55 protein-coding genes and 1 riboswitch (2 of these 56 running past the window's edge) are annotated in these 57,671 nt (G+C 52.4%); of the genes, 1 reads left to right on the plus strand and 54 read right to left on the minus strand.

Going from position 1 to position 57,671, the window contains the following annotated elements; translation table 11 throughout:
• From AC2TF6_RS27825 to AC2TF6_RS28090, 54 genes are all read right to left on the minus strand, one after another.
• Positions 1-969, minus strand: partial view of an S-layer homology domain-containing protein gene (locus AC2TF6_RS27825; protein ID WP_491309386.1) — the start only. Its footprint begins 2,046 nt before the window's first position; only the first 969 of its 3,015 coding nucleotides appear in the window; the start codon lies at positions 967-969; the stop codon falls past the left edge of the window.
• A 430-nt stretch (positions 970-1,399) separates the two neighbouring features.
• Positions 1,400-5,269 carry an S-layer homology domain-containing protein gene (locus tag AC2TF6_RS27830; RefSeq protein ID WP_491309387.1) on the minus strand — a complete coding sequence of 1,290 codons (3,870 nt, stop codon included), beginning with the start codon at positions 5,267-5,269 and terminating at the stop codon, positions 1,400-1,402.
• A 267-nt stretch (positions 5,270-5,536) separates the two neighbouring features.
• Complete coding sequence (locus tag AC2TF6_RS27835) at positions 5,537-6,649, minus strand: glycosyltransferase family 4 protein (protein ID WP_009677093.1); 1,113 nt, start codon at positions 6,647-6,649, stop codon at positions 5,537-5,539.
• Between the two features lie 117 nt (positions 6,650-6,766).
• On the minus strand, positions 6,767-7,546 hold the full coding sequence (locus tag AC2TF6_RS27840) for a WecB/TagA/CpsF family glycosyltransferase (protein WP_491309388.1): 780 nt from the start codon (positions 7,544-7,546) through the stop codon (positions 6,767-6,769).
• 15 nt (positions 7,547-7,561) lie between these two features.
• On the minus strand, positions 7,562-8,710 hold the full coding sequence (csaB, locus tag AC2TF6_RS27845) for a polysaccharide pyruvyl transferase CsaB (RefSeq protein WP_491309389.1): 1,149 nt from the start codon (positions 8,708-8,710) through the stop codon (positions 7,562-7,564).
• Positions 8,674-10,737, minus strand: a complete 2,064-nt coding sequence (locus AC2TF6_RS27850) for a DUF5693 family protein (protein ID WP_491309390.1) — start codon at positions 10,735-10,737, stop codon at positions 8,674-8,676. Before AC2TF6_RS27850 ends, csaB begins: the two co-directional genes overlap by 37 nt.
• A gap of 99 nt (positions 10,738-10,836) precedes the next feature.
• On the minus strand, positions 10,837-12,531 hold the full coding sequence (locus AC2TF6_RS27855; protein ID WP_491309391.1) for a phospho-sugar mutase: 1,695 nt from the start codon (positions 12,529-12,531) through the stop codon (positions 10,837-10,839).
• 46 nt (positions 12,532-12,577) lie between these two features.
• A complete protein-coding gene (gene fabZ, locus AC2TF6_RS27860) occupies positions 12,578-13,006 on the minus strand; it encodes a 3-hydroxyacyl-ACP dehydratase FabZ (protein WP_009677001.1) in 429 nt (142 codons plus the stop codon).
• 201 nt (positions 13,007-13,207) lie between these two features.
• Positions 13,208-13,762 (minus strand): CDP-alcohol phosphatidyltransferase family protein, encoded by a 555-nt coding sequence (locus tag AC2TF6_RS27865; RefSeq protein ID WP_491309392.1) that lies wholly within the window; start codon positions 13,760-13,762, stop codon positions 13,208-13,210.
• 116 nt (positions 13,763-13,878) lie between these two features.
• Positions 13,879-14,136, minus strand: coding sequence for a DNA-directed RNA polymerase subunit beta (locus AC2TF6_RS27870; RefSeq protein WP_231392080.1), 258 nt, complete (start codon positions 14,134-14,136; stop codon positions 13,879-13,881).
• Positions 14,137-14,165: 29 nt separating this feature from the next.
• Entirely contained in the window at positions 14,166-15,035 is an 870-nt protein-coding gene (locus tag AC2TF6_RS27875) for a flagellar hook-basal body protein (protein ID WP_370001634.1), read from the minus strand.
• Between the two features lie 76 nt (positions 15,036-15,111).
• Positions 15,112-15,930, minus strand: a complete 819-nt coding sequence (locus AC2TF6_RS27880) for a flagellar hook-basal body protein (RefSeq protein WP_491309393.1) — start codon at positions 15,928-15,930, stop codon at positions 15,112-15,114.
• A gap of 9 nt (positions 15,931-15,939) precedes the next feature.
• Positions 15,940-16,941, minus strand: coding sequence for a rod shape-determining protein (locus AC2TF6_RS27885; protein ID WP_491309394.1), 1,002 nt, complete (start codon positions 16,939-16,941; stop codon positions 15,940-15,942).
• A 167-nt stretch (positions 16,942-17,108) separates the two neighbouring features.
• A complete protein-coding gene (gene spoIIID / locus AC2TF6_RS27890) occupies positions 17,109-17,399 on the minus strand; it encodes a sporulation transcriptional regulator SpoIIID (RefSeq protein WP_009676986.1) in 291 nt (96 codons plus the stop codon).
• A 199-nt stretch (positions 17,400-17,598) separates the two neighbouring features.
• Positions 17,599-18,345, minus strand: a complete 747-nt coding sequence (locus AC2TF6_RS27895) for a peptidoglycan DD-metalloendopeptidase family protein (protein WP_491309395.1) — start codon at positions 18,343-18,345, stop codon at positions 17,599-17,601.
• A gap of 77 nt (positions 18,346-18,422) precedes the next feature.
• Positions 18,423-19,463 carry a stage II sporulation protein D gene (spoIID, locus tag AC2TF6_RS27900; protein WP_491309396.1) on the minus strand — a complete coding sequence of 347 codons (1,041 nt, stop codon included), beginning with the start codon at positions 19,461-19,463 and terminating at the stop codon, positions 18,423-18,425.
• Between the two features lie 250 nt (positions 19,464-19,713).
• Complete coding sequence (gene murA / locus AC2TF6_RS27905; RefSeq protein WP_491309397.1) at positions 19,714-21,036, minus strand: UDP-N-acetylglucosamine 1-carboxyvinyltransferase; 1,323 nt, start codon at positions 21,034-21,036, stop codon at positions 19,714-19,716.
• A 165-nt stretch (positions 21,037-21,201) separates the two neighbouring features.
• Positions 21,202-21,453, minus strand: a complete 252-nt coding sequence (locus tag AC2TF6_RS27910; RefSeq protein ID WP_042233847.1) for a DUF1146 family protein — start codon at positions 21,451-21,453, stop codon at positions 21,202-21,204.
• A gap of 4 nt (positions 21,454-21,457) precedes the next feature.
• A complete protein-coding gene (locus tag AC2TF6_RS27915) occupies positions 21,458-24,010 on the minus strand; it encodes a S8 family serine peptidase (RefSeq protein WP_491309398.1) in 2,553 nt (850 codons plus the stop codon).
• Between the two features lie 136 nt (positions 24,011-24,146).
• Complete coding sequence (locus AC2TF6_RS27920; RefSeq protein WP_491309399.1) at positions 24,147-25,661, minus strand: NADH-quinone oxidoreductase subunit N; 1,515 nt, start codon at positions 25,659-25,661, stop codon at positions 24,147-24,149.
• Positions 25,662-25,664: 3 nt separating this feature from the next.
• Positions 25,665-27,293: a complex I subunit 4 family protein gene (locus AC2TF6_RS27925; protein WP_491309400.1), complete on the minus strand. Its 1,629-nt coding sequence runs from the start codon at positions 27,291-27,293 to the stop codon at positions 25,665-25,667.
• On the minus strand, positions 27,283-29,157 hold the full coding sequence (nuoL, locus tag AC2TF6_RS27930) for an NADH-quinone oxidoreductase subunit L (protein WP_491309401.1): 1,875 nt from the start codon (positions 29,155-29,157) through the stop codon (positions 27,283-27,285). The genes AC2TF6_RS27925 and nuoL overlap by 11 nt, the downstream gene beginning before the upstream one ends.
• An 82-nt stretch (positions 29,158-29,239) precedes the next feature.
• Complete coding sequence (nuoK, locus tag AC2TF6_RS27935) at positions 29,240-29,551, minus strand: NADH-quinone oxidoreductase subunit NuoK (protein ID WP_009676991.1); 312 nt, start codon at positions 29,549-29,551, stop codon at positions 29,240-29,242.
• A gap of 1 nt (position 29,552) precedes the next feature.
• A complete protein-coding gene (locus tag AC2TF6_RS27940) occupies positions 29,553-30,083 on the minus strand; it encodes an NADH-quinone oxidoreductase subunit J (RefSeq protein WP_217562039.1) in 531 nt (176 codons plus the stop codon).
• Positions 30,076-30,528 carry an NADH-quinone oxidoreductase subunit NuoI gene (gene nuoI, locus AC2TF6_RS27945; protein ID WP_042233867.1) on the minus strand — a complete coding sequence of 151 codons (453 nt, stop codon included), beginning with the start codon at positions 30,526-30,528 and terminating at the stop codon, positions 30,076-30,078. Before nuoI ends, AC2TF6_RS27940 begins: the two co-directional genes overlap by 8 nt.
• 55 nt (positions 30,529-30,583) lie before the next feature.
• Positions 30,584-31,591 (minus strand): NADH-quinone oxidoreductase subunit NuoH, encoded by a 1,008-nt coding sequence (gene nuoH / locus AC2TF6_RS27950; protein WP_009676967.1) that lies wholly within the window; start codon positions 31,589-31,591, stop codon positions 30,584-30,586.
• Positions 31,591-32,688, minus strand: a complete 1,098-nt coding sequence (locus AC2TF6_RS27955; RefSeq protein WP_009677012.1) for an NADH-quinone oxidoreductase subunit D — start codon at positions 32,686-32,688, stop codon at positions 31,591-31,593. The genes nuoH and AC2TF6_RS27955 overlap by 1 nt, the downstream gene beginning before the upstream one ends.
• Before the next feature lie 4 nt (positions 32,689-32,692).
• Entirely contained in the window at positions 32,693-33,664 is a 972-nt protein-coding gene (locus AC2TF6_RS27960; RefSeq protein ID WP_491309402.1) for an NADH-quinone oxidoreductase subunit C, read from the minus strand.
• The gene (locus AC2TF6_RS27965) at positions 33,661-34,179 is read right to left on the minus strand and encodes a NuoB/complex I 20 kDa subunit family protein (protein WP_009676983.1); all 519 of its coding nucleotides are present in this window, start codon (positions 34,177-34,179) and stop codon (positions 33,661-33,663) included. Before AC2TF6_RS27965 ends, AC2TF6_RS27960 begins: the two co-directional genes overlap by 4 nt.
• Complete coding sequence (locus AC2TF6_RS27970; protein WP_009677054.1) at positions 34,164-34,529, minus strand: NADH-quinone oxidoreductase subunit A; 366 nt, start codon at positions 34,527-34,529, stop codon at positions 34,164-34,166. The genes AC2TF6_RS27965 and AC2TF6_RS27970 overlap by 16 nt, the downstream gene beginning before the upstream one ends.
• 190 nt (positions 34,530-34,719) lie before the next feature.
• Positions 34,720-35,124 (minus strand): F0F1 ATP synthase subunit epsilon, encoded by a 405-nt coding sequence (locus AC2TF6_RS27975; RefSeq protein ID WP_491309403.1) that lies wholly within the window; start codon positions 35,122-35,124, stop codon positions 34,720-34,722.
• A 147-nt stretch (positions 35,125-35,271) separates the two neighbouring features.
• Positions 35,272-36,681: a F0F1 ATP synthase subunit beta gene (gene atpD / locus AC2TF6_RS27980; protein ID WP_491309404.1), complete on the minus strand. Its 1,410-nt coding sequence runs from the start codon at positions 36,679-36,681 to the stop codon at positions 35,272-35,274.
• 44 nt (positions 36,682-36,725) lie between these two features.
• Entirely contained in the window at positions 36,726-37,589 is an 864-nt protein-coding gene (atpG, locus tag AC2TF6_RS27985) for an ATP synthase F1 subunit gamma (protein ID WP_491309405.1), read from the minus strand.
• Between the two features lie 48 nt (positions 37,590-37,637).
• Positions 37,638-39,152 carry a F0F1 ATP synthase subunit alpha gene (gene atpA, locus AC2TF6_RS27990; RefSeq protein ID WP_491309406.1) on the minus strand — a complete coding sequence of 505 codons (1,515 nt, stop codon included), beginning with the start codon at positions 39,150-39,152 and terminating at the stop codon, positions 37,638-37,640.
• 16 nt (positions 39,153-39,168) lie between these two features.
• The gene (locus AC2TF6_RS27995; RefSeq protein WP_042233889.1) at positions 39,169-39,717 is read right to left on the minus strand and encodes a F0F1 ATP synthase subunit delta; all 549 of its coding nucleotides are present in this window, start codon (positions 39,715-39,717) and stop codon (positions 39,169-39,171) included.
• Positions 39,714-40,199 (minus strand): F0F1 ATP synthase subunit B, encoded by a 486-nt coding sequence (atpF, locus tag AC2TF6_RS28000; protein WP_218231346.1) that lies wholly within the window; start codon positions 40,197-40,199, stop codon positions 39,714-39,716. The genes AC2TF6_RS27995 and atpF overlap by 4 nt, the downstream gene beginning before the upstream one ends.
• A gap of 110 nt (positions 40,200-40,309) precedes the next feature.
• Positions 40,310-40,522: a F0F1 ATP synthase subunit C gene (gene atpE / locus AC2TF6_RS28005; protein WP_009677035.1), complete on the minus strand. Its 213-nt coding sequence runs from the start codon at positions 40,520-40,522 to the stop codon at positions 40,310-40,312.
• Between the two features lie 106 nt (positions 40,523-40,628).
• Positions 40,629-41,408, minus strand: coding sequence for a F0F1 ATP synthase subunit A (gene atpB / locus AC2TF6_RS28010; protein WP_405080913.1), 780 nt, complete (start codon positions 41,406-41,408; stop codon positions 40,629-40,631).
• Between the two features lie 26 nt (positions 41,409-41,434).
• The gene (locus AC2TF6_RS28015; RefSeq protein ID WP_103996922.1) at positions 41,435-41,803 is read right to left on the minus strand and encodes an ATP synthase subunit I; all 369 of its coding nucleotides are present in this window, start codon (positions 41,801-41,803) and stop codon (positions 41,435-41,437) included.
• On the minus strand, positions 41,796-42,029 hold the full coding sequence (locus AC2TF6_RS28020; protein ID WP_009677071.1) for an AtpZ/AtpI family protein: 234 nt from the start codon (positions 42,027-42,029) through the stop codon (positions 41,796-41,798). The genes AC2TF6_RS28015 and AC2TF6_RS28020 overlap by 8 nt, the downstream gene beginning before the upstream one ends.
• 197 nt (positions 42,030-42,226) lie before the next feature.
• Positions 42,227-43,363 (minus strand): non-hydrolyzing UDP-N-acetylglucosamine 2-epimerase, encoded by a 1,137-nt coding sequence (gene wecB / locus AC2TF6_RS28025; RefSeq protein WP_491309407.1) that lies wholly within the window; start codon positions 43,361-43,363, stop codon positions 42,227-42,229.
• A 24-nt stretch (positions 43,364-43,387) separates the two neighbouring features.
• Positions 43,388-44,017 (minus strand): uracil phosphoribosyltransferase, encoded by a 630-nt coding sequence (upp, locus tag AC2TF6_RS28030; RefSeq protein ID WP_009676968.1) that lies wholly within the window; start codon positions 44,015-44,017, stop codon positions 43,388-43,390.
• Positions 44,018-44,257: 240 nt separating this feature from the next.
• Positions 44,258-45,508, minus strand: coding sequence for a serine hydroxymethyltransferase (glyA, locus tag AC2TF6_RS28035; protein WP_218231347.1), 1,251 nt, complete (start codon positions 45,506-45,508; stop codon positions 44,258-44,260).
• A 103-nt stretch (positions 45,509-45,611) separates the two neighbouring features.
• The gene (locus tag AC2TF6_RS28040) at positions 45,612-46,271 is read right to left on the minus strand and encodes a TIGR01440 family protein (RefSeq protein ID WP_491309408.1); all 660 of its coding nucleotides are present in this window, start codon (positions 46,269-46,271) and stop codon (positions 45,612-45,614) included.
• Positions 46,272-46,300: 29 nt separating this feature from the next.
• The gene (rpiB, locus tag AC2TF6_RS28045; protein WP_009677057.1) at positions 46,301-46,759 is read right to left on the minus strand and encodes a ribose 5-phosphate isomerase B; all 459 of its coding nucleotides are present in this window, start codon (positions 46,757-46,759) and stop codon (positions 46,301-46,303) included.
• A 164-nt stretch (positions 46,760-46,923) separates the two neighbouring features.
• Positions 46,924-47,004, minus strand: a riboswitch (ZMP/ZTP riboswitch).
• A gap of 102 nt (positions 47,005-47,106) precedes the next feature.
• Positions 47,107-47,688 (minus strand): low molecular weight protein arginine phosphatase, encoded by a 582-nt coding sequence (locus AC2TF6_RS28050; protein WP_218231349.1) that lies wholly within the window; start codon positions 47,686-47,688, stop codon positions 47,107-47,109.
• A gap of 84 nt (positions 47,689-47,772) precedes the next feature.
• Positions 47,773-48,345, minus strand: coding sequence for a manganese efflux pump MntP (locus AC2TF6_RS28055; protein ID WP_009677045.1), 573 nt, complete (start codon positions 48,343-48,345; stop codon positions 47,773-47,775).
• Positions 48,346-48,583: 238 nt separating this feature from the next.
• Positions 48,584-49,669, minus strand: a complete 1,086-nt coding sequence (locus AC2TF6_RS28060) for an L-threonylcarbamoyladenylate synthase (RefSeq protein WP_491309409.1) — start codon at positions 49,667-49,669, stop codon at positions 48,584-48,586.
• Positions 49,670-49,698: 29 nt separating this feature from the next.
• Positions 49,699-50,409: a stage II sporulation protein R gene (spoIIR, locus tag AC2TF6_RS28065; RefSeq protein WP_491309410.1), complete on the minus strand. Its 711-nt coding sequence runs from the start codon at positions 50,407-50,409 to the stop codon at positions 49,699-49,701.
• 671 nt (positions 50,410-51,080) lie between these two features.
• Entirely contained in the window at positions 51,081-51,983 is a 903-nt protein-coding gene (prmC, locus tag AC2TF6_RS28070) for a peptide chain release factor N(5)-glutamine methyltransferase (protein WP_491311724.1), read from the minus strand.
• A 7-nt stretch (positions 51,984-51,990) separates the two neighbouring features.
• Positions 51,991-53,061 carry a peptide chain release factor 1 gene (gene prfA / locus AC2TF6_RS28075; protein ID WP_218231353.1) on the minus strand — a complete coding sequence of 357 codons (1,071 nt, stop codon included), beginning with the start codon at positions 53,059-53,061 and terminating at the stop codon, positions 51,991-51,993.
• A 215-nt stretch (positions 53,062-53,276) separates the two neighbouring features.
• Positions 53,277-54,377, minus strand: coding sequence for a redox-regulated ATPase YchF (gene ychF / locus AC2TF6_RS28080; RefSeq protein ID WP_009677072.1), 1,101 nt, complete (start codon positions 54,375-54,377; stop codon positions 53,277-53,279).
• 273 nt (positions 54,378-54,650) lie between these two features.
• Entirely contained in the window at positions 54,651-55,106 is a 456-nt protein-coding gene (locus tag AC2TF6_RS28085) for a hypothetical protein (protein ID WP_491309411.1), read from the minus strand.
• Between the two features lie 185 nt (positions 55,107-55,291).
• Entirely contained in the window at positions 55,292-56,719 is a 1,428-nt protein-coding gene (locus AC2TF6_RS28090) for an amino acid permease (protein ID WP_491309412.1), read from the minus strand.
• Between the two features lie 351 nt (positions 56,720-57,070).
• Here AC2TF6_RS28090 and AC2TF6_RS28095 point away from each other — a divergent pair, with 351 nt between their 5' ends.
• Positions 57,071-57,671 carry the beginning of a PucR family transcriptional regulator gene (locus AC2TF6_RS28095; RefSeq protein WP_009676988.1) on the plus strand. 626 nt of this gene lie beyond the right edge of the window, so 601 of the gene's 1,227 nt are visible here — the first part of the coding sequence; the start codon lies at positions 57,071-57,073; the stop codon falls past the right edge of the window.

Consider the following 57,671-nt stretch of genomic DNA (forward strand, 5'->3'; position numbering starts at 1 on the left):
GGAGAATTCTGCTACGGCTTTGTCAACTGTTTCAGCTGCCAGACCGCTCAGTGTTACGGAGTAAGCACCAGCGCTCAGTTTGCTGTTAGTCAGTGTAAGTACAGCAGATTTCTTATCGTCTGCCCATTTAACGTCAGTTGCTACGGAAGCAGTACCTTTTTTCAGAGCAAGGGATGCTTTAGCAGTATCAACTTCACGGTTAAATTTAACTGTTACAGTTTTAACGCCAGTAGCTTTAGCTTCGGAAACGGAAAGCTTTTTGCTAGCGTTGTTGATTTGTTGTGCTTGGTAAGCGGAAGTTACGAGCAGGTCGCGCGTAGCAGATGCAGTACCGTTGAAAGGTTGGCCAGCTGGAGTTTCGAACAATTTCAGTTCTTGTGCCAGTTGAACATAACCTTTAGCCCAGTCGGAAACTGTTTTATCGGAAACGCCCGGCTTAGCTTTAGCTTCGGACTCTTTACCAAGACCACGGATCAGGAATGTAGCGAGTTCTTCTTTAGTTACATCGCCAGCTGGAACGTATTTGCCTTCTGCTTTACCGTCAGTAATGCCGGCAACACGGAGAGCTTCGATGTAAGGAAGAGCGTAACCGTTAGCAGGGTCGCTGGATTTAACGTCTTCGAAGCTGGAAGTAGTAGCGGAAGATTTCAGTTCGAAAATCAGAGCTGCTACTTTAGCGAATTGGGCGCGGTTCATTTTGTCGTTCAGACCAAAGCGGCCTTCTTCAACACCGTCAAAGATGCCTGCTTGAATCATGGAATCGAACTTGGCTTTTGTAGCCGCGTCCAGATCTTTAAGATCAGAGAAATCATCAGCCTTAGCTGCGAATGCTACGGAAGAAAATACGGACAATGCCATAGCTGTGGAAAGAATTACGGATAAACTTTTTTTCATAACCTTTTTGTCTCCTCCTTGAATATCTTTCGGGTTTTGAGAGTGATTAGGAATTCTAGAGCTCATATTACTCATTGAATGATTCACCCCCTTTCCAGAGTGGTTGAGCCTAAATGTATAACTAATTCATCTGCAGCCTAAAAGACCACATAGAATCTAGTAATGAAACTAATAGATATGTAGACATCTAACACCACTCTAAATATTATACATGGGCGTTATTGCTACGTAAAGAAGAATTTTGAGAAATGATTCCAGAAAACCTTGCGTTTTTGGAGCTCTCTTGCTCTTCCAATGTATTAAACGAGCGATTTCGAAAAAAGTTGCGGCTGCTGCGATTTTTTTTATTTTTTTTTGAAATCTTTTTGTAACTTTTTTATTACCCTTATGTATTATAGCTTGGGATAATTATGGATGTCCAATTTTGAAGACTTTGAAAAGAGTTGCCTCGATTTAAGAGAAGACACGACAGCAATTTGCTGCCGTGTCTTTTCTTTTTATCCGTTTACTTCAGCTTGCCTTGCTGCTTCATGACACGAATCGCAACAATAGCCGCCTCGGCTCTCGTGAAGGTTTCCAGCGGATCGAAACGGACCGTTTCTTTCTTCTGGCCTTCGATAAGAACGTTAGGCTTGCCTTCGATCAATTTAGCCTTTACAACGGCCTCTACGGCCGGTTGGGCATAATAATCGATCGTATTCGCGTCGGTAAACGTTTTTTGCAGCCCTGCAAGAATCTTTTTGTTGTCGGTACCCAGCTTCAAATCTGCCGCACGGGCAATCATCACGGAAGCATCCTGACGTGTAAGCGAGCTGTCTGGACTAAAGCGGTTGCCCGCAGTACCCCTGACGATACCCGCTCTTGCTGCTGTTTCGATATACTTGTAGTCATACAAACCGTACAGATTTTCAACCTTAAATACGTCAATAAAGGTCGGCGTGCCGCTGTAATTTAAAGGAAGATCGAAAATGCGAACGAGCATGGTAGCGAATTCGCCACGGGAAATCGGTTCGTTCGGGCTGAACGAATAGTTCGTTTTGCTGTTCATGATCCCTTTGGAGAACAAGGTTTCCAGTTCATTTCTTGCCCACGGGTGGCCCGTTACATCATCGAAGCCTTTATCCATGTACATAACTTGATAGTAACCGAATTTCTCAAACGGAACCGTGACCGTGTTGCTCTTCACATCCACAACGCCGCCAAGATTAACCCAACCGCGTCCTGTTAATGTGTTGTACTGCTCATACGTATCAAAGAAGAAGACGGAGATATACTTACCTGCGTCGTCACGGATAGCTTGGTCGAACTTAAGAGTCAGCGTACCGCGTTTGGTAGGAACTACAGTTTGATCAACGGAACGGGTATAGAAGTTGTTTTTAAGATCAAACGGTTCCATCCCTCTTCCCCGGAGAGCGTTTTGCAGATAATCTTCCGTCGATTGTCCGCTTGCTTTCTCGGGAATTGTACCCGAATCGATGTAGAACAATTTGCTCGCTGCGCTAAAGTTATCGCCCTTGCCTTTTCTGGCGAGTAGAGACTTGGCATAGTCGCTGCTGAACGGATTGTTGATCTTGTCTACACGGCCGTCAACGGTATCTGCAATACCGAAGTATACTTTACGATCGGCAGTAATGTACTGATTGTTATCGAAAGTCGGTTTAAAGCGCATAAGTTTGGTGTCTTTATCGAACTTCAGTTTAACGTCACCGTTAAATACGTTGAAGTTGCTGGTCATACCGTCCAGATATTCCGCTCCGACAACCGGCGTATTTGTGTTGTACAGCACGATAGTACCGTTTGTTTTCGAGGTTCCACGGTTGACCGTGAACTTGATCGTGTTTTTGCCCGCCTTGAGATCTCTCACTTCATAAGAGAAACGATCTACATCGAGGCCGTTTTCGTTCAAGGTTTGCTTGCTTGCCGTCTCTTTACCGAAAGTAACGCTGTCCGCTTTCTCGGCATCGATCACAATCGTGTAGAAGTTGCTGTTGATGTTCGCTTGGTACTCATGCTTTTCGTTCTCGATAAGTACCGGCTTTTTCACAACATACGGAAGCGGTTCGCGTGCAATGGTAACCGTCTTGGAAACACTCATGTTAGCTTGGTTCGTAACCGTGAACTGGAACGTCATTTCGCCTTTTTCAGGAAGCTTAATGGCATTCGTTCTGAATTCAACCCCGGAGCTAGGCATACCGGTGAAGAATCCTCCGCTTACGTTCGTACTGGAGCCAGAAACGCTGTTCCACACGTGATAGTCGGCGCGCGGATTGCCGTCTTTATCTTTGGAGTACACGTTCAGGGAAACCGTAACGTTGCCTGCGTTAGTTGTGTTAAAGAATTTTCCGTTCAATTGAACGGTACGTTCATTCGTGGCATACATATCCGGCTTTTGAGCTTTCGGAAACTTGCTCTTGCCAACCGAATCTTCATTCGGTACGAAAAGAACGATTTCCGGCGCCTCGGCCGTGATCAGGTTTACATTATAAATCGCCTTGCTGATCAGGGAGTTGTTTACGTACATAAAGAACTTGATCTGGTTAGCGCCTTCGCTGAACAGTTGGGCAGGCGTAATGCCGTATTTCGTTCCCAGTCTGGCCAGATCAAACTTAAATTGACGGTTGGCGTCAAAGTCGCTCGCTTGAAGCTCGATCATTTTGTCGTTGACATAAAGCTCGACTTTGTTGCCGGCGCCTGTAGGCAGGTAGTTAACCGCTTTACCCGAAAGACAAGCGACATCGGATCCGCAAGTCAGTTGTTTAACGTCACGGAGCGTGATGCCCGTGTTGCCCGGGCTTGCGATTTGATTCGCAATAATATACGGTGCGTTGTTAATTTGAATCGTATATTGACGGCTTCCATTCTCAACTAGTGTGCCAGAAGCATCAACCGGAACAAACTTGAGGTTTTTTTGACCGTCGGTGATGTTTTCCAGTTTGTAGATAAATTCATTATTGGACGGATTGCCAACCTCTGCGAATTCTTTGCCGTCCAGGAAAACTTTGATCTTAGTTGTGTGTCCGTTAGCTTTGATCTTCATTTCTACCGGCAGTTCGTTAACCTCGGTCGTTGCCGACTCACTCAAGGAAGTGTAAATGTTCGTGTTCGTAGCGGCGTCTTTGCCCGTTACCATCGAAACATCGAGAATACCGGCTTCGTTCGGGTTGGTGTAGTTAAAGGTATACGAAGACTCCCCTTGTCCAGCCGAACCTGTTGCATCCTTGAAAATAAATTGAATCGTTTGCGGATTACGCGCCGCTGTCCAATCGGTCAGACCGGCAACGTTCAGATCCAGAACTAGATCATAAGCCGCATATTCATTGGCACGTGTGAACGTGGAGTTTGTAGTAAATTTCTTGACTGCGCCCCCTACAGAGCTGCTTGGCGTGTTCAGGTCAAGGCCTGCGGCCACCTGCTGTCCGTTGATCAGTACGTCAACACGATTCTGACGCAGAGCCCCGGTTGAATCATAGTCAACTTTAAGGCTTGTTTTAAGCGTCAGTTCTTTTACATCGAAGTTAGGCTTGTCCAGCAGAGACTGTGTAGTACCTGCGCTCGTAACGCCCATCTCTACCCCGAATGCAAACGGTTGACCGTTATCGTACACGAACCGTTTTTCCGTCTGGTAGGAGTTCGAATCGTTGCTGGAATCGAAAACAATCCGGTTATCCCCGGCTTTCAAACAAATTTCACCCGTGGAACCGCAGCCTGCGGCGGCATCTCCCCCACGGAAGTAAACCATGCCTTCGGTCCGGTTCAGAATACCGATTTTAGGAACCGTACTTCCGGTTTCATAAGCCTTTACTTCATTCGCGTTGGAAGCTTTAGCTTTAATATCGACAGCTGTAACGCCCAGCTTGATGTTGCCGCGGTCAACCGGATAAATTTTGCCGTCCACCAGACCGGCGTTATTTACCGTAAAATCAGTCAGGTTGGTCGTCGGGGTGTAGTAAATCCAGCCCGGTGCGGAAGACAGCGTGTTGGTGTCCCCCATCTTAACGATAATGCGGTTTAAGCCTTCGGACAGCGTGATGTTCGAGAATGTAATCTCGTTCGCGCCCGTTTGTGTAGGTTTGTGGGATTTCTCCACCGTAACCTGCTTTGTATTCACATTCATGATCTCATAGTAGATCGAGCTGATCTGCGAGTCGCTGATGTTGGAAATGCTCGCCTTCAGAGTGAACGGATTGCGTGTTACGCGTGTAACGTTGTTGTAATCCTGTGGAGCTTCCTTGTCTGTACCGAAGTTTACGGTCTGGTTGTACATGTTTGTGATGGAAATGGTGGAAGCCGCGTAAGCCGTAAGAGGCGGAAGCAGGCTAATCAGCATCGAAAAGAGCACGAGAACGCTGAACCATTTACGGGTATGCTTTTTCAAAACAAAACTCCTCCTTATATAAATGGATGAAATCTACAAATGGAAACGTACAATCTTGCTGTCTGCGGGCCCCCTTCCGATATTAGGCGAAGCTAATCATGGTGTCCTTTAAACAGTTGTATTTTAAATATCGGCCCGGATCGCCGAAATGTTTAGCCATTTCTCATTTTTTGGAATAAAAAAGGCACAAAAAAACCATTCCACGAATGGAATGGTTAGGTATTTTATTTTATAAGTTCAGTAAAACTGTTGCCGGAATCCGTGCCGTTATTTGGGTAAACGGCTGTTCACGGAAGGTTTAAAGAGCAGCTTCTGGAGAAAGCGGATGACCGGCTTCTGACTGCTGCTGATGATACCGATCGCTTCAGCGCCGACTACAAGTACAAAGAGCAGAATGACAACGATCAAAACCGTCAACCAGGCGGAATCCGTGTAGTTATTCAAAATGATAGCTACCGCGCCGAACATGGCCGCAATTCCGTAAATAATCAGCACCGTAGTGCGGTGGCTGAAACCCAGCTGAAGCAGGCAGTGATGCAGATGGTTCTTATCCGCTTCCGAGATCGGTTTCTTATTGAGAAAACGTCTCATGATCGCAAAGAATGTATCGGACAACGGAACACCCAGAATCATGATAGGTGTCAACAAGGAGAGAACGACGGATACTTTGAACCCGAGTATCGACAGTGTAGCCAAGGCAAAACCGAGGAACAAGGCTCCCGAATCTCCCATAAAAATCTTGGCCGGATGAAAGTTGTAGAACAGAAATCCGGAAATGCTTCCAAGAAGTATCGTACAAAGCAAGATTACGGTAAAAGCATCGCTGAACGGTGTCAGCAGCGCAAGAACCAGAATAGTACCCGTACCGATTCCGGATACACCGGCAGACAGACCATCCAAACCGTCGATCAGGTTCACCGCGTTGGAAACCCCGACGATCCAGAGAACGGTCAGAGGCATGCTCACGTAATCAGGCAGGGAGAAGTGTCCGCCGAACGGGACATTGAATTCATTGATCTTCAGTCCGCATGCCACTACGATACAGGCCGCAACGAATTGTCCGAGAAGCTTCCATCTGGGAGAAAGCTCGAAACGATCATCCAAAGCGCCGGTGAGCACAATAACAAATCCTCCGAGCACCAACGCCAGCGCCGCGTTTCCGTTAACATCGGACAAAGCCGGTGAGATGACAAAGTATGCTCCGACAAAAGCCAAGAAAATCGCAACTCCACCCATACGCGCCATGATTCTCGTATGTACCTTGCGGTGATTCGGTTTATCGATGGCGCCTACCCAGAAGGCAAAACGTTTGACCAGCGGGGTCAACAACAGTGCAAACAGGCAGGATACAACAAAGCCCAGCACATATAATCCATACATAATCGGTTTTTCAACCCCTCTTGTCGCTAGTAACATGTACCGCCGACAAAATTATACTGCTACTTTATAAACATTACCAGTCCTATTTTACACCCAAACAGATGGACAACGCCAATTTCAAAGGTTTTCATCGGTTTTTAACACATTTTCTTTGTCGCGAATCACTTTCCACGCAAATTTAGGCAGAGCCAGCATGCGTCCGAAACGGGACGGTTCCTGAAGCAGGCGGTAAAACCACTCCAGCTTAAGCTTTTGAAAAATCTTGGGTGCACGCTTCAGCTTACCGGCCAAAACGTCAAAACTTCCGCCTACGCCCATTATAACAGGAACGTCCAGGTCCCGCTTGTATTTCGAAATCCAGGGTTCCTGCGTCGAGGAAGAACGGCCGACGAGAAGGATGTCCGGCTGCAGCTGCCGAATGCTGTCCACAACCTGCCGGTCTTCCGCTTCTCCGAAATAACCGTCCCTGAAACCGACGATATCAATGAGAGGATAATCGCGCGCCAGTTTAGCCGCAGCTGCCTGAATTGTATCCGGAGTCGTGCCTAACAGGTAAACTTTCCATCTGCGAGGCTCTCCCGCTCTCATCAACTCATGAATGAGGTCACTACCCGGAACGCGTTCGGCGACAGGCTGTCCGACGTAGCCGGCGGCCCAAACCAGTCCGGCACCATCCGGGACAATCAGCTCCACTCTGCGCATCATCTCCATATAGGCCGGGTCCTCGAGAGCCGACATGATCATAATCGGATTTGCGGTTATGATCTGATGCGGAATACGGGACTCGATCGCTCCCGTCAAGTAGGTGACGGTATCCTTCATGTTCATTTTGGAAACGGGAACGCCGTAGATCCGGACAATCGGCACGCTTGCGCTTGCGTTTGCATTAGCAGTCATTGGTCTTCATCCCTCTTAACGGTAAAATTGTATGATTTGTTGCGCCGGCAGCTGCGCCTCTTTTTTAAGCCGGTCGATGGCGGCTTGCTTGCCGTCCGCCCACTCACGGCGGCCGTCCAGCAGCCGCTCGATTTCGGCGGCTACCGCCGCGGCGTCGAAGCTCTGCGTCGATGCCGCGGCCTTCATTCCGAGCCGGGCGAGGAATTGGTCGATCTTCGGGTCGTAGGACACGCCGACCATGGGCACGAACTGCGAGGCGGCATAGATCAGCGAATGCAGCCTCATGCCGACGAGCACATCGCAGGCGCTCACCTCGGCGAGCATGTCCTGCGGATGAGTGACGCCGCGCACGATGCGGACGTCGCCGCCTTCTCCCGCGGGAGAGAGACGCTCCGCCACATAGGCGGAAGCTTCCTCGTCCGAAGGGAGATGGAACGGCAGAAGCCGCACCTCAATGCGGCGGCTGTCCATCACGGCGCGCAGCGCCTCGGCGAGCGCGTCCAGCTCGGAGCGGTCCGCGTTCCAGAAGCGGACGGATACGCCCACGACGGGAACGCGGCCGGTTTCGCCGCTCGCATCGGCGGCGGTTCCGGCTTTGCCGGAGGCTGCCCCCCCGCGCAGCGGGAGCCCCATGACCGGGTCCGGCACCACGCTGACCGAAGAGGCCGGTACGCCCATGCGCCCGATGAGATCCGCGGATTCCTGGTCGCGGACCGTGATCATGGCGCATTTTTTGAAAGTGGACCGGATCCAGGAAAAGAAGCGCGGATTGTTCACCGGACCGATTCCCTGCGAATAAATAAAGGTCGGTTTACGCATCCACTGGGCCAGTTTGAGGACCAGCAGATAATAAGGAATGGTGCGGGAGCTGGTCGCATCCTGCAGCAGACTTCCGCCGCCGCTGATCAGTCCGTCGGACGATTTGATCGCCCGGAACAAATCCGGCACCTTCATCCGGTGGCAGGTCTCGACTCCGTACATCTCCCTTGTACGCTGGGGATTGGCGGACAGCACAACAGGCTCGATATGGATGCCTGCCGTCTCCCCCTGTTCTTTTAGTGCAAAAAGAATCGATTGCAGAACGGCCTCGTCCCCGCTGTTGTCAAAACCGTAATAGCCCGAAACAACTAACCGTTTGCTCTTGTGCTCGATTTCGCGGCCCATGCTTTCCAACTCCTTGATGCAATTTCCCAGACGGCGATCAGCACGAGTCCGATCATGGCGCCGAATACGATTCCGTACGTAATCCGGATGCCCGAGATCTCAAGCGGCGTGTGCAAATGCGCGAATGTATCCACGATGGACAACTGTCCGACCACACCGATCAGCAGCAAATAAACGGCGTTCCGGTATTTGACCGACAGATAAGCTCCAAGCAGGAAGAGCGGGTGTGCCAACATAAATTCTTTATTCCGCGGGCGAACACCCAGCGTATTTTCCAAGAAGGAGCGGAGATAACGCTCAATCGCTGAAGTTTGACCTTCATTGCCCGTACGCGACAGGTAGTAGTAGATCACTCCGGCCCCCGCGGCTGCAGCAATTATCCAAAGCACGCTAATGTTAGTAAAAAGAAGCTTCTTTACCCGCTCTCCGCGTTCCCGATAGTTTAAGGTTTCCCGGAAGAACAGCAGATAGAGACCGACAATGGCGATTGGCAGCAGGTGCAGAAGGCTGACACCGCGGAACTGCTGGAGTACCAGGAAGTACGAAATATGATTGAGCAAACCGACCAGGTAAACGACTCCGATTAACGAGACCAGTGTCGTTTTAATCAGCAGGCCCAAAGCATAAAGGATTGCTGATTTCGCCTTAGCTGCCCGGCCCGATTGAATGGAGCGGATCGCCTCGATGACTGCGATGCTCGGCGCCGATATCGCACAAGCGAGCGCAAGTCCCTGCGCGTACAGATCCGGCGATTTTAAGAACAACCCCGCCGCTCCTAACAAGCCGATGATAAACAACGCCAGTACGGCTTCGGGAACGAAGTAGCCGACCAACAGAACAATCAGGCTGACACCGCCGATCAGTGTAAAGAACCGGGCGACATTCTGGTAAGCGTTGTACGTGTAGTCGAACTGCTTGGCAGGCTCCACTGTGAAACCGGCGTCTTCGATCCTTTTGATCGCCCCGTCTTTGCCGTTCAGGCTCTCGTACAGGCCATCCAGCGGAGTGAGGATCGCTGCCTTGTCCAGATTCTTGACGGCGCGTCCGTTAAGGAAGATCATCCGAATATTCCGGTCTTTAACCGCCAGCACAAACCGGTCCGCCGTTTGTTGAATACGGGCTTCCTGATCCTCTTGGGTCAGGTTCTCCGTCAGTTTCTCGCCGTCTTTCTCCGTAAAAGAGTGCAGGCGGACGACGTTATAGTCGATATCTTTGGCCAGAGAGCCGAAGCCTTTTTGCGGTTGTTTCAACATCTCGATATTGGCCAGACCCATATCGTACTTTTTGAGCAGAATCCCCATCTTGTGGAGAGTGACCTGTTCAGGATCATCCGAGTATCCCGGGGCATAATCTCCGTCAATGATGATACGACGGGCACCCATTTTGTATAATTTCGCGAGCAGCGCATCCATCTCGTTCGTGACGAATTCACGTTTGTTGCCGAGACGTACCACGATACGGAAGCCTTCATCCTTCATCATTTGAAGTGTAATAGGATCCGGGTCCATCGGCTTCATATTAGCTTCTTCCATGTTCATTTCGATGATCATGCCCGTCTGGTTCTTGAAGCTCCATGGGCTTGTCTTAACACCGAGCTTGTTAAAAGCCGTCTCGATCATCGGTTTGATCTGGGACTCCGATGCCGGATCAGTGAACAGGATATACGTAAAATTTTCGTTCGGCGAGATCGGCTTTTGCGTAAGAGAAGTCGCATCCTTGGAGGAGAACACTTCAATACGTCGGCTCAATCTTAATTCGGAAAGCGTCGATTCGTACACGGAAAGCGATCCGATGCCGGCTTTTTTCATCGCCTGAAGCTGTTCCGATACAAATCCTTGCGGATTCGGCCGCACGTCGGCCATCTCCAATAAGTCGCGATAATCAAACACAAACTCCACTTGATTTGCGGACTTCTCCGTCTGTTCGCGGAAGAAGGCAAGCGGCAGGGAAGCCAGAAGGCCAATAATGACAAGCCACCATAAAAGCTTGCGCAGCATCCGGTTTGCCGCAGTATACCTGTGTACCAATCTGTTCAACTCCGTTTCTTGAATCATGCGTCATTTGTACCCGAAAACCTCTCGGCCCCGGCACCGTATGGATGCAGGGGCCTTGGAGAGGTTCGGCTGTTACTGCTCTACTCTGCCCAGAACGAAGCGCACCAGACCTTCCAGCTGTTTCGCCGCCTCGTCGCCTGTCGTTCCTTTTACCGCAAAGTAGAATTTGATCTTCGGTTCCGTTCCGGAAGGACGGAGGCAGAACCAGGAGCCGTCTTTGAGCTTGAATTTCAATACATTTTCTTTGGGCAGCCCGTTAATGCCGCGGCTGTAATCTTCTACTTCCGCAACCTCCACACCTTCAATGGAAGCCGGCGGGTTGTTTCTCCAGTCTTCCATCATCCGACCGATCTGCTCCACGCCGTCTTTGCCCTTTAGCGTCTTGGACTCCAGCTTCTCCAAGAAGAAGCCGTGCTGGCGGTAAAGCTCCTGCAGAACGTCGTATAGTGTCTTACCCTGACTCTTGTAGTAAGCAGCCGCTTCACAGATCAGCATGGCCGCTACGACCGCGTCTTTATCCCGGGCATAGGTTCCCGCCAGGTAGCCGTAGCTCTCTTCATACCCGAACAAGAATTGATGCTCACCGGTCGATTCGAACTCGGTCATTTTCTCCCCGATGTACTTGAATCCCGTCAGGGTGTTCATGACTTTCGCCCCGTAGCTTTCGGCAATAACGGCTCCCATCTCGCTCGTTACGATGGTCTTGATCACGACGCCGTTAGAAGGCAGCTGTCCGCGTTCTTTTAACGAACCCAACAAATAATTGACGATTATAGCGCCCGATTGGTTTCCCGTGAGTACGAAATATTCGCCTTTATCGTCTTTCACAACTGCGCCCATCCGGTCGGCATCCGGGTCCGTTCCCACGATGATGTCGGCGTCCCACTCTTTGGCGTCTCTCAGAGCCAGCGTGAAAGCTTCCCGCTCTTCCGGGTTAGGCGATTTGACCGTAGAAAAATTGCTGTCCGGCTGCTCCTGTTCCTTCACGACGCGCACCTGCTCGAAACCGATGCGCTTCAGGGCTTCGCGGACCGGTTTGTTGCCCGTCCCGTGCAGCGGGGTGTATACGATACGGAAGTCTCCGCTCGTTTGCTTAATAACATCGGGATGCTGACTCACGGATGTAACGGCCGCATAGTATTTCTCGTCCATCTCTCCGCCCAGCCATTCCAGCAGACCCTTCTCCTCGGCTTCGGTGCGAGAGATTTTGCGGACGCTGTCAAATCCCTCGATCTTCTGGATGTTCGCAAGCACTTGTTCTGCATCGTGCGGCACCAATTGGCCACCGTCGGCGCCATACACCTTATACCCGTTATATTCCGGAGGGTTGTGGCTGGCCGTTACCACGATTCCGGCGGAAGCTTTCAGCTCGCGCACGGCAAAAGAAAGCTCGGGCGTCGGTCGCAGTGACTCGAACACATAGGCCTTCACTCCGTTGCCCGCAAGGACAAGCGCAGCCTCCAAAGCAAATTCCGGCGACTGATGGCGCGAATCATACGCAATCACAACGGAAGGATGAGCTCCTCCGTTTTTCAAAGCGAATTCCGCAAGTGCCTGCGTAGCTTTTCCTACCGTATATAGGTTCATCCGGTTCGTACCCGCGCCGATTACGCCGCGAAGACCGCCGGTTCCGAATTCAAGATCCTTGTAGAAACGATCTTCGATCTCTTTGTCCTGTCCTGCAATGGATTGAAGCTCTTTTTTCGTTTCTTCGTCGATAGACGGGTCCTGCAACCATTTTTCATAAAGATTCTGTACACGAGTCATCGTTCATCGTCCCCTTATTAAAATGATAGGATCTTTTTTTATCCGGTTAGGCGTTTGCCAGCGCAAACATGATTTCACCTTCGGCTACCAGCTCTTCTCCGACTTTAGCGGTCGCCTGGCCTTTGCCTATGGTACCCTTCAAGCGGGTGATTTTCACTTCCAGCGTCAGCGTGTCGCCAGGAGTTACCTGTCTGCGGAATCTGAACCCATCCACACCGGCCAGCAGACCGATTTTCCCGCGGTTGGCTTCCACATTCAAAATCGCAAACGCTCCGACCTGTGCGAGTGCCTCCAAGATAAGAACGCCCGGCATAACCGGATAGCCCGGGAAATGTCCCTGGAAAAAAGGTTCGTTCGCCGTTACGTTTTTGAGGCCCACGGCACGAACGCCGTCCTCTACCTCCAAAATACGGTCTACCAGCAAAAAGGGGTAGCGGTGCGGGATAATCTCCTGAATCTGCTTGTTGTCCAACATTGCAATCTTGCTCCTTCCGACGCTTTCCGTTTGTATATTTTGGTTTGAAACAACTCACACTAACCCTATCCCTTCACCGCTGCAGAAGTGAAGGTTGATATAAGGGAGCGTATTTTGCGGCCACCGAAATGGTCGTGGAATATGCTCTTTTTTTGCTTCCCTATCCTTTATAAACAATTTTTCAAGGTTCGAACAAGGTCTTTACGACCCTTTTTTTACCGGACTTGTCTCTTCCGTACTTAATCGCCTGGTTTTACGGTTTACCGTATTGAACTGGGCCACGTAAATAATAGAGGTGACGAAAGAAAACAAGATGACGGCCGCCAGGTATTCCGTTGCATAAGGAACGTGAAAGAGGATAAGCAGGACAGCCAGGTAGTACAGGACCGTCGTCAGCTTGCCCATGGCGTTGGCTGGAAGCGTTTGTTTGCCGCGGAAATGAAAAAAAGCCGACCCTGCGATCATGCCGATATCCCGGATGAAAAAAGCCACTGCGGCCAGCCAGGGAATCATCCCGGAACTGAGCAGGGAGATGATGACCGCGATCATCATCAATTTATCCGCAAGCGGATCGAGCATAATGCCCATCTGGGTAACCAGATTCCGTTTGCGGGCGATATATCCGTCTGCGATATCAGTTATGCCCGCTAGGACGACAACGAGAAAAGCCAGTTTCGTATAGCCTGCATAGAAAATGTACAGATAGACGGGAATTAGAAAAAAACGGCTTATGGTAAGCAGATTCGGTAAATTCAATCGTCTCTCCCTTTCTACGGCTAAAGCTGGAACAGGCGCGATTCCTCTCATTTTCATTGGTTTCCATTATACCGTTTCTCCGGGCAAAAAGAAAACTCCCTTGCGGGAGCCCACGCTCAGTCTGCAAACACCAAATCGAAGAGATGTTTCCAGGTGCTGATTCTGAATATGTCTAAAGTCGGCTGACCGCCGATTCCTGAATATCCGATCCAAAGCCCGACAATCAAGGCTCCCAAAAAAATGAGCGGAACGCGCAGTTTCTTCAGGACGCGAAGCGCTCCGGCGGATCTTGAAGTCCCTCCCGGTTTGCCCGTGTCCGGTTCTTTAGCCTGCGTAGATGATGCTGTTTCCGTCTCCTTGCTTTCTTCTTCCATGGACACGAGAATCGCCCCTCCTTCACGCATTAGCCGCGCAAGTTGTTAGCGAGCCCCATCATCGTATCCGCCGAGGAGATTGCTCTTGAATTCAATTGGAAAGCACGCTGAATCATAACAAGTTCGGACATTTCCTGCTGCAAATCCACGTTGGACTGCTCCAGGAAGCCCTGCTTGACGGTCACGCCGTCCGTATTGGCCGCGAAAACGTTATTCTGCGCCACGTTCGCCGGAAGACGGAAGTAGTTGCCGTCGGCTTCGCCGAGCAGCTGCGGATTAATGACTTTGACCAGCTTAATCTGGCCGACTTGTCTGCCCGTACTCGCCGGATTGGCTTCGTTGTAAACCACTACCCGCCCCTGCTCGTCCACGCGGACGCGGCTATTCTGCAGGGTCGGATCGGCCGGATCGATCGCGATCTCAATCGGCTGATTGCTGGCCGTGTCCTTTACGAAGTAACCGTCTTTGGTGGCAAGCCCCATGGCTTTGGTCACATTGCCCGTAGCCGGGTCCACTTTGTTATACGCGCTGAGCTTAAGAGCTCCGTCGCGGGTCCAAGCCGGTGTGTTGGAGCCGGGAATGGTCACCTCGAACAGACCGTCCCCTTCGATAGCCAGATCGTACGGCTCATCCGTCGGTTTCAGGCTTCCCTGCGTCATAATATTCTGCAGGCCGACCAGCTTGGCGCCCCAGCCTTGAGGAAACCCGAGAGAAGTCATCCGTCCGGTTTTCATAAAACCTTGCGGCTGATTCATGGTGTTCGTCAGTACATTCTCGAAGCTGGCTTCCTTCTTCTTGTATCCGACGGTATTGACGTTCGCCATGTTGTTCGCCAATACATCCAGCTTCTGCTGCAGGCCCTGCATCGTGACCGATGCGTTAATAATCGAGTTGTTCATTGTGATCTCCTCCAAGCTTTCCGGAGAAAGCTGCTTCGAAAGCATTCCCTGAGAGGGATTTTATCATGCCCACTGCTTATACCCGGCCCACGTCATTTACAAGCTTGTCCATACTGCGGTCATAGAATTGAACCATCTTCTGGTTGGCTTCATAAGCACGGGCTGCCGTCGTCATATCGACCATCGCTTGAGTCGGATCCACATTGGAGCGTTCCACGAAACCCTTGCGGACCTCAACTTGATCTCCCGCCGCCAGCGCCACAACTTGTCCTTCGTCATTCGCGCCGACCGTGAAAAGCCCGTTGCCCTCCGGAAGAAGCACATTCGGATTCTGGACTTTCATTACGAGCGGAATGGGCGGATTGGCCGGATCGTAACGGACTGTCTGGCCGTTAGCCACCACAAGACGATAACCGTCCGCATTGGCAACGAAACCATCCGCATCCACCGTGAATTTGCCGTTGCGCGTATAGTGGCGTTCGCCCGCAACTTGCGGATTCTCGACCACAAACAACGCTTCCGGTTGGTAAACGACCGTACCGTCCGGGCCTACAGCCTTACCGCCGTTGTCGAACTTCAAGCCGTTTACCTGAATATCGGAAACAAGCGCATAATCAAGCGGATTTCCCGTTTGCTGAAGCGGACCCTGCGCCATGAGTCTGGCGGTTTCCTCGGCAAATACGCCCGTATTCATTCTGCCCACATTCACCACGGTACCATCCCCGGCTTCTCCCCCGCGAATACGCGAGATAAGAACTTCCGGAAAGGAACGCGCCGAAGTGGTTTCCTGTTTGAAGCCCGGTGTATTGAGATTGGCAATGTTGTTCGTCACGGTATCGTGTTTACGCTGCTGCATGGTCAAGCCGGATGCCGCCGTGTATAATCCCCTAAGCATGAGTCACCTCTATACGAATTTTCGTTTGGTCACTTTGTCCAGGTTGTCGAGCATAATGCCCGTACCTTTGACGACGCAGTGCATCGGGTCTTCCGCAATCAGAACGGGAACCTTGAGCTCGTCCGCCAGAAGCTGATCCAGACCGTGAAGCATGGCACCGCCACCTGTCAAAATAACCCCTCTATCTATTATATCGGCAGAAAGTTCCGGAGGTGTACGTTCTAATACACTTTTTGCGGCAGTTACGATAGAAGAAATCGGATCCCACAGTGCTTCCTGCACTTCACCGGAACGAATCGTGATCGTCAAAGGAAGACCGGATACCATGTCCCGGCCGCGGATATCCATTTCATTCCGAGTACTGTCGGCTTGTACCGTACCGATTTTGACCTTAATGTCTTCGGAGGTGCGTTCGCCGATCAGCAATTTGTATTTGTTCTTGATGTACTTGGTAATCGCCGTATCAAATTTATCGCCGGCGATCTTAATGGAGGAAGAGGTGACGACATCACCCATGGATAACACGGCCACGTCCGTCGTCCCTCCACCGATATCAACGACCATATTGCCGCTCGGCTGGTAAATATCCATTCCGGCGCCGATTGCAGCGGCTTTCGGTTCTTCTTCCATAAACACTTCGCGTGCGCCGCTGCGTTCAGCCGCTTCCCGAATTGCTTTTTGTTCCACAGAGGTAATGTTGGTAGGCGCACAGATGAGGATGCGAGGATGTGAGTACCAGCTTTTGCCCCCAACTTTGGAAATAAAATGTTTCAACATCGCTTCAGTAATTTCAAAATCGGCGATTACACCTTCGCGGAGCGGGCGAATAGCCACGATGTTACCGGGTGTACGCCCTACCATTCTCCTGGCTTCTTCACCGACCGCTAGAACGCGTTTTGTATCGCTTTCGATCGCCACAACCGAGGGTTCATCGAGCACTACGCCGCGTCCTTTCACATGAATCAAGACGTTCGCAGTGCCCAAATCGATTCCGATATCCTTACTTAACATGAAAAATAATCCTCCCTAAACTAACCGTCCATCCCCATAAACTGAAGCGGTGCTTCGAATAGTATACATATTTTTCATTATAAGCTAATTTCGCAGAAAAAAACAGAAATTCCTCTTTTTTCGGGACAATTTCGACAATTTTCCGGAAGGAAGGGCGGGCTTGGGAGTCAGGATTTAACCGTAACAAGCGGTTCAGCGGATTTGACAGGTTTGGTCTTGCGGTATTTGATTTTGGTCGCTTCCCCTCCCCTAAGATGGCGGATCGATTTGTGGTATTCGAGGATCGTTTTGACCTGATTGGCCAGCTCCGGGTTGATTTCCGGCAGTCTCTCCGTCAAATCCTTGTGCACCGTGCTTTTGGAAACGCCAAACTCCTTCGCTATGGTGCGAACCGTATTTCTCGTCTCAACGATGCAAGTTCCGATCTTAATGGTTCGCTCTTTGATGTAATCGTGCACTCCCCTCGCCTCCCTACTCGGATAGTTTGGTACATTATATGAGGGGTAGGGCCTAATATTCTTTGTTTCCGCCGCTGACAAGCTATTTCCGTCCAATTATTTTGACGGACAAGGTGAAAGCTAGTCCCCCGGACGTTTTCCCTATGCAGGCAAAAAAAAGACGGATAGGGTTTTCCCCATCCGCCGATATGGTAAAGATTTATTGCGGTTTGAATTCCGGAAGCAGCTGCTCCGGCAGCTCGGCCGTGCCGTCTTCCGCCTTGCGCACTTCGAAGTGAAGGTGGACGCCTTGGTCCTTCTCCAGCTCGTTGCGGCCGGCCTGTGCGATAACATCGCCTTGTTTAACGGCGGCCCCTTTGGCTACTTTCACTTCCCCAAGGCTTTGATAAACCGTTACAAGCCCGTTGTCGTGCGTAATCTCGACCAGATTGCCTACGACCGGATTTTTGTCCACCGCGGTTACTTTACCGCTGAGGGCCGCGCTTACATCAAACGCCTGCTTGTCTGCACGGACAAGATCGACGCCCACGTGAGGGGTAATCGTATCTCCGTATTCGATCATCGCCGCTTGCTTGGCTTCATTGCTGCCTTTGCTGTCGTAGGACGGAAGCGAAATCGTTACTTGGCTGCGGTCTTTTACCGGCCATTGAATGCTTTCGGCTTTGGCACCTACGGGAACGGCATTGTCTTTTTTAGCCGTTTCACCAGCAGGTTTATCGGATTGAACGGAATCAGCCGGCGTATTCGTTGCGACCGGTTTCTTAACCGCATCCTGATAGACCCACATTAAGGTTAAGATAATTGCCGCTGCCGCTACATAAGTTGCCGGGAAAACCCACTTTTTGGCCAAAAATCTCTTCCATGCGGAGTTAGGGACATTTCCTGCTCCCGTTACAGTTTGGGGAGCTTCTTCCTTGTTCTGAAACTCTTGTTTACCATCTCTCATATGGTTATCACCTCAATAACCATTGTTGACACGTTTGAGAGTTTTATACATTTGCCCTAAAGAAATTCTAGCAGGTCTTATTTTTGAGTTTTCTTGTTCAGTAGAGTGGAAGCGGAAGTCAGTTTTGCGCCGGGATAGTAATAAGAGGCGATTTCCGCGGCTTTCTTCCCTTCTTTGGCCATTCCGTTCGCTCCCCACTGGCTCATTCCGACTCCATGTCCGTACCCTTTTACCGTAAATGTCCAATCCGCTTCGCTCAAAGCCGCTTCAAAATCGGTAGAGTTGAGACCCAGTTTCTCTCTTATTTCTTTTCCCGTAAATGCTTTGCCCGCTATCATGGCGGTCTTGACCCGTTTGGACTCCGTCCGTTCCAGAACTTTTATGCTGCCCGAATTTAAGGACGATGAAGCCGGAAGCCCCATCTTTTGAAGAATGTCTTTATAGGAAAGGGTTACGGTTTGTTTGAATTTGGGCGAAAGCTTCTCATCCCACGGGCTGCTGACCGACTTCAGATAAGGAACATCGGACCCCCACACATTGCGGACATCCTCCGTATACCCGTTGGAGGTGGAGAAAAATGTGGCCTGAATCGGCTTCCCCTCGTAGGTAAGAATGAGATCGGCCGTGGTCTTTACGGCGGCGTCGATCTTTTTGTTGTTCGACTCGTACGCCTTGCCTGTCCATTGTTTCTGAAGCTGGTCGTCGGTCAGGTAGGCCTGATGCTGAATCGTGTCCGTGACCCATGCTTCCTTGACGGGGACGTTGCTGAAATCTCCCGTTAAAATCCGGCGTACGATATAAGTACGCGCCGCAATCGCCTGAGCTTTGAGAGCCTCTTCCGAAAACTCCGCAGGCATCTCCGCCGCCACAACTCCTTTCACATACTGCTCCAGACTTACTGTCTGAATCTGCTTCTGCTTGGAGAGGTAGACCGGAACCATAACCATGCCGGCGGATGAAGAGACTGCTTCGGTGTCACGAGGATCCGCAAAAGTGCCGGTTTGCTGTTTGACGACCACGGCGGGAAGCAAAACGGTGACCAGCAGCAAACCCGAAACCGCAATGCCCGTCCAAAGCAGTGCCGGCTGTTTGAGCTTTGAACGTCTCTTAAACTTCATAGATGGCCTCCGTAAATGTTCCGTTCCGTCTTTAGTATCGAGAAGGATAGCGGGGAGCCGCCCTTAAGGAATGGCTGCTCCAAATCCGCTGTCAGCAGATGCTCCAATCGTCCTCTCTCTGCGGAACGGGATTACTCTCATCTTATGAAGGTATTTACTAGATTAGAACGAAAAAACCGGCCCTCCGATAGGAGAGCCGGCTTTCCTTATATCTGATTGGATCCGTTAGCGGATCACGAAAGTACAGTGCTTAAGCCCAGGTAGGCTGAACGGCGAACAGTCCGATTTCTTGCGGTTTCTCCTGCTCTTCTTCCTGCGGGACGACCCGTTGAATATCGGCACCCACTGAACGGAGCGCGGAGGTAATATCCACGTATCCCCGGTCGATATGGTGAAGTCCGGTAATCTCGGTCTCTCCCTCGGCTACAAGAGCGGCCAGAATCAAAGCGGCACCCGCGCGGAGGTCGGTCGCACAAACTTTGGCGCCCTTAAGCTTATTGCTGCCGCTCACGACAGCCGTACGGCCGTCGACTTTAATCGAGGCGTTCATGAGCATAAATTCGTCCACGTGCATGAACCGGTTCTCGAATACCGTCTCGGTAACCAGGCTCGTGCCGTCCGCAACCAGCTGGAGCGCCATCATCTGAGACTGCATATCCGTCGGGAAGCCGGGATACGGCAGTGTCTTGATGTCGGCCGCGCGCAAAGGTTTATCGGCACGGACGAGAATTCCGTTCTCGTCCTCTTCCACGTGTACGCCCATTTCCTGCAGCTTCGAAATCACAGGGCGCAGGTGATCGCCGATGGCGCCCTCCACGTACAGTTCACTGCGTGTAATCGCAGCGGCGATCATATAAGTACCCGCTTCGATACGGTCCGGTATGACGCTATGTACCGCGCCCTTCATTTTTTCCACGCCTTCAATGCGGATGACGCCGGTACCGGCACCCCGGACAACTGCGCCCATCGCATTCAAGTAGTTGGCCAGATCGACGATTTCGGGCTCTTTCGCCGCGTTTTCGATAATCGTCGTGCCCTCGGCCAGAGTAGCGGCCATCATAATGTTCTCGGTCGCGCCTACACTGGCGACGTCGAGGTAAATCTTCGCGCCTTTGAGGCGCTTCTCCACCCTGGCTTCGATGTAGCCTTGACCCAGCTCGATCTCCGCTCCCATGGCTTCAAAGCCTTTAAGGTGCTGGTCGATCGGGCGCGTGCCGATAGCACATCCCCCCGGAAGGGAGATACGGGCTTTGCCCAGGCGGGCCAAAAGTGGTCCCATCACGAGAAAAGAAGCCCGCATTTTACGAACGAGCTCGTAAGAAGCTTCGCACGTCTCGATCGCTTGAGCGTTTACTTTCACGCTGTGATTATGATAGCTGAGCTGCAGGCCCAGGCTTCTAAGTACCTTGTTAATTACAAGTACATCGTCAAGCGGAGGAGCGTCATGTATGACACTTTCTCCTTCCGCAGCCAAAATTGATGCCGCAATGATGGGCAGTACAGCGTTTTTGGCGCCGTTAACTTTAATCTTGCCGGCTAATTTACGGCCACCGCGGACGATAATTTTGCTCATCTCGGTCCCTCCGCGTCTTAATTTATCGTTCTAAATCGGGTAAAACGTGACTGTCGGTCTATGTCGTCATGAACACACCATTCATACAGTTCGGAATGGGGTCTGGGTTTGGCACCGTTGTACTACCATTGTTTACAAGTCTAAGCGATGTTATTCGACAAAATGTCAAAAAATTCCGTTTAATCCTACAGACCATTCCAGATACTTCAAGAAAAAACTGGCTACCAGGTAACCGAGTCCGATGGACATAAACACTTGCAGCATCTTGGCTGCGGGACTTCGCGGCTGCTTCAGCAGCACATCGAATCGGAACTGCTGGAGTGCCCACCACGACAGTCCCACGGCGACTAAATATACAACAATATTGATTAGGGGCATTTGCGGAACAACAGTTGTCAGTTCTTCCATATTCGACATGTTTCTACCTCTTCCTCCCGAAAACATTCGAAAACCGGGACAAAAGGGCTGCAAATTCGGCCCGGGTCGCCTGATTGTCAGGGCGGTAAGTCCCATCCGGGAATCCCCGAATCCAGCCGTCCCCGGACATTTGCTTCAGAATGCCGACACCCCAATACCGGTCGTTAACGTCCAGGAAAGGAGAACGCCCGCGGTATTTGCCTGCCATTTGCATCGTATTCGCAATCACTTGCGTCATTTCCATCCGGGTCAGAGGCTGATCCGGTCGGAAATGCCCATCCTCATATCCGTCCATGTAACCGGCCATTGTTGTCCTTGCAATGGAATCATAGGCCCAATGGCTGCTGCTGAGATCCGGATAATCGACCGGCCTGTTCTTATCCAGGCGGAATCCGTTCGCCAGCATTACAGCGGCCTGTGCGCGGGTGATCGGCAGGTCAGGGTAAAATTTGTAGCTCCCGTCTCCGTCGATAACATGCCTGCTGGCCAGGTCTGCGATAGCCTTCTCGGCCCAATGTCCGTGAATATCGGAAAATCCGGCAACGAGAGGCTGTGCGGCCGCATTCAGCTGATACATCTGCTGAGTCGCAGCCCTGTCACTCTGCAGCTTGATATAATACAAGCCTGCCGGCAAGCGCCTGTCAAGAACGAGATTCTCGGCAACCCCTTCGCTGCTCTTGCTGTCGAGCTCCTTCAGGGTGTGATCGTACAGCGTGAACGCCATATCGCATCCCCGCTGGAGAGAGCCGAACTTCAGCTGCACCAGACTTTCCTGCTCCAGCCGGAATTGAAACCAATCCAAATCCGAAGCACTCTCTATAACGCCGGGACGATCTTCATGCAGTGTCAGTGCCGTAGCCTGGTAGGGCTTATTATTGGGTTCATTCGGGTCAATCAGCTTAGGTGTATAATCAACCGATAGCGTATACTCCCCCATCACCGGCTGCGTATTGTCCTTCACATTGCTGATCCGGATGTAATAGTCGCCTGGCGTGACATTCATAAGAGGGGTCGCCTCGGTCGCTCCTTCTCCAAACTGGTCAAAAGTTGTCGATTTTTCTCCCTTTTTCTGAATCAATACTACCGGGTCTATTCTAGCGGTATCCACGGAAGTTTTCAAGCGGAGAGTACCGGATTTCTTAAAAGAAATCATAAACCAATCCTGATCGTTCTCCTGATGAAAGGTGCCCTTCACAATCTGGCTTCTCGCAGGCAGGGAAGTCGCTTTATACTGATGGTCGTTATCTTCAAAAGCGTCTTGATAAATCTGGAAGTCGGTCTGCAGCGTATACAGGACTGCTCCTGCTCTACCCGGATCAAGAAGACTTGCAGCGATTTTGCTCTTTCCCTTCTGAACAGGCAGAGTCACAACCGGATTCTGAGGGTCCGTGGTGAATACCTCTTCTGCCTCTTTATTATCCCGAAAATACCGAATAGAAACAGGACTAGCATCACTTGTTTTTAAGACAAGCTTCACAAAACCGTCGTAGGGACTATCCAGTGTAAACCAATCGGTATCTTTGCCGGAGCTGAAATCCGCATGGATGAGAGTGTGTACGGGCAGCATGGGCGCATGGCCCGAATCGTCATTCGGCTCGAAACGGTCACTCAGAAGCGGCTCCTTCATCAGGCGGTCTACCCGCAGGAGCCCGAAGCCTGTTGTCGCATCCCATCCGGGCGATTCCAGATCCTCTGCCGTCTGCTTGATGAGCTCCCTGAGCTGCCAGGGCTCCAGGTAAGGGGCGCGGCCCCATAACAGCGCCGCAGCGCCCGCCACCTGCGGAGCGGCCATCGACGTGCCCTCCTTGCTCTCGTAGCCTCCGCCTTTGGCGGTGGTGTACACCTGCCAAGGCGCCACGAGGTCAAGATCCGGTCCGTAGTTCGACCGGTCGTCCGCGAGGCGCGCGGAGGTCATGCCGCCTACCCCGAGCACCGTCGGGTACGCGGCGGGATACTTCACGCTGCCGCCTTCGTTGCCGGAGGCGGCGACAAGAAGCACGCCGCGCTCCTCGGCGTAGCGGACCGTGCCGGCCATGAAGCTTGAATATTTGTTCAAGCCCAGTGAGAGCACGACGATCTTGGCTCCGTGATCGACGGCATAACGGATGCCTTCGCCGAGCTTGGTCTCCCCGCCCGTACCGTCCGCTTCCAATGCCTTGATCGGCATAATCTTCGCGTTGGGCGCGATGCCGGCGATGCCTTTGTCGTTGTTCATCTTGGCGGCGATAATCCCGGCCACGTTCGTACCGTGGCCGTTATCGTCCTGGGGTTTCTCCTGCGGATTAAGCAGGTTCGCTCCCGGGACGAGTCTGCCTTCCAGATCGGGATGCGTCAGATCGACGCCCGTATCCACGACCGCCACGATGACGGGTTCATCGCTATCGCCTGCCTGCGCCCAGCCTTCATCCATATGTATGTCATCCAAATAGGTTTGTTTCACCCGCAAAGGATCGCTGGAAACCGGATACGCCTGTACATTCGATATGCCGACGGTCCATACGAGCAGTACAATCCCGAGCCATCCATACATCCATTTATATCGAAATTTTCGGTTCATTTAGAGAGTCCTCTTTCGGTCATTTTAAAAAAAATAATAAGCCCGGATAGTTTTACGCCGTCTAATCGAAGATAAAAACAATAAAAATAAGCCCCTCCACTGCCCAAACAGCGGAGAAGCTTATATTATATCAAATTTATGACAGGATTAGGAGGTCCCTAGTCAAACTGAATATCCGGTCGATATAAGCGAGCAGATATCCGGGAACGAGTCCCAGCAATAACGTCAAGCCGGCACATATCCATAGGGTGATTCCGAGGGGAACCGGCACGCTTACGGGCCGGTCTTCAAGGTCGGCGCGCATGAACATTTGCCGGATAATGCCGAAGTAATAATAAAACGAAATGACGCTCGTGATCATCATAACGGCACCGAGCCAGTACAGATGCGCCTGCATGGTGCCAAACAGCAGATACAACTTTCCAAAAAACCCCCCAGAAACCGGAATGCCCGCAAGCGACAGAAGAAGAACGACAGCGGCCGCAGAAGTCCAGGGGGCACGGTAATAAAGACCGGCAAACCCTTTGGTCTCGTCATCTCCGGTCGATTTTTCTATAATCAGAAGGACCGCGAAGGCGCCGATATTCATCAGAATGTAGGCGGTCAGATAAAAGAAAAATTTGGAGAAGTTATCCACCTGCACCAGATTGATGTGGACGGCCAAAGGAACGAGCAGATAACCGGCATTGGCAATTCCGGAATAAGCCAGCAGCCGTTTAACGTTTTTTTGCCGCAGCGCGACTGTGTTGCCCCAGATCATGGCGGTTGCCGCTACCACCGACAGGGCCAGGAAGATGTCTTTCTGAAGCCCTTCGTCCCCGAACTGTCCTAAGGCAAGAAGCACATAAAAGACCCTGAACAGGATGGCAAAAGCCGCCCCTTTGGATATAACGGCGAGAAAAGCGGTGACCGGTGTCGGGGCTCCCTGATAAACATCCGGTGCCCACGAGTGGAAAGGCGCGGCCGCTATTTTGAAACCGAACCCCGCCAAGAGCAGGAAGAAAGATACATACAGGAGCGGTTTATAACTCTCGTAGCCTGCAACGATGGCCGCCTGTATCGCCCCCAGGTTCGTTGTTCCCGCAATTCCGTAAAGGAATGACATTCCGTATAAAATAACGGCGGACGATATTCCGCCCAATATGACATACTTGAACGCGCCCTCGTTGGACCGGGTGTTTTTCTTTTTCATGGCGACAAGCACGTAAGAAGTAATACTCAGAAGCTCCAATCCTACGAATAGCGTGATGAGATCGGCGGAGGAAGCCATCACCATGGCACCCAGCACAGCCGGCAACAGGAAATAATAATATTCCCCGACATGCGGTATCTCCTCGTCTTCCACACTTCCCAGACTCATCAGAATAATCAGCGCGGTTCCGCCGAGGAACGCCAATTTCAACAGGTTTCCGAAATCGTCTACGCGGTAGCTTTCGTTAAGGAGCACAATTGCCTGACCGGGATTAAGCTGGGCAATGACAAAGGCGATAGAGACCGCAATACCGGCGAGGGAAAGCCAGCCGATCCATTTCCGGTTGACCCCCTTCGGCAAAAACAGGTCGAGCACCGACAGCAGGATAGCCGTGATCACCAGCGTCATTTCCGGGAGCAGATGCGCTAAATCCTGTACATGAATTCGTATCGGTTCCACGTTCTATCCCCCTATCTTCCCAGCTAAGCTGTGAATCGTCTGATGAAACCCGTTTACCGTCTGCTGCAAAGGCTCGCTCAGTATACCCGGATACACGCCTAGCAGAAGAATGAAAGCGACCAGCGCAATCATCGGCACAGCTTCTATAAACCGGGCATCCGGCAGTCCCTTGAACCGTTCCGGCAGAGGTCCGTACGTCATCTTCATGACCCCCCGCAGCACATAAGCGGCCGTCAGGATAATGCCGACTGCACCTATAATCGCCAGAATCCGGGCCGTACCGAACAAGCCGATAAACGCCAGCAGCTCGCTCACGAAGCCGGAAAGTCCCGGCAGACCGAGGGAAGCAAGCCCTCCCACAAGCAGAATAGCGCTAAGAAAAGGCATGGATTTCGCCAGCCCGCCCAGCTTGCCTAGTTCCGTCGTGGAGGTCCGTTCGTAAATACTGCCGACGAGCAGGAACATGAGAGCGGAAATCAGGCCGTGAGAAACGAGTTGGAAAATCGCTCCCTGCATGCCGATCGGATTAAAGGCCGCCAAGCCCAGCAGTACAATGCCCATGTGGCTGATACTGGAATATGCGAGCACTAGCCTGAACTCATTCTGGACAAAAGCCAGCAGGGCTCCGTACAAAATGTTGATGACACCCAGCAGGGCGAGTACCCATGCCCAATCCTGCGCTTGCGCCGGAAACAGCAGGATGCCGAAACGAATGAGTCCGTAAGCGCCCATTTTCAGCAAAATACCCGAGTGAATCATCACCACCGGAGGCGGAGCTTCCGTGTGCACCTTGAGCATCCAGGTGTGAAACGGAAAAATCGGCAGCTTGATGCCGAACGCGATGAGCAGCATGACCAGGAGGGCCGTTTTCATGCCCCCGCTCAAGAAGAACGGATTTTCCGCTTGAGGATTAGGCGACACCTGATTCACCAGGGCGGCCGGGTCCTGCAGCAGGTTATGTACAATCGTCTGGATATCGCCGCTGTAGAATACGGTCAGCTGATTGCCCGTGATCTGCTGGGAAATTCCCGCCGTCGTGACGAGAATAACGAACGCGACAAGCATGATGGCCGAGCCGAGTCCGTTGTAAATCAGAAAGCGGCCGGCTGCCTTTTCCCGGTCTACGCGGCCCCAGATTCCGATCAGGAAAAACATCGGAACGAGGGTGACTTCGAAAAAGAGGAAGAACAGAAACAGATCCTGGGACGTAAACACGCCGAAAACGCCGACTTCCAGCAGCAGCAGCCAGATCGAATATGCCTTCCATCTTTTTTTGATGTAGATCGAAGCGAAGGCGGCCATGGTAAACACTAACGCGGTGAGGAAAACGAGCGGCATCGACAAACCGTCAACGGCCAGATGGTATTGAACGGTCCAGTAGAAGCTGGTGAGACCTTCGACCCCTTCTTTGTTGAGAGGGATACGGATCCAGTCCAGCTGCTCTTTGAACTGCATCCCTGACGCTCCGTTGGAATAAGCCGCATACAGCCATACGCTGAGCAGAAGCGGGATTCCGGTCGCCGCCATGCATACAGCCTGGAGCGCTTTCTTGTTCTCCTTCGGCAGAAAAAGGAGGACGAGCACGCCGAGCAGTGGGGAAAACACGATCAGACTAAGCAGGTTAGCCGACATGGATAAACCTCCTTCCGGCTACAGCAAGGATGAGAACAAGCAGGCCGAGCAGGGTGATCAGGCCGTAGGTCTGGACCTGGCCGTTCTGCAGACGTGAGCCCGTTCGGCCTAGTCCGACGGCGGCTGCGGCCACGAGCCGGACGGCACCGTCCACGATAAACGTGTCTACGGCCTGCAAGAGATACCCGATTCCCCGCAGCGGGAGGACAATGACCGTCTGGTAAATTTCGTCGATATAATATTTACGACGCACGAGATTGTACAGCCATGGAAACTTTGCGGAGAACACAAAACTTCCCGGCTTCCTTGCGTACAGCAGGTAGCCCAGAACGAGGCCCAGAACGCCCGCCGCCGTAGAGAGAAGCATCACGCCCGCGTGAACGGCCTCTTCTTCGGTCCTGCCTGTCAGCCAGTTGCCGAACCACCCGCTCCACGGGGTGTACAGAAAGCCGGCAAGAGCGGCGGGAACCGCCAGCAGAAGGAGCGGGAGCGTCATAGAGGCCGGAGATTCGTGGACCTCTTGACCGCTGCGCGATTTGCCCCAGAATACCAGGAAAAAGAGCCGGGCCATATACAAGGCCGTAAAGAAAGCACCGACGATGCCGATCCAGAACAGCAACGAATTCGTCTCGTAAGCCTGGGACAGAATCGCGTCCTTGGACCAGAAACCGGAGAACGGAGGAATTCCGGACAAGGCCAGCGTTCCGATCGCGAAGGTCCACGCCGTAATCTTCATCCTTCCGCCGATTCCGCCCATTTTGGTAATATCCTGCGTGTGTACGGCATGAATAACGCTGCCCGCACCCAGAAACAGGAGAGCTTTAAAGAACGCGTGCGTGAACAAATGGAATATTCCCGTCGTATACGTAGCGCTCACTCCAAGCGCCATCATCATATACCCCAGCTGGGATACGGTCGAATAGGCGAGAATCCGTTTGATATCGTTCTGCGCCGTTCCGATTGTCGCTGCGAAAATCGCCGTAAAACCCCCGACATAAGCGACGACCTGCATGGCCGTATCCGACGCGAGGAAAACATCGAACGTACGGGCGACCAGATAAACCCCGGCCGCCACCATAGTCGCGGCATGAATAAGCGCACTGATCGGAGTAGGGCCTTCCATCGCATCGGGCAGCCAGGTATGCAGAGGGAATTGCCCCGATTTTCCCATGGCTCCCATAAAGAAGAGAAGCGCGATCCATGTTGCTGCGGAGCCTTCCACCTGACCGCTTGTAAACGCGTTTTGTACCGAATTAAAATCCAGCGCATGACCCGGCATGCTCCAAAACAGAAGCAGAATTCCGATAAACAATCCGAAATCGCCTATTCTTGTCACGATAAAAGCTTTTTTTGCGGCAGCCTTAGCCTCGGGTTTCGTATACCAAAATCCGATCAGCAGGAACGAACAGACTCCGACAAGTTCCCAAAATAGATAAAACTCCACCAGGTTGACTGAAATAACCAGTCCCAGCATCGCAAAAGAAAAGAGCGCTATGTAGCTGAAAAACACATGTACCCGTTCGTCGTCCTTCATATATCCGATCGAATAGATATGGACCAGCAACGATACGAGCGTGACAACAATAAGCATGATCGCGTTTAAATTATTGACCTCGAAGCCCAGGCTCACCGCAAAATCGCCCGCCCGCAGCCACTGGAAACCGTTCCAGGTGTAGTCTTGAACGCCTTTTCCAAGTCTCTCGATAAGAATGAGAAGGGCCACAACAAACGAAGCGAAGATGGCGGCCGTACTCAGATAAAGGCCTGTTCTTCTTGCCGACCTGCCCGAAGCGGTTATCAGAGCATAGGCCAGGAGCGGAAACAACGGGATGAGCCAGGCATATTGCGAATAAACGGAAATCATATTTTTCCTTTCCTCCTTCAAGGCCATGACGTTAGACAGCTCTGCCAATCAAAGATGAGGATAAGAGCCGCACCATTCGCCGCTAATGCTTCATGGAGTTCATTTCATCCACGTTGCCCGTTCCCTTATTGCGGTAGAGAGCGATCAGGATAGCGACGCCAACAGCCGCTTCCGCTGCCGCTACCGTGATGGTGAACAAGGAAAAAACTTGCCCGGTCAGCGCAGGCTGCGCGCCCATTTTGGCGAATGCGACCAGATTCAGGTTCACGGCGTTGAGCATCAGCTCGATGGAGAGGAGAACGATGACACCGTTCCTCTTGGACAAAGCCCCGTACAAACCGATACAGAACAAAATGGCCGCCAGAGTCAGATAAGGAGTCACGACACTTGTCACGTTAATCCTCCTCTCTTTTGGCAACGACAATCGCTCCGATAAAGGCGACCGTCAGCAGCACGGACATAATTTCGAACGGAATGACGTATTCGTTGTACAGCAGTTTTCCGATCTCAAGCGTATTATCCTGCCCGGTCTGAAGAGAGCCTGCGGCGGACGGAAACGTCGTATTTTGAATCGCATAGAAAAGGATGCCGAAGAGTCCCAGCGACCCGATACCGAGCAGAATCTTCTGAACCGGCCCGCTCTTGGCCTTCTCTTCAGCCCTGTGGTTGGTCATCATAATGCCGAAAATCATCAGGATCGAGATGGCTCCCGCATAGATCAGAATCTGGACAAAACCGACAAACTCCGCTTCCAGCAGCACATACAACCCGGCCAGACTCACGAACGTAAAGGCAACGGACAGCACCATATGAACCACTTTCGTGAAAGTGATCATATAGATGGCGCCCCCGATCGCACAGATGGCAAACAGAAGGAACCACCAGTTCTCCCCCTGCGACAAAAAGCTCCCTAAACCGCTAAACATCCTTCTTCGCGCCTCCTTTGGGAAGGGCGGAGTTATTTTCTTTACGCACCAGCGTGTTGTTGTCCGTAAGCCACTTCATATCTTTAAACAGCTCGTCACGGCTGTAGGCGCTCAATTCAAAGTGGTTGGTCATCACAATCGCTTCGGTCGGACAAACTTCCGTGCAGAGATCGCAAAGGATGCAGATTTCAAAATTGATATCGTAGGTGTCGATAATTTTGCCCTTTTTGTCGGGATCCGGATTGGGCTTCCCCGTCAGGGTAATACACTCCGTGGGACACACTTTCGCGCACATATTGCAGACAATACATTTGTCCGGTTCGAAATGCTGGATTCCCCGGAACCGGTCCGGCATTTGCAGGGGCACATCGGGATAAGCGTACGTTACTTTTTTCTGGGTCATCGTTTTGAGTGTAACGCCTAATCCTTTGATAAGACCTTTCATTGGCCCTCTCCTCCTTTTACGACTTCGACTTCATAGAACAACGGCAGCGGCCGCGTTACCCGGTAAGACCCATGTAGAGAGCCGTTATAAAAATATTGAGCAGCGCCAGAGGCAAAAGAACCTTCCAGCCGAGTCCCATCAGCTGATCAATCCGGATTCGGGGCAAAGTCGCCCTGATCCAGAAAAAGAAGAAGACAATGAACGAGAATTTAAGCAGAAACCAGACAATGCCGGGAATAAAAGTGAGAAAAGCAAAAGGAGCGTGCCAGCCGCCCAGGAAAAGGACCGTCGTTAAAGAAGCGATCGCAAAGACGTACACATATTCCGCAAGCATGAAGAAAGCGAAACGGAATCCGCTGTATTCGACATGGTAGCCGGCTACAAGTTCCGATTCGGCTTCAGGCAGGTCAAACGGGGTGCGGTTCAGCTCCGACACGCCCGCAATGACGAAGACGATAAAACCGACGATCTGGGGGAGGAAGTTCCAGTTCCAGAAGTTGTCGCCCTGGGCTTCCACGATTTTATGAAGGTTCAAGGTGCCGGTCATCATGATGACCCCGATCACGGAAATGACGAGAGGAACCTCGTAGCTGATCATCTGAGCGGCTGACCTCATGCCGCCGAGCAGGGCATATTTGTTGTTGGAAGCCCAACCGCCGAGAATCATTCCCAGGGTGGAAATACCGGACAACGCTACGTAATAAAGAAGGCCGACATCAAGATCGGCATGAATGAGATTCGCCGTGAACGGAATCGTCGCCACAACGACGAACGCCGGGATAAACGTAAGCACAGGCGCGAGAATGAACAGCTCCCGGTCCGCTTTGCGCGGAATGGTATCTTCCTTGATGAGCAGCTTAAACACGTCAGCGACCGTTTGCAGCAGTCCCAGCGGGCCTACACGGTTCGGGCCGTATCTCCCCTGCATCCAGCCGATGACTTTTCGCTCGAAGTAGATGGCATACGTTACGAATCCCAGGATGATAAGAAGCAGCACAACGCCGTAAGCCGCGAAAATAAGCCCCGTCGTCCATGTCAGCGGTTGTCCGACCAGATCCAGCATCAGCCGTCCACCTCCCCTACAACGATATCAATCCCGCCGAGAATGGTAATCAGGTTCGTCATGGTTTCCCCGACCAGCAGCTTCGGTAAAATTTGAAGATTCACGAAGGAGGGGCGGCGGAACTTCAACCGGAACGGTTCGGGCCGCCCTTTGGACATAATAAAACAGCCGATTTCCCCCCTCGGTGATTCGATCGGCGCATAAATATCGCCTTCCGGCGGCTTGATGACCCGGGGGGCTTTTCCCATCGTATCGCCTTCGGGAATCTGATCCAGCGCCTGTTCGATGATACGCAGGGATTGAACGATCTCTTCCATTCTAATGAGATAACGGTCGTAGCAGTCACCATTGGTTCCTACCGGTACGTCAAAATCGAAACGATCATAGATGCAGTAAGGCTGATCCTTACGCAAGTCCCATTTCACGCCGGTACAACGCAGGTTCGCTCCGCTTAATCCGTAAGCAATAGCCGTATCGGCATCGTAACGGCCCACGCCTTTGATCCGAGCGAGAAAAATTTCATTGCCGCTGACAAGACGGTCATACTCTTCCAGCTTACTCTTCATGTAAGGAATAAATGCCCGGATTTTGTCCAGCCAGCCTTCCGGGGCATCCCATTTGACCCCGCCGACACGCATATAGTTGTAGGTAAGTCTAGCGCCGCACAGTTCATTGAAAAAGTCGATGATCATCTCCCGGTCGCGGAACGCATAAAGAAACGGGCTCATCGCCCCGATATCCAGCAAATAAGTTCCCCACCAGACCAGATGACTGGCAATCCGCTGAAGCTCCATGACCAGAATACGCAAATATTCGGCTCTTTCCGGTATTTGCAGGCCAAGCATCCGTTCGACCGCATTGACCAGCACATAATTGTTTGTCATGGCCGAAACGTAATCCATCCGGTCCGTATAAGGAATAATTTGCGTGTAATTGAGATTTTCCGCAAGTTTCTCGGTACCGCGGTGCAGGTAACCCATTACCGGGATCGCCTCGCGGATAATCTCTCCGTCCAGCTTGACGATAATCCGGAATACCCCGTGGGTACTCGGATGCTGAGGCCCTACGTTAAGCAGCAGTTCTTCTGTCCGTAACATAACGCTACACCTCCGGGTCGTACGCTTCGTAATCTTTGCGCAGCGGGTGGCCGACCCACTCGTCCGGCATCATGATGCGCGTCAGGTTGGGATGGCCGGGAAAATCAATGCCCAGCAGGTCATAGATTTCCCGTTCGTTCCAGTCCGCGGTCGGCCATATGGAAGCGACGGAGGGAACGGACGGAGCCTCCCGCTCTGTGCGCACGCGGACTCCGTATTCTTTGCGCAGCGGGATAGAGAGCAGATGGTAAACCACTTCCAGCTGGTTGCCGAGGTCTATGCCGCTCACGCTGCGCAGGTAGCCGCACTGCAGCTCCTCGTGCTGCAGGAAGACCTCCGCGGCACGCACCCAGTGCTCGCCGCGGATAACCACGAAGGGACGGTGGCCGTCGATCTCGTTGATGAACGCTTCATCAACGGCGTTTTCGGCCACCTCTCCCTTCAAGATCTCGACCAGCCGGTCCAGCAGCGGCTGGTTCGGGGACGGCGGCTTCGGCGGGGCATCCTCCGCCGGAGCCGCGGTTTTGGCGGCGCGGGCCGCCGCACGGGCTGCGCGAGCTTCGGCGGCGGCTGTCGCTTTGTCGCCGCCGTCCTCGGCCGCTGCGCCCTCAGTCGGGACAGCACCGCTCACCGCGGCCGGAGCCGTGCCGCCGGCTTCAGCGGCAGCGGTGCTTCGCGCTGCCGCACGGTTTGCGTCCGGGCGCTGTGCAGCACCGGACGCCGGGGTTTCCGGCGCCGATTCGCCGGTGCCCGCCGCCGAGGCGCTCTGCTCGGACGAACTGGCCGGAGGCGTTGTGCCGTCCCCCGCTGATCCTGTGCTCGCTGGACTTGTATGTAACTCGTTATTTTCTTCTTTCGACAAAATCCCTTGTTTTTCCTTATATTCAATTGTATTCGCTTCCAATTTGTCGTCTGATTTTGTCGGTTTTGATCGAATATCGGTTTCCTGCGGATTTTCCTTTTCCTTATCGGTCACAGGTTCGTCACCTGCTTTCCGGTTTTCGCCTCGTAACGGATTTTCTCCTGAAGCTTATTGATTCCATAAATCAATGCCGCCGGATTCGGTGGACAGCCCGGAATATATACATCAACCGGAACCACCTGATCGACGCCTTTTACAACCGCATAAGATTTTACGTACGGACCGCCCGCTGTAGCGCAGGATCCCATCGCAATGACCCACTTCGGTTCCGGCATTTGATCGTACAGACGACGCAGCAGCGGAGCCATTTTCTTCGTCACCGTGCCGGCCACGATCATCACATCGGATTGGCGGGGAGATGTCCTGAAAATCACGCCAAAACGGTCCAGATCATAATGCGATGCGCCCGTACCCATCATTTCGATGGCACAGCAGGCAAGGCCGAAAGTGAGCGGCCACAAGGAATTGCTCCTTGCCCAGGCTTTGACTTGCTCCAGGGTTGTCATAAACACGTTACGATCCAGTTCAGCCCGATCCTCCGGAGTTATCGACTCTAAATTGAAGTCCATTGCAGCACCTTCTTCTTCCAAGCATAGAGTAGCCCGACACCGAGAAGCAGGACAAAAATACACATTTCCACCAGTGCAAACAGCCCCAGCTTGTTATACGCCACGGCCCACGGATACAAAAATACGGTTTCTACATCGAAAATGACAAACATTAAGGCGAAAAGATAATACCGGATATTGAACCTGACCTGACCTTCCCCTACTGGCTCATTTCCGCTTTCGTAAGTGGTCGCCTTGTCTTCGTTCGGCTTGTTGGGTCTAAGCCATCTGCCGATCGTAAGAGCTGCAACCGGAAGCAAAATGCCGAGTGCGACGAAAATGGCTACGATCACATACTTTACCGCGTACATCTGCTTGAAACCGCCTCCATTTTCATAAGAAATCTTGAATCATCTCATAAATTTTGGTAATGTAACGCCTTTCCAATTATAGCATACGCTCAAAAAATGTGTCTAATGAAAATGATTTTAGATGTAAGCGTATACTTTCCAGAGAAAATAAAAAAACAGAAGACGCATGAACGTCCTCTGTTTTTCTTGCTTATTTATGCTCGTAAACCCCGATCCGGTTCAACGCCCGTTTAAGAGCAAGCTCGGCGCGCTGGAAATCAGCTTCGTCCTTCTTACCCGTTAAACGTTTTTCGGCGCGTTCCTTCGCAGACTTCGCACGTTCGATGTCAATGTCGCCAGGCAGCTCCGCACTTTCCGCCAGAATGACAACCTTATTTTTGCGCACTTCCATGAAACCGCCGTTCAAAGCGACAGTTTCTTGTTTGCCATTCTCAAGTTTGATCGTGGCGGGTGCGATTTTCAAGGGTGTCACAAACGGAATGTGGTTCGGAAGAATGCCAAGTTGGCCTTCGATGCCGTCGACACTTACCATGTGAACATTCTGGGTATATACGATGCGCTCCGGAGTTACGATTTCCAAAAGGAAAGTACTCACGCTCATTCCTCCCCAGAACTTTCGCTAGAAAGTTCGTTCGCTTCGTAAGCTTTTCACCATGTCAGAGAGAAGCGCTCTGCGAGAGATCCTCTCCCCGACTCGGTTCAAACCCGGGAAAGCAGGCAGATGCCCGCATGACCCGATTGCTTATACCATCGTTCTTGCCTTTTCAACGGCCTCATCAATCGAACCTACGTTAACGAAAGCTGCTTCCGGCAGATCGTCATGCTTACCGTCAAGCAGTTCTCTAAAGCTGCGTACGGTTTCTTTAACCGGGCAGTAGAGACCTGGCATACCGTTAAACGCTTCGGCAACGTGGAGCGGTTGGGACAGGAAGCGTTCTACGCGTCTTGCGCGGTTAACGGCAATTCTGTCTTCTTCGCTCAACTCGTCCATACCGAGGATCGCGATAATATCTTGAAGTTCTTTGTAACGCTGAAGCAGACGCTTAACGCCTTGTGCCACTTCATAGTGCTCTTCGCCTACTACCTGAGGAGTCAGGATACGGGAAGAGGAAGCAAGCGGGTCAACGGCCGGGAAGATACCTTTCGCGGCAATAGAACGCTCGAGGTTAGTCGTTGCGTCCAAGTGGGCAAACGCAGTTGCCGGAGCCGGATCAGTGTAGTCATCCGCCGGTACGTAGATCGCTTGAATCGACGTTACGGAACCTTTGGTCGTGGAAGTAATACGCTCTTGAAGCTGACCCATTTCGGTTGCCAGCGTAGGCTGGTAACCTACCGCGGACGGCATACGTCCGAGGAGGGCGGAAACTTCGGAACCCGCTTGTGTGAAACGGAAGATGTTGTCGATGAACAGAAGTACGTCACGGCCTTCCACATCACGGAAATACTCGGCCATAGTCAGGCCGGAAAGAGCAACACGCAGACGCGCGCCAGGAGGTTCGTTCATCTGACCGAACACCATTGCGGTCTTGGCGATAACGCCGGAATCACTCATCTCGTGATAGAGGTCATTACCTTCACGTGTTCTTTCACCTACGCCGGCAAATACGGAGATACCGCCATGCTCTTGCGCGATGTTATGAATAAGCTCTTGCATGGTTACGGTTTTACCTACACCCGCGCCACCGAAGAGACCGATCTTTCCGCCCTTCATGTAAGGAGCAAGAAGGTCGATAACCTTGATACCCGTTTCCAGCATCTCAGCTTGAGTCGTCAGGTTGACATACTCAGGAGCTTGCTTGTGAATCGGGGATGTCAGGGTCCGGTCCGCAGGACCTTTACCGTCGATCGGATCGCCCAGTACGTTATATACACGGCCCAGTGTAGCAGGACCGACCGGTACGGAGATAGCGGCACCGCTATCGATAGCTGCCATTCCGCGCACGAGACCGTCCGTGGAAGACATAGCTACACAGCGTACTTGGTTGTCGCCAAGGTGCACGGCAACTTCAACTGTCACTTCGCTGTTTTCTTGATCAGCGGATTGAGCAGTTTTTTGAATTTTAATGGCATTCAGAATCTCGGGAAGATGTCCACGTTCGAACTCGATGTCGACAACCGGTCCCAAGACCTGAACAACACGTCCTTTGCTCATTGTATTTCCCTCCTGTACTCAAATGCTTAGTTCCGCACTGCGCCTTAGTTCAATGCGTTGGCACCGGCAACAATCTCCGAGATTTCCTGAGTAATTGCCGCCTGACGTGCACGGTTATAGGAAAGTGTAAGCTCTGCAATCATCTTCGTCGCATTCTTCGTCGCGCTACCCATAGCGGTCATACGCGCGCCGAATTCGCTCGCTTTGCTTTCCAGCACGGCGCTGAAAATGACCGTTTCCGCATACTTCGGAAGCAGTACTTCCAGAACGCCTTCGGCGGAGGGCTCATATTCGTAGGAAGAGACAGCGCTGCTGCCGGACTCCGGCTGCTCGAGCGGCAGCAGTTTTTTCTCAACCGGCGTTTGCGTAATTGCGTTATGGAACTGGTTGTAATAAACGTACAGCTCGTCGTAATTGCCGTCGATGAAGTTCTGTACAGCGGACGAAGCGAGCTGCTTAATATCGGCGAACGTCGGAGAATCGCTGAGACCTGTGACTTCGTCAAAGACCGGGATGTTTCTCCGCTTGAAGAAATCCTTGCCTTTACGGCCAACAACGAAAACCGCATATTCATCCGTAGATTTATGCCGCTCACGAATAGCATTTAACGCCTTCCGAAGCACGTTGGCGTTAAAACCGCCAGCGAGTCCGCGGTCTGAAGTCAAGACCAGATATCCCGTGCGTTTGACTTCACGAACCTGGAGCATCGGATGCTGAACGCCCTTCGAGCCTGCAGCCACACTAAACACCACTTCGCGGATCTTATCCGCATAAGGACGGGATGCCTCCGCATTGTTCTGGGCGCGCTTCAGCTTGGAAGCCGCGACCATCTCCATCGCTTTAGTGATCTGCCTTGTGTTCTGTTTGCTCTTAATCTGACGCTTAATCTCGCGTATACCCTTAGCCATACTGTTTCACCCCCTGCAGCTTGATTATGGAATCGCAAATTCTCATAATTATTCGGATACCGAGAATCCTTTGAGGAATGTCTCGATAGCTGCAACCAGCGCTTTTTCCGTGTCGGAAGTAAGATCCTTCGTGTCACGGATGGAGCTGGCGATTTCCGGTTTGTTGGCATCGAGGTATGCAAGGAATTCTTTTTCGAAACGGGTAATGTCTTTAACCGGCAGTTCATCCAGGAAGCCTTTAGTAGCGGCATAGATGCTGATAACCTGTTGTTCTAAAGGCATCGGCTCGTTAATACCCTGCTTCAGGATTTCCAGTGTACGCTCACCACGGTTCAGACGGGAAACCGTTGCTTTATCAAGGTCGGAACCGAACTGCGAGAAAGCAGCCAATTCGCGATATTGGGCAAGGTCAGTCTTCAGGGTACCGGCAACTTTCTTCATGGCTTTCACTTGAGCGGAGCTACCTACACGGGATACGGAGATACCCACGTTGATAGCCGGACGCTGACCGGAATAGAACAGGTCGGATTCCAGGAAGATTTGACCGTCCGTAATGGAAATTACGTTAGTCGGAATGTACGCCGATACGTCACTCGCTTGAGTTTCGATGAATGGAAGCGCCGTGATGGAGCCTCCGCCCAGCTCGTCGTTCAGCTTAGCTGCACGCTCAAGCAAACGGGAGTGAAGATAGAATACGTCACCCGGATAAGCCTCACGGCCCGGTGGACGACGGAGGAGCAGGGAAAGCTCACGATAAGCGGCAGCTTGTTTGGACAGATCGTCATAAACGATCAGGACATGCTCGCCTTTGTACATGAAGTATTCGCCCATTGCGCAGCCGGAATAAGGAGCCAGGAAGAGCAATGGAGCCGGTTCGGAAGCACTCGCGGTTACGACGATCGTGTAGTCGAGAGCGCCGTTGCGGCGGAGTGTATCCACTACGTTGGAAACGGTGGACTGCTTTTGACCGATGGCCACGTAGATACATTTCACGCCGTTGCCTTTTTGGTTGATGATCGTATCGATGGCAATCGCCGTTTTACCGGTTTGACGGTCACCGATGATCAGCTCACGCTGGCCGCGGCCGATCGGTACAAGCGCGTCAATCGCCTTGATACCGGTCTGCATAGGCTCGTGTACGGATTTACGCGCCATAACGCCAGGAGCCGCGGATTCAACCGGACGGTATCCGGAAGCTTCGATCGGTCCTTTGCCGTCAATCGGCATACCCAGTGCGTTAACAACGCGTCCGAGCAGCGCTTCGCCTACAGGCACCTGCATGATGCGGCCTGTACGCTTAACTTGGTCACCTTCGCGGATGTCGGAATACGGTCCGAGAATGATGATACCTACATTGTTTTCTTCCAGGTTCTGCGCCATGCCCACAACGCCGTTGGCGAACTCGAGAAGCTCACCGGCCATGACGTTCTCCAAGCCGTGCACACGAGCGATACCGTCACCGATAGTGATAACCGTACCGACTTCAACGACTTGCAGATCTGCTGTATAATTTTCGATTTGCTGCTTAATCAGCGTGCTGATTTCATCAGGTCTGATACTCAACGAACCTCACCCCTATCTACATTGCTTGAGCTTGTTTCAGCGATTTTTCCAAACGTTCGAGTTTGCCAGCCAAACTGCCGTCGTATAGACGGTCACCGATCCGAACAGTAATGCCGCCAAGCAAGCTCGGGTCGACTACCGTCTGTACACGAATTTGTTTGCCGGTCATACGGCTAAAGTTGTCTGCAATTTCCTTGACTTGTACTTCAGACAGCGGCAGGGCTGTGTAAATTGTAGCGTCTGCCTGGCCAAGCGACTCGTTGGAAATCTGAACAAAGTCGGACAGTACAATAGGAAGCAGGGATTGCCGTCTTCTATCGATCAGGAGTTTAATCGTATTCATAACGAGCGGAGAAATCCGATCCGCAAAGATGTTCGACAAAAGCTGACGTTTCGCAGGCACGTCGATATTCGGATGATCCAGAACGCTGCGCAATTCCGCATGGTCCTGGATCGTCTGAACAATCTCGGTCAGTTCAGTTTCAACTTGAGCGACCGCGTTCTGCTCCTTCGCAGCTTCAAAAAGTGCTTTCGCATATCTTTTCGCTACCACGATGTCACTCATTTAGATCCCCCTACCTCATTCAGGTAATGGTTCACCAATTCTTCCTGTGACTTTTCGTCAACTTGCTTTTCAATAATTTTAGAAGCGATCATAACGGACATAGCGCTAACTTGCCCGCGCAGTGCTGCAACCGCTTTGTTTTTCTCGCTTTCGATCTCGCGTACCGCTTCTTCTTTCACGCGGTCCGCTTCGCTTTTCGCTTTATCGACGATTTCTTCGGCTTGCTTGGAGCTCGTCAATTTAGCTTGCTCGATCATTTGGTAAGCTTCTTTACGTGCCTCTTGAATTACCTGCTTCTGTTCTTCGAGCATTTGCTCGGCTTGAACACGACTTGCATCAGCAGAGTTCATCTGGTCGGCAATCAGCTTTCTGCGCTCTTCCATCGTTGCGAGCAACGGACCGAAGGCGTATTTGCTGAGCACCCAGTATAGAATTCCGAACGCGACAAGCGCGAATACGAACGATTCCCAATTCCAAGACATTCGAGTCACTCCTTTCCGTAACTGTGTGCTGGGGCGATTCTTCAAAAACCTAATTCATAGCGAAGGCGCGGATGGCTCAGGCCTTCCCCGCCCAACCGAGGCTATGTGAATTATTTGAAGAAAATCAGGAAGCCCAGAACGACACCGATAATCGGAACAACCTCGACGATACCAACACCGATAAACATTGTTGTTTGCAGAGTACCGCGAAGCTCAGGTTGACGAGCGATACCTTCTACTGTCTTGCTTACGATCAGACCGTTACCAATACCAGCGCCAAGTGCGCCCAAACCGATTGCTAATGCTGCTGCCAGGAATTCCATGAAAAATTTCCTCCTCAGAAAATAGGTTTTGTACCTGTAATGTGTATATGGATCCCACGCCTTGCGGAAGCCGCGCAGAGCTGCTAATCGCAGCTGAGCCGATCATTTAGTGATCTTCATGATGAACGGTAGCTTGGGAAATGTAAACCATGGTAAGGATGGTGAACAAGAATGCCTGGATGGCACCTACGAAGATACTGAAGCCCTGCCAAACGGCGAGAAGCGGTATCCCTACAACACCCAGCATCATAATGGTGGAGATCAGAACCTCACCCGCAAAGATGTTCGCGAACAAACGAAGAGCAAGCGTCAACGGCTTGGAGAGCTCTTTAATGATGTTCAGCGGCAGGAAGAACCAGAACGGCTCAAAGTAATGCTTCAGATAATGTTTCGTGTTCTGTGTCAAACCGAGTGTATTCGTCATAACAAACACCATCAGGGCGAGTGCGGACGTTACGGAAAGGTCGGCTGTCGGTGATTTCCACCAAGCCACAGAAGCATGCTTGCCTGCTGCCTCCAGCTCATGAATACGGGCATCCGTCAAGACTTGCTGACCGAATAGCGTAAATCCATGATGATGGTCGGTTACGATACCGAACGGAAGACCGAGAAGGTTGGAGACGAAGATAAACATAATTAATGTCAATCCTAACGAAATGTAGGACTTTGCCTTGCTGAGCGGCATCGTACTCGCAATCGTGTTATGAACGAACTCAACGACCCATTCCATAAAGTTTTGCAATTTGGAAGGTTTGTCGACGGACAGGTTCCGCACGGACAGAAGAGCCAGGACTAACACAACCACGCAGGATACGATAATCGCCAAAAAGGTTGAAATGTCAATATCGATACCATTTTCGAAGTGTAGCACGGGAAACTCATGCATTTTCCAATTTCACCCCTTTCCATGCATTACGGTTTGTGTGGACGACTCAAAATGCCGACTAGCAAAAGTATAAATGGAACCAAAAAGCAACCAATAATGGTTGAGGCGATATCAAGGTGTTGTGGAAATTTAAGCGCAATCATAACGGCAAGGAGCACGGTAGCCAGACGGCTTAAAAATCCGAGACTCATACGCTGTGCGCCCCGCTCCGCAACGGTTTTGCCGATCAAATCGACTCTGCGCTGAAGGAGCAAAGCATTGATGCCGCTTGCAACCGCACCTACTGATAATCCTGCAGCTACCGTGCGTACGGAAGGGACAAGCGCCCAGACCAGTAAACATGCGGCGAGAAGCAGAAGTGCGATACGCATAGCTTTCTTGAGCAGGTCATTCATCGGGTTCCTCCAGAAACTTCTTAAGCAGCATGATAACCGAAGCGATCCCCGCGAAGAGACCGAGCATCACGCCTGCTACTATCCAGCTTCTCGGACCGCCAAAACGCTGGACTGCGAAGTTCGCGGCGAAGTAGCCGAGCAGTGTACAGATAGCGATATCAAGCCCGAGTGCGCCTACAAGGCCGGCCGCCCTCCAAGGATTATCGCGGTTTCCTTTGTTTTTCATGGCTTTGACCCCTATCAATCCTCATATATTGTATCGGAGCAAAGTCTACTTTGTCAATTCGTATAAAATCAAACATTTCGTGAACAGCACTACCGAAATCCCTTGTATATCAAGGGATTTCAGCATTTAAAACCAAACAGTGGAACTGTACAGTGTGACCTTTGTCATTGCATCGTCACAATGTCGAAAGAGTTGCGTTAAAAAGAGTCGGGTTTTTCCGTTTTATAGCCGAAATGGTGAAGGATTCCCTGCACGATTCTGCGGGAAGCTTGTCCGTCCCCATAAGGGTTCACAGCGTCTTTCATACGATCATACGTTTGCGGATCGGTGAGCAAAGCGCGTGCACGCTCGTAAACTTTCTCCCCGTCTGTACCAACCATTTCCAAGTTCCCGGTTTCTACGCCTTCCGGACGTTCCGTAGTGTCACGAAGAACCAAGGTCGGAATCCCGAAAGACGGGGCTTCTTCCTGCATACCGCCAGAGTCTGTCAAAATCATATAAGTATGAGGATAAATATTATGGAATTCGAACACGTCAAGCGGATCAATCAGTTTAATTCTCGGGTGGTTGCCCAGAATCTCATAAGCCGGTTCCTTAACGGCCGGGCTCGGATGAACCGGATACACGATCGCGACATCCTCGAATTCGTCCGCAATGCGCTTGACCGCGTTGAAGATCTGGCGGTGCGGCTCGCCCTGCGCTTCCCTGCGGTGGGCCGTCATCAGGATGAGACGCTTGCCTTCCGCCCAGTCCAGAACCGGATGGTGGAAGTCCTTCTTCACGGTGTACTGGAATACGTCCGTTACGGTGTTGCCGGTAACATAAATCGCGTCTTCCGATTTATTCTCTTTGCGCAGGTTGCCTGCCGACAACTGGGTCGGAGCAAAGTGCAAATCCGCGAGGACGCCCGTCAACTGACGGTTCATCTCCTCCGGATACGGCGACATCTTGTTCCAGGTCCGCAGGCCCGCTTCCACATGGCCGACTTTGATCTGCTGCAGGAAGGCCGCATAGCTGGCAAGGAAGGTGGTCAGCGTATCGCCGTGCACCAGAATCAGGTCCGGCTTCGCTTCGCGGAAAACAGGCTCCAGGCCTTGAAGAACCCGGATAGTAACTTCATTGAGTGTTTGACGGTCCTTCATGACGTTGAGGTCGAAATCTGGCTGGATATTGAACAACTCAAGCACCTGATCCAGCATTTGACGATGCTGGGCCGTTACGGCCACGAGTGATTCAATCTGTTCCGGATGCTTCTGAAGCTCCAAAATAAGCGGAGCCATCTTGATGGCTTCCGGTCTTGTACCGAAAATCGTAATGACTTTCAACCTTTTCATGAACGTACGTCCCCCCAAAATACTTTATTTCGTACCGAATAAACGGTCGCCCGCGTCTCCCAGACCGGGAATGATGTAACCATGATCGTTCAGGTAATCGTCGATAGCGGCCACATAGATGTCAATGTCCGGATGCTCTTTCTGGACGGCTTCGATCCCTTCGGGAGCGGCGATCAGGCACATCAGCTTGATTTGCACGCATCCGCGGTTTTTCAAAGCGGTGATAGCCAGGTTAGCGGAACCGCCTGTCGCGAGCATAGGGTCCACGACGATCAATTCTCTTTCCTGTACATCTGTGGGTAATTTCACATAATACTCGACAGGTTGAAGTGTCTCGGGGTCGCGATACAGCCCGATATGGCCTACTTTCGCAGCCGGAATCAGATTCAGAATCCCGTCCACCATGCCGAGTCCTGCCCGGAGAATCGGGATAATCCCGAGCATGCGTCCGGAAATAATCCGGCAGTCCGCAGTCGCTACAGGCGTTTTGACCTGGATGTTCTCCAGCTGGATATTACGCGTAATCTCGTACGCCATCAAAGTGGCGACTTCATCCACCAATTCACGGAAATCCTTGGTTTTCGTATTTACGTCTCTTATGTATGTGAGTTTGTGCTGAATCAAAGGGTGGTCGCAAATGAACACCTTACTCATAGTATTCCTCCCGAATATCGATCTGGCTGATCTGGATGTCTTTCCAACTTTCCACAAACCTCGTCCATTATATCATATGTCTGTTTATATATCCTCCCCAAAAAGCACACTCTCTTATGACAAGAATCTGCTTTTGTATGAACAATCCGCCCTCTTTTTTTTCATAAAAAAAGGAACCCTTTATGGGTTCCCTGATTCACAAACCACCTGCTGGAAAGCAGGCTATTTTATATGGAAGAATTAATATTCCAATCCCGTGTACAGCGGGAACTTGGAGGTAACTTCTTTAACAAGTCCGCGGGCTTGCTCGTGAACGGCGGAATCGCTCGGATTTTTAAGCGTCAGGGCGATAATCTTGGCGATTTGCTTCATGGCTTCCGTATCCATTCCACGGGAAGTCGCGGCAGGTGTACCGATACGGATACCGCTGGTTACGAACGGGCTGGTCGGATCGAACGGAATCGCGTTCTTGTTGACGGTCACACCCACTTCGTCAAGCAGATGCTCGGCGTCTTTACCCGTGATGTTCAGGCTGCGCAGGTCGATCAAGATCAGGTGATTGTCCGTACCGCCGGAAACGAGGTTGATGCCTTCGGCCGTCAAACCTTCAGCCAGCGCTTTGGCATTATCAATAACGTTCTTTCCGTATGTTTTGAAGTCGGCTTGGAGGGCTTCTCCCAGCGCAACGGCTTTAGCGGCGATGATGTGCATCAGAGGTCCGCCTTGGGAACCCGGGAATACGGCTTTGTCGATTGCGGCAGCCCATGGCTTGCGGCACAGAATCAAACCGCCGCGCGGTCCGCGAAGCGTTTTGTGAGTCGTTGTCGTGACAAAATGGGCATGCGGAACCGGGTTCGGATGCAGACCTGCCGCAACAAGACCCGCGATGTGAGCCATGTCAACCATAAACAGGGCGCCGACTTCGTCCGCGATTTGGCCCAGTTTTTCGAAATCGATGATGCGCGGGTAAGCACTTGCCCCTGCAACGATCATGCGAGGTCTGTGTTTGAACGCGGCTTTGCGGACATCGTCGTAATCGATGCGGGAATCCTGTTCGCTAACGCCGTAAGCTACGAAATTATAGAGGATACCGGACGCGTTGACGGGGCTCCCGTGTGTCAAGTGTCCGCCATGCGCCAGGTTCATACCCAGGACTGTGTCGCCCGGCTTCAGCGCGGCCAGATAAACGGCCATATTCGCTTGAGCACCGGAGTGAGGCTGTACATTGGCATGCTCGGCCCCGAAAAGTTCCTTCGCACGGTCGCGCGCGATATCTTCGACGATATCCACGTACTCGCAGCCGCCGTAATAACGCTTGGACGGGTAGCCTTCCGCGTATTTGTTCGTCAGCACGGTGCCCATAGCTTCAAGGACCGCCTGGCTTACAAAGTTTTCGGAAGCGATCAGTTCGATTTTGTCGCGTTGACGGCCAAGCTCCAGGTTCATAGCCTCAACGATTTTCGGGTCCTGTTTACGCAAAAATTCTACCATCTATAACAACCTCCCATGGATTTTAAAATCACAATCAGTTTCACTTTGTACAAGCCGGATAAACAGGAAAAAAGATCCCCCGTTTATCACGGCTCCAGATGCATTATTCGCAGGCGCCGCTGTCTGCCCCACTTCCCGGACTTGTCCGGGCAGGAGCAACAGCGCCGGCGAATACGGGAATACCCTCGCTCTCCGGGACAGCCTCGTACACCGCCCGTTGTCCGCCAATCAGCTTCGGACGCGTATACGCCATCGTCACGTGCGCCTCACCCACCCGTTTCACGGGCGGGCGCACAGGGACGGCCACCCGGCGGAGGTGCATGCCAATCAGCGTGTCGCCGATGTCGATGCCCGCATGGGCGGCGATCTCTTCCACGACGCATGCGCGCTCCAGGTGCCGGTAAGCATGGGCGGCCATCGAGCCGCCCGCCTTGGGCACCGGCACTACATTCACCGGCTCCAGCCGGGAGTCTTGCTCCAGCAGCGCTTCTTCGACGACAAGCGCGCGGTTTAAATGCTCGCAGCACTGGAAGGCGAGCCGCAGCCCGTGTTCTTCCGCCACCCGGACAGCGGCGGCGAAAATGCGCTCGGCCGCTTCCGGCGTACCGGACGTGCCGATTCTCTGGCCCCGGACCTCGCTGGTCGAGGTACCGAACACGACGATCTGGCCGCGCCTTAAGCCGCCGGCTTCAATCAGTGCCCGGAAATTGGCCTCGACCGCAGGCCCTATTCCGTCCAGCCAGACTTTCTCGCCGTCATTCATACGATCACCTCCATTTAAAATAGAGCTCCTTACGGATGAATCGTATTCTTCTCTTCCAAAAGCTTCACTTTGTTCAGGCGGTTCTCATGACGTTCGCCGTGCGAAAACTCGGTCTCAATCCAGATCTTGACGATTTCCTGCGCCACGCCGGGTCCGATTACGCGTTCTCCCATAGCAAGCACATTCGTGTCGTTGTGCTCCCGGGTTGCTTTCGCGGAGAACATATCGTGCACTAGCGCGCAGCGGATGCCCGGCATTTTGTTGGCGGCAATGGTCATGCCGATGCCTGTACCGCAAATCAGAATACCTTTGTCCGCCTGCCCGTTAAGCACCATATCGCAAACCGGAACGGCGTAGTCCGGATAGTCGACCGATTGTTCACAGTTGCAGCCGACATCCTTCACTTCATGACCTAACGATTCCAGGTAAGGAACGATAACATCTTTAAGCCGGTATCCGGCGTGATCGGCGCCAATTGCAATTTTCATTGAAAAGCCCTCCTCGAGTGGGAATAAACTGCGTTTGGCTCTATTATAACCCAAACCGATCAGCCGGAGAAAAAAACCGGCAAATTCCGACTTAACCTGCACCTGTGTAATCGTTAAGAGACAATGAAAAAAAGAGCATGACACGCGTAAATACGCATGTACTGCTCTTTTGCCCAGGCGACCGGCCGTATACCCCGATGCTCCACTGTGGTTACACCCACTCGTCGCCAGTTACATCGGGTCTTCTTTTATGCCCCTATCTTACCGTATTCCCGCAAAACTGTAAAGCCGCTAAAAAATGAAGATTTTGTTAGGCCGGGCAGAAAGATAATGCGACCGTTTGACGCTCATCGGCTTTCCTTTAGCTTTTGAACCAGTTTAACGAGCGCTTCTTCGATTTCTTCCGCCGTATGGCGGTAAAGCTCCAACGAACCGCCGTAAGGATCGGAAATATCGTAATCCGGGAGTTGTTTTTCCAAGTGGATGAGCCGCGTCCGCTCTTCTATCGTGATTTCTTCGGAAAGGGCATGCTTAACCTGCACTTCGGCAATCAGCTTCTCCCATTCCGCGGCAGCCGTGACAACCTTGGGATCGTCTTCTACAAATTCTTTCAGTGTATGTGTTTTATCCGCCGCCTGCGGGAACCGCTGAATAACGGCGCGTTTATGATCTTGTGTCATCGTTAAGATGAGATCGGCCCAATCCACGTCTGCGGATCTGAGAAGACTGGAGCTGATAGAAGCTTCACAGCCTTTTTCACGCAAAACGGAGGAAGATTGCCGGGAAATCGGACTGCCGTCGGAAGCAAAAACCCCTGCAGAACGGATATGGACTTCCAGGTTATCCTGCCGGGCCATATGGCGCAGAATCCCTTCAGCCAGCGGGCTGCGGCATGTATTTCCGGTACAGACAAAAAGAATCTGTTTCATGTTTCGTCTACCTCCTTACAGAGTATTCCAACGGGTTATTCCGCTCTCTATATATTGTACCGTTTTTTTGAAATCAGGGACACTTTACAGCAGAAATTTCAGACCGAACAGCAGCAAAATCACACCGCCCAGCGCTTCTCCGTATTCACCGATCCAGCTTCCCACATGACGCCCGAGCATAAGCCCCAGAATCGACATGCCTCCGCCCAGCAATCCGAAAAGCAGCACCGTCAAAACCACATCCGTTGCGAAAATCCCCAGCGAAACGCCGACAGAAAAGGAATCCACGCTCACGCTTAACGCAAACAGGACCATTCCCCAGAAGGTGCGATGATCGAATGCATTGGAATCTTCTCCACGGAACGAGCTGTAAATCATATGGGATCCTAACAAAATGAGCAGACCGCCCCCGGCCGCCACGGCAACTTGTCCGAGTAAAGAGCCGAGATAATGTCCCGCATACATGCCGAGCAGCGGCATGAGGATATGAAAGAGACCGATCACGATGCTGATTTTAAGAATATGCAGCAGGCGTATACCCCTCATTCCGATTCCAATCCCTAAAGAAAACGCGTCAAAACCAAGCGCAATAGCCATGATGAAGATCGTCACCAGTTGGCCCCATACGAAAGGTGACACGCCCGCCAGTGCCGCCATTGGTATTTCCCCCTGTCCACTTTTTCTCTCTCAAGATATGCGGACAAACCGGGAAACATGCTATGGACTTGTACCTGTCTGCATAACCGGTACAGGCGGCTGCTTTTCGGAACGGAAAAGAATAAAGACGTTCCGGGGGATCTGCAACTGCCCGAAGCTTAGCCGCTGACGGCAGTTACTTTATACGAACCGGAGAGCTTAAGGCCGTTCTAAGGGCACCGGGTTTCCCCTTGTATGTTTAAACCCGGATGACTTCCTGACCCGCCGCTTTCAGCAGACGGTTCATGACGGCACGGCCTATTCCCGTGTCCGGGCAGCCTTCCGCGAGAATATACGTCACTCCCTCGCGGTCGAACTGCCGGAGCGCGGCATACAGCCCGCGCGCGATCGTCTCCGGCTCGGCTAGACGGCCGGAGGAGATTACGGCGTCCGCGTGATGCAGACCGCGGCGCTCGTCATAGGTGAGCACGCCCGTGCGCTCACCGCGGGCCTTGGCGGCGTCCAGGTCGCGCCGCATCCACTCGGCGACGGCCTCCGGATCGTCGCCCAGCACCACGCGCATGCTCCCCTTCGGGGCATAATGCGCGTACTTCATGCCGGGAGCCCGCGGCGTCCCGGCCGGTTCCCCGGTGCGCACAGGCTCGCGCACCGGCACGTCCGGCAGCGCCTCGCGCAGCTGCTCGGCCGTCACCCCGCCGGGGCGCAGGATGTAGACCGCCCCGGACGCCCACTCCACGACGGTCGACTCTACGCCGACGCCCGTCGGCCCCCCGTCGACGATGCCGCCGATTCGCCCGCCGAGATCATCGGCGACGTGTTCCGCCATCGTCGGGCTGGGACGCCCCGAGCTGTTCGCGCTCGGGGCCGCAACCGGGCAGCCTGCGGCGCGCAGCAGCGCCAAGGCGACAGGATGGTCGGGGATGCGGACCCCGACGGTAGACAGCCCCGCCGTGACCAGCGGGGAAACCGCGCCCGCGCGGACCGGCACGATGACCGTCAGGGGCCCGGGCCAGAAGGCATCCATCAGCCTGCGCAGGGGCTCGGCCGGCGCCCCCTCCGCGAACGCGTCCATTTGGGAGCGGTCCGCGATGTGGACGATCAGCGGGTTGTCCGACGGACGGCCCTTGGCCCGGTAAATGCCTTCGACCGCAGCGGAATTTGTCGCATCGGCTCCTAAGCCGTATACCGTTTCGGTCGGAAACGCTACGGTCTCTCCTTGGACGAGAAGTCCGGCAGCTTCGGCAATCGCTTTATCCACCGTTTCTTTTGTCCCCGTCCCCGTTCCGGCTTCATCGTGAATTTGCCATAGTTTAGTCGTTGTCAATGCTGTTCACCCTTACTGGTTTCCGAAATTTATCTGAACAAATTCAGGAAGAATCCGATGATACCTTGAAGCAATTCCCACAGAAAAAATTTCACTTCCGTATCTCCGCCGGCAGCTGCCGCCGCCGCAGATCCTTCGGCGGGAGCGTCGGCCGTTTTTTTCTGCACGCCAGCGGTTTTGGCTTCACCAGGTCCTTCCCCGCCGTCTCCAGCAGGAGCCGCCTGGGCCACCGCTTCGCCCGACACGCCGTCTACAAAGCAAAGAGGAGGAAAAAGCACGCACCACCAGTTCTGGCCCTTCCCTTCGCCCAGAGATACACGAAGAGCTTCGTAATCCCCGGCCGGATAGACGCGGCTGCCGTACATTTTGGTCGGAAACGGTACCTGTCCAAGCTCCACTGTGTAAGGAAGTCCTCCCAGACCGCGGGATGTCAGTGTATCGCGGACGACTTTTTCTAGAACCGGAAGGTTTTGCCTCACAATTTGCCTCGCTTCGTCAATAGAATGCGGTCCGGTGACCCATTCGTTCATCTGAGCGACAATGGCGTCCCGCACCAGCCGCTTGATGGCCTGATCCTCCGGCTTATCGGAGTTGGCCAGTATACGAAGACGGATCGACTGCTCCGGTATAGCTCCTTCCGCCAGAGCTGCATTCGAACGTGTACCTTCCCAGCTCATCATCATGATGGCAAGAGCGAAAAACGTATAAAACAAGTGCTTGTATGATTTACGGATGACCATAATAATTCCCTCCCGTTTCCCGGAAAAACAGCGCCAGCTTCGAAGCTGTTCTCTGTTTCTTCCTCTGTAACGGTTAGTATGGTCAAAAGGCAATTCTTTTAAACTAGCAATCTATGATTTTTTCACGTGGAACAATTTTCGGGTGTGAAACATATAAACCTTTTGGAAAGTAACCGGCAATCGCAGCAACATTATCGCAGCACAGGACTTTCATAGTGGGCCTGTATGGCGAACGTGCTGATAGCTCTTAAAAAATTGATCCTCGCTAGATACGAGGTTTATAGATTTCCCGTTAGGGGAAGGGTAATAGCAAAGCCTTCAGCGTCTCTCTGTTACGGGAAGCCATTCTTCGTTATACCCATGTCAAAAATGGGGTTCGCGATCCTTTACCCGCGTTGCACTCAGTCGGTTTCCTAAGCAAGCGGATTGCTCGCAGCCACACGCTATTTGCGTATGACGATAAATCATTTGAGCTACCGGCCAGACTAACGTTTGCCGATACAAGACGCGGCCCAAAGTCCTTTGTTAACCCGGACAGTCATGAAATCGAGATCAACTCACTGAATATCTCCGACGTGGTCGTCTAGGACTTCGGGCCTCGCCGTTCCGATCGAGGATACATAGCCTGTGGTGACCGGTCTCTGACTGCTTTGTGCGGATTCCTGCCAGAGTCAGGCTTCTGAGGGGTCCTGTATCGCTATGACATGCCGGTCGATCCCAGCCAGGTCCTTCACGAAGCGGATCTCGCTCCACTCCCCCGCTGCGCGCAGCAGGTCCGCCACTGCCTCCGCCTGATGGATGCCGACTTCCAGCCCGACCAGCCTCGGCTGCCTCGGCAGCAGGGGGATCTGGCCGGCCAGCCGCCGGTACAGATCCAGCCCGTCCTCGCCTCCGAACAGCGCGAGATGCGGCTCATAGTCGCGCACCTCCGGCTGCAGCGACGGCGAATCCCCCGCCGGAATGTACGGCGGGTTCGAAACCAGGATGTCGACGGGCATCCCCCGTTCGACGCAGGGCAGGAGCAGATCGCCCTCGCAGAAGGCGATCCGCTCCCCTACGCCGCATCGTTCGGCGTTGCCCTTGGCGACCTCCAGCGCCTCCGGCGAGAGGTCGCATGCCGCCGCGCGCCAATCGGGGCGCGCATGCAGCAGGCTCACCGGGATAGCTCCGCTCCCGGTGCCGATATCCGCAAGGAGCGGAGCGCCTTGCGGGAACAAGCGCGAGCCCTCGCGGAGGATTTCTTCCACGAGGAGCTCGGTTTCGGGACGCGGGATCAGGACCGCGTCCGTGACCCGGAGCGTTAGGCCGTAGAACTCCTGCTCGCCGGTGATGTACTGCACCGGCTCCCCCGCGGCCTTACGCTCCACGACCTCGCCCCACTGCTCCGCATGCGCAGCGGGAAAAGGCTCTTCCATCCGGAAGAAGAATTCCGTCCGGCTCAGACCCAGCACGTGCTGAAGCAGAATCTCCGCACAGATAGCCGCGTCCTGGATTTGCCGCTCTTTGAAAAAAGAAGAAGCCTGGGTATAGGCTTCTCGGATTGACATGCCGGCTTGATAAATAAGCCTGTTCATGATGGTTTTATTGCTCCCCTTTTTCAAGAAGCTCGGCTTGCGCCGTCATAGTCAGAGCATTGACGATTTCGCCCATATCTCCGTTCAAGATGGTATCCAGTTTGTGAAGCGTAAGACCGATGCGGTGGTCCGTTACGCGGCTTTGCGGGAAGTTGTAGGTCCGGATGCGCTCGCTGCGGTCACCCGTGCCGACCTTGCTCTTACGCTCGCCGGCATACTTCGCTTCTTCTTCCTGACGTTTAACATCGTAAATGCGCGCGCGCAGAACCTGCAGCGCTTTCGCCTTGTTGTCGTTCTGGGACTTGCCGTCCTGACAGGTCGCCATAATGCCTGTCGGCACGTGGAGAACCCGGACCGCGGACTTCGTCGTATTAACGGACTGGCCGCCCGCTCCGCTGGAGCAGAACGTATCGACCCGAATATCGCTGTCCTTGATCTCGATATCGATCTCTTCCATTTCGGGCATTACGCCGACCGTGGAAGTGGATGTATGAATACGGCCACCCGATTCCGTAACGGGAATCCGCTGAACGCGGTGTGCGCCGCTTTCGTATTTCATTTTGCTGTATGCGCCCTTGCCGTTAATCATGAAAATAATCTCTTTAAATCCGCCAAGGTCGTTCAGGTTCGCTTCCAGCACTTCGGTTTTCCACCCTTGGGCGTCCGCGTACTTGGAGTACATGCGATACAGATCTCCGGCAAACAGAGCGGCCTCGTCACCGCCGGCCGCGCCGCGAATCTCCACGATCACGTTCTTGTCATCGTTAGGATCCTTAGGCAGCATGAGCACCGTCAGACGCTCTTCCAGCTCGTCTTTGCGGCCGGACAGTTCCTCGATCTCCATTTTCACGAGGTCCCGCATTTCGTCATCAAGCTTCTCAGCCTGCATCGCTTTCGCCGCATCCAGCTGTTCCAGCACGTCTTTGTATTCCACATAAGCATCGTAGGCTTCTTGTAGGTCGGATTGTTCTTTTGAGAATTCCCGGAGCTTCTTCGTGTCGCTCGTTACATCCGGGTCACAGAGCAGCTCGCTCAGTTTCTCATAGCGATCCGCCAGAGCCTGCAAACGATCCAGCATTTGGACCACTCCTTACCATAATGTCAAAATAATCAGGGCCTTGCGCTGTTTTTGCAAACAGCTTAAATACTAAACGCGCCTCTCGGCAGCGGTCAGGATAGTTTACGTAGGTGACCGGTTAACCGTTCACGGGCCTTTATACCGCCGAGGAATGTACATTCCCGCCTGTTCTATATAACACCGTATCAAGCTAAGGACACAGCTGTATCTGCACCCTAAACGTTGAAACGGAAGTGCATCACGTCGCCGTCCTGCACGATATATTCTTTGCCTTCCAGACGAAGCTGGCCTTTCTCTTTGGCCGCGTTCATCGAGCCGGTTGCGGTCAAATCTTCATAGGATACAACTTCCGCCCGGATAAAACCGCGTTCGAAGTCCGTATGAATGACGGCAGCCGCCTGCGGGGCTTTCGTTCCTTTGCGGATGGTCCAAGCTCTTACTTCCTGAACACCGGCCGTGAAATAGGTGTAAAGACCGAGCAGCTTGTAGGCCGCTTTAATTAGACGGTCAAGACCGGACTCCTGCAGACCGAGCTCTTCCAGGAACATTTCTTTGTCTTCGCCTTCGAGCTCGGCGATCTCGGATTCAACCTTCGCGCTGATGGCCACAACCTCCGCGCCTTCTTGAGCCGCAAACTCGCGGACCTTCTGCACGTAAGGGTTGTTATCGCCGTCCGCCACTTCCGCTTCGCTCACGTTAGCGGCATAAAGCACGGGCTTCATGGTCAGCAGATGAAGGTCGCGCACAAGCACACGCTCCTCGTCCGTCAGCTCCACGCTGCGGGCTGGCTGGTCGTTGTACAAAGCTTCCTTGATCTTCTCGAAGCATTCCACTTCAGCGGCATACTGCTTGTTGCCGCCTTTCATATTTTTGCGCGAACGGTCGATGCGCTTCTCCACGGAATCCAGGTCCGCCAGGATCAGCTCCAGGTTAATCGTCTCGATATCGGAAATCGGATCGACTTTACCGGACACGTGGGTAATGTTCTCGTCCACAAAACAGCGGACAACATGCACAATCGCATCCACTTCGCGAATGTTTGCCAAAAATTTATTCCCAAGGCCTTCGCCTTTGCTCGCGCCTTTGACCAGACCTGCAATATCGACGAATTCAAAAGCAGTCGGCACGATCCGGTTCGGATTCACAATATCGGCCAGTTTCTGCAATCTTTCGTCAGGCACCTCAACCACACCGACGTTCGGATCAATCGTGCAGAAAGGATAGTTTGCGGATTCGGCACCCGCTTGTGTAATCGCGTTAAATAGCGTCGATTTTCCTACGTTCGGCAACCCGACGATTCCTGCTTTCAAAGCCATGTATGTGACACTCCTTGGTTCTCAAATTAAAAAAATGCACCATATTCTATTATAAACCATTCGTCAAGGGGTTACAATTTGCTTAATTCAGGGGGATTAAGGAGGAATTTCGCTTAACCGATTAGACTTTTCTGCCGATAGACGGCCGAACATCCTGACCCTATTTTAAGAAAAAGGGACAGGATGTTCATTTAGCCTGCTTTCGTTTTCCGCTTCCTTTGAAAAGCCGATTCTGATTTTCGTTATCCGATTCTATGTATGAATTCCATTCTGTCATTTGTTTTTCAAGCTTTTGAGCAGACCCGCCGCACACAGTCCGACAAACAAAGCCGTCCCGTGCAGTAAGATCGGGAGCCAGGCAGCGGCATCTACCGGAAGCACCATCCCCCACAGAAAAACGGGCGGAAGCTGGATCAGCACAAGAACGACCGCTATTCCGGCCAGGACGATACAGCTGAGTCCGCAAGCTTTGCCGGGCCGGATCAGTCCGACCAAACCGGCCAGCAAGATGGCCCCCAGACCGATGGAAAGATAAGCCCAGAGCTTTAACCCGCGGGGCTCAGCCACGATTTCGTGTGCAATAAACTGAATGGAGAATGCCGTCTCTCCTCCCCATATCGGGGTATATAAAATACCCAGCAGCAAGCTGAGCAGACAAGTTCCAAGGATGAACAGGAAATGACCTTTGGTGAATTGCTTTTGTCCCATTGCTTCACGGTTGGCTGACAACCTGACCCCCTCCTGAAAATACTCTTAGTTTTATAACGACCGGGAGTCCTTAAAAGTTCCAGATCGAGCTTCCAAAAACAAGAGTTTTTCATAAATTTTACTGAAAATAAAAAAAGGCAAGTCCGGACTCCATTTCAGAATCCGTCCTTACCTTTTTAAACGTTTTGTTCATTCAAGAACCGGACTTACAGTTCAGACTGAGGATTAATGCTGATTCCGGCGCTATCGGAGTTCTTTTCGGGAAGCGCGTTTTTCCGGTGATATCCCCTGCTGTAGTAAACGACAACGAGAGCGATCAGCCAGATCGGCCCGACTATCAGCGCGACGCGCGTATCCTCGGAGAAGCCGAGAAGAACAATGACGAGCACGAGGAATGCCAAAGAGATATAGGAAGTATAAGGTGCCAGCGGCATCTTGTACTTAAGATTACGAACTTGATCCGGGCTTAGTTTCTTACGGTATCTCATTTGGGAGATGAGTATCATCGCCCATGTCCATACGGCTCCGAAAGTGGCGATACTTGTTACCCAGGCAAACACTTTTTCCGGAACGATATAGTTCAGAATGACGCCGATAAGAAGCGCGATGGCCGATACGACGATAGCCTTGCCCGGAACGCCGCTTTTGGAAACCTTACGGAAGGAATCCGGCGCCTCGCCCTGTTGAGCCAGGTTGAAGAGCATACGGCCCGTACTGAAAATACCGGAGTTGCAGGAAGACAAGGCTGCCGTCAGGACAACGAAGTTGATAATGCCCGCGGCTCCCGGAATTCCGATTTTCTCGAACGTCATCACGAACGGGCTGCCGGCTTTGCCGATTTCATCCCACGGATAGATGGACATGATGACAACAAGCGCGCCGATGTAGAAGATAAGAATACGCCAGAAGACAGTGTCGATGGCTTTTGCCAAGGTTTTCTCAGGGTTCTGGGCTTCGCCCGCGGTTACCCCGATCATCTCAACGCCCAGATAAGCGAACATAACCATCTGGAAAGAAAGCAGGAGACCTGTTACCCCGTTAGGGAGGAATCCTCCGTGGCTCCAAAGGTTGCTGAATCCGACTGCGATGCCGTTGTTGCCGATTCCGAAGAAGATCATCCCGGCTCCGATAACAATCATGCCGATAATCGTGACAATTTTAATCAAAGCGAACCAGAACTCGAATTCCCCGTAAGCTTTAACGGCGATCAGGTTAATGGCGCTCATGAGAATAAGCGCACCAAGGGCCCAGAGCCAGCGCGGAGTTCCCGGGAACCAGTACTCCATATAAATGCCGACTGCCGTAATTTCGGCCATACAGGTGATTATCCATAGGAACCAATAGTTCCAACCGGTCAAATATCCGAAAAGAGGTGAAATATGATTTCTCGCATACCGGCTGAACGAACCGGCTACGGGATTTTCAATGGCCATTTCCCCGAGAGCTCTCATAATGAAGAAAATAATAAGGCCTCCGAGCGCGTAAGCCAGCAGAATGCCGGGACCGGCAAGTTTGATCGCGGATGCGGAGCCGAGAAACAGGCCTACACCAATGGCGGCACCAAGTGACATCAAGGTGATATGTCGTTGTTCCAATCCTCTTTGCAGTTCATTGGGCTGAGTTTTTTTGGACATAGGTACCTCCTGAAAATTCGTCTTAAACGTGTACTGATTATATCCTCTCTAAGGGCGTGAAGTCTGTCCAACAAAAGTAGCTAATTTCTGCAAAAGTAAGCGCTATCATCTATTTTATGTTTATTGAAAGCGCTTCATTTACAAAAAGAAGTGTAGCATATTTGTGTAGGATCTGTTTTTGTGTGATTATGAGAATGTTTCTTCCGCGATTTGTGCAAATGCACAAACCGGCGCATTCCGTCTATGGCTTTTCGCACAATCGTTTTATAATAAAAATACCGACATTGAATGAACCTCACTTATATAAAATAAACCGCTTCGCAAGCCAAAGGAAATGGAGTCAAGACCCGCATGAGCAACGAATTAAATCCGTTCGACCGAAGTTTTGAAAGTTTGGAAGCACTGGCGGATACCATCAGCGAGGTGCTCGGCTGCGCCATCACCATAGAAGACGCTAACCATCGGCTGATCGCGTACAGCACGCACGAAGCTCAGACCGACCCCGTACGGATCGCCACGATCGTCGGCCGCCGCGTGCCCGAGAAGGTTATCGCCAGCCTCTGGCGCGAGGGGTTTATTCAGCAGTTGATGAAAAGTGAGGATCCTGTGCCCATCAAAGCGCTGGACGACGTCAAACTCGGCCGCCGCATCGCCATTTCCATCCGCAACAACCGCGAGGTGCTGGGCTACATTTGGGTGCTGGAGGATGCCCGCTTATTAGAAGAAGCCGATTTCCTTCAGCTTAAGCACGCCTCCCGCGCGGCCAAAACCAAGCTGCTGCAGCTGCAGCAGCAGAAACGCAAGGAGCAGGAAGGATTCGAGGACTTCTTCTGGCAGCTGCTCACCGGCCATATATCCTCGGGCGACGCCGTCCGGCAAAAGTCCGATAAGCTCGGCATTCCTCTCATGGACTGCTTCCAGGTCATGGTCGTCGAATTCGATTCGGATATCA

It is taken from the genome of Paenibacillus sp. JNUCC 35 (assembly GCF_058269095.1).

Bases quoted from the DNA above. Each gene is read 5' to 3' on its own strand.
- prfA (WP_218231353.1), bottom strand. From the start codon at position 53,061: ATGCTGGATCGTTTGCAGGCTCTGGCGGATCGCTATGAGAAACTGAGC.
- atpF (WP_218231346.1), bottom strand. From the start codon at position 40,199: ATGTCTTGGAATTGGGAATCGTTCGTATTCGCGCTTGTCGCGTTCGGA.
- nuoI (WP_042233867.1), bottom strand. From the start codon at position 30,528: ATGAAAGGTCTTATCAAAGGATTAGGCGTTACACTCAAAACGATGACC.
- AC2TF6_RS27875 (WP_370001634.1), bottom strand. From the start codon at position 15,035: ATGAACAACTCGATTATTAACGCATCGGTCACGATGCAGGGCCTGCAG.
- spoIIR (WP_491309410.1), bottom strand. From the start codon at position 50,409: ATGGTCATCCGTAAATCATACAAGCACTTGTTTTATACGTTTTTCGCT.
- AC2TF6_RS27855 (WP_491309391.1), bottom strand. From the start codon at position 12,531: ATGACTCGTGTACAGAATCTTTATGAAAAATGGTTGCAGGACCCGTCT.
- fabZ (WP_009677001.1), bottom strand. From the start codon at position 13,006: ATGTTGGACAACAAGCAGATTCAGGAGATTATCCCGCACCGCTACCCC.
- AC2TF6_RS27895 (WP_491309395.1), bottom strand. From the start codon at position 18,345: ATGAGAGATGGTAAACAAGAGTTTCAGAACAAGGAAGAAGCTCCCCAA.
- AC2TF6_RS27965 (WP_009676983.1), bottom strand. From the start codon at position 34,179: ATGGACTTCAATTTAGAGTCGATAACTCCGGAGGATCGGGCTGAACTG.
- nuoL (WP_491309401.1), bottom strand. From the start codon at position 29,157: ATGATTTCCGTTTATTCGCAATATGCCTGGCTCATCCCGTTGTTTCCG.
- csaB (WP_491309389.1), bottom strand. From the start codon at position 8,710: ATGGGCCGCGAAATCGAGCACAAGAGCAAACGGTTAGTTGTTTCGGGC.
- ychF (WP_009677072.1), bottom strand. From the start codon at position 54,377: ATGGCTTTGAAAGCAGGAATCGTCGGGTTGCCGAACGTAGGAAAATCG.
- wecB (WP_491309407.1), bottom strand. From the start codon at position 43,363: ATGAAAAGGTTGAAAGTCATTACGATTTTCGGTACAAGACCGGAAGCC.
- AC2TF6_RS28040 (WP_491309408.1), bottom strand. From the start codon at position 46,271: ATGAATGACGGCGAGAAAGTCTGGCTGGACGGAATAGGGCCTGCGGTC.
- AC2TF6_RS27955 (WP_009677012.1), bottom strand. From the start codon at position 32,688: ATGTTACGGACAGAAGAACTGCTGCTTAACGTAGGGCCTCAGCATCCG.
- AC2TF6_RS28055 (WP_009677045.1), bottom strand. From the start codon at position 48,345: ATGGCGGCACTGGCGGGCGTGTCACCTTTCGTATGGGGCCAACTGGTG.
- atpB (WP_405080913.1), bottom strand. From the start codon at position 41,408: ATGCATGAGTTTCCCGTGCTACACTTCGAAAATGGTATCGATATTGAC.
- nuoH (WP_009676967.1), bottom strand. From the start codon at position 31,591: ATGCTGGATCTGGTCGGACAACCGCTGACATGGACGACGGGGCTTATT.
- atpD (WP_491309404.1), bottom strand. From the start codon at position 36,681: ATGAGCAAAGGACGTGTTGTTCAGGTCTTGGGACCGGTTGTCGACATC.
- rpiB (WP_009677057.1), bottom strand. From the start codon at position 46,759: ATGAAAATTGCAATTGGCGCCGATCACGCCGGATACCGGCTTAAAGAT.
- AC2TF6_RS27910 (WP_042233847.1), bottom strand. From the start codon at position 21,453: ATGTCGAATATGGAAGAACTGACAACTGTTGTTCCGCAAATGCCCCTA.
- glyA (WP_218231347.1), bottom strand. From the start codon at position 45,508: ATGGTAGAATTTTTGCGTAAACAGGACCCGAAAATCGTTGAGGCTATG.
- spoIID (WP_491309396.1), bottom strand. From the start codon at position 19,463: ATGAAGTTTAAGAGACGTTCAAAGCTCAAACAGCCGGCACTGCTTTGG.
- AC2TF6_RS27925 (WP_491309400.1), bottom strand. From the start codon at position 27,293: ATGTCGGCTAACCTGCTTAGTCTGATCGTGTTTTCCCCACTGCTCGGC.
- atpE (WP_009677035.1), bottom strand. From the start codon at position 40,522: ATGGAATTCCTGGCAGCAGCATTAGCAATCGGTTTGGGCGCACTTGGC.
- AC2TF6_RS27995 (WP_042233889.1), bottom strand. From the start codon at position 39,717: ATGAGTGACATCGTGGTAGCGAAAAGATATGCGAAAGCACTTTTTGAA.
- murA (WP_491309397.1), bottom strand. From the start codon at position 21,036: ATGAGCAAAATTATCGTCCGCGGTGGCCGTAAATTAGCCGGCAAGATT.
- AC2TF6_RS28020 (WP_009677071.1), bottom strand. From the start codon at position 42,029: ATGAAAAACAAAGGAAACCGCGATAATCCTTGGAGGGCGGCCGGCCTT.
- AC2TF6_RS27915 (WP_491309398.1), bottom strand. From the start codon at position 24,010: ATGAACCGAAAATTTCGATATAAATGGATGTATGGATGGCTCGGGATT.
- upp (WP_009676968.1), bottom strand. From the start codon at position 44,017: ATGAGTAAGGTGTTCATTTGCGACCACCCTTTGATTCAGCACAAACTC.
- AC2TF6_RS27885 (WP_491309394.1), bottom strand. From the start codon at position 16,941: ATGTTAAGTAAGGATATCGGAATCGATTTGGGCACTGCGAACGTCTTG.
- AC2TF6_RS27940 (WP_217562039.1), bottom strand. From the start codon at position 30,083: ATGTTTAGCGGTTTAGGGAGCTTTTTGTCGCAGGGGGAGAACTGGTGG.
- AC2TF6_RS27870 (WP_231392080.1), bottom strand. From the start codon at position 14,136: ATGGAAGAAGAAAGCAAGGAGACGGAAACAGCATCATCTACGCAGGCT.
- atpG (WP_491309405.1), bottom strand. From the start codon at position 37,589: ATGGCTAAGGGTATACGCGAGATTAAGCGTCAGATTAAGAGCAAACAG.
- AC2TF6_RS28015 (WP_103996922.1), bottom strand. From the start codon at position 41,803: ATGAATGACCTGCTCAAGAAAGCTATGCGTATCGCACTTCTGCTTCTC.
- AC2TF6_RS27880 (WP_491309393.1), bottom strand. From the start codon at position 15,930: ATGCTTAGGGGATTATACACGGCGGCATCCGGCTTGACCATGCAGCAG.
- AC2TF6_RS27970 (WP_009677054.1), bottom strand. From the start codon at position 34,529: ATGTACGCGGTAAAGTATGTGATCGTAGCCATTTTCGTCGCACTCGGC.
- AC2TF6_RS27840 (WP_491309388.1), bottom strand. From the start codon at position 7,546: ATGACTGCTAATGCAAACGCAAGCGCAAGCGTGCCGATTGTCCGGATC.
- AC2TF6_RS28050 (WP_218231349.1), bottom strand. From the start codon at position 47,688: ATGAAACAGATTCTTTTTGTCTGTACCGGAAATACATGCCGCAGCCCG.
- prmC (WP_491311724.1), bottom strand. From the start codon at position 51,983: ATGAACAGGCTTATTTATCAAGCCGGCATGTCAATCCGAGAAGCCTAT.
- AC2TF6_RS28090 (WP_491309412.1), bottom strand. From the start codon at position 56,719: ATGTCCAAAAAAACTCAGCCCAATGAACTGCAAAGAGGATTGGAACAA.
- AC2TF6_RS27835 (WP_009677093.1), bottom strand. From the start codon at position 6,649: ATGTATGGATTATATGTGCTGGGCTTTGTTGTATCCTGCCTGTTTGCA.